The organism is Asticcacaulis aquaticus, from assembly GCF_028550415.1.
Taxonomy (GTDB): Bacteria; Pseudomonadota; Alphaproteobacteria; order Caulobacterales; family Caulobacteraceae; genus Asticcacaulis; species Asticcacaulis aquaticus.
In genome coordinates, this window is sequence record NZ_JAQQKX010000002.1 from 273,697 (window position 1) to 328,595 (window position 54,899).

At 62.0% G+C, this 54,899-nt stretch carries 56 protein-coding genes, 1 tRNA gene and 1 other RNA gene (2 of these 58 only partly in view); 14 read left to right on the forward strand and 44 right to left on the reverse strand.

What is annotated here, in order from left to right; genetic code table 11:
* Positions 1 to 1,076 carry the 3' portion of a TonB-dependent receptor plug domain-containing protein gene (locus PQU92_RS04485; RefSeq protein WP_272747006.1) on the forward strand. Its footprint begins 799 nt before the window's first position, so only the last 1,076 of its 1,875 coding nucleotides appear in the window; its start codon lies off the left edge, out of view; the stop codon is at positions 1,074 to 1,076.
* Positions 1,077 to 1,452: 376 nt separating this feature from the next.
* Here the strand turns inward: PQU92_RS04485 and moaC are convergent, their stop codons facing one another.
* From moaC to PQU92_RS04500, 3 genes are read right to left on the reverse strand one after another with little or no spacing between them, the layout of a single operon-like run.
* Positions 1,453 to 1,926: a cyclic pyranopterin monophosphate synthase MoaC gene (moaC, locus tag PQU92_RS04490; RefSeq protein WP_272747007.1), complete on the reverse strand. Its 474-nt coding sequence runs from the start codon at positions 1,924 to 1,926 to the stop codon at positions 1,453 to 1,455.
* The gene (locus PQU92_RS04495) at positions 1,923 to 2,399 is read right to left on the reverse strand and encodes a molybdenum cofactor biosynthesis protein MoaE (RefSeq protein WP_272747008.1); all 477 of its coding nucleotides are present in this window, start codon (positions 2,397 to 2,399) and stop codon (positions 1,923 to 1,925) included. The genes moaC and PQU92_RS04495 overlap by 4 nt, the downstream gene beginning before the upstream one ends.
* 2 nt (positions 2,400 to 2,401) lie before the next feature.
* Entirely contained in the window at positions 2,402 to 2,653 is a 252-nt protein-coding gene (locus tag PQU92_RS04500) for a MoaD/ThiS family protein (protein ID WP_272747009.1), read from the reverse strand.
* Between the two features lie 175 nt (positions 2,654 to 2,828).
* Between PQU92_RS04500 and PQU92_RS04505 the strand changes: the two genes are divergently transcribed.
* Positions 2,829 to 4,040 carry a polysaccharide biosynthesis protein gene (locus tag PQU92_RS04505; protein WP_272747010.1) on the forward strand — a complete coding sequence of 404 codons (1,212 nt, stop codon included), beginning with the start codon at positions 2,829 to 2,831 and terminating at the stop codon, positions 4,038 to 4,040.
* A gap of 33 nt (positions 4,041 to 4,073) precedes the next feature.
* Here PQU92_RS04505 and cydX read toward each other — a convergent pair whose 3' ends face one another.
* The 3 genes from cydX to PQU92_RS04520 form a co-directional block, all read right to left on the reverse strand.
* Positions 4,074 to 4,196 (reverse strand): cytochrome bd-I oxidase subunit CydX, encoded by a 123-nt coding sequence (cydX, locus tag PQU92_RS04510; RefSeq protein WP_272747011.1) that lies wholly within the window; start codon positions 4,194 to 4,196, stop codon positions 4,074 to 4,076.
* Positions 4,197 to 4,325: 129 nt separating this feature from the next.
* Entirely contained in the window at positions 4,326 to 5,486 is a 1,161-nt protein-coding gene (gene cydB, locus PQU92_RS04515; RefSeq protein WP_272747012.1) for a cytochrome d ubiquinol oxidase subunit II, read from the reverse strand.
* 12 nt (positions 5,487 to 5,498) lie between these two features.
* The gene (locus tag PQU92_RS04520) at positions 5,499 to 7,085 is read right to left on the reverse strand and encodes a cytochrome ubiquinol oxidase subunit I (RefSeq protein ID WP_272747013.1); all 1,587 of its coding nucleotides are present in this window, start codon (positions 7,083 to 7,085) and stop codon (positions 5,499 to 5,501) included.
* Between the two features lie 189 nt (positions 7,086 to 7,274).
* Between PQU92_RS04520 and PQU92_RS04525 the strand changes: the two genes are divergently transcribed.
* From PQU92_RS04525 to PQU92_RS04535, 3 genes are all read left to right on the forward strand, one after another.
* Complete coding sequence (locus tag PQU92_RS04525; protein WP_272747014.1) at positions 7,275 to 8,966, forward strand: ABC transporter ATP-binding protein/permease; 1,692 nt, start codon at positions 7,275 to 7,277, stop codon at positions 8,964 to 8,966.
* Entirely contained in the window at positions 8,963 to 10,537 is a 1,575-nt protein-coding gene (locus PQU92_RS04530; protein ID WP_272747015.1) for an ATP-binding cassette domain-containing protein, read from the forward strand. Before PQU92_RS04525 ends, PQU92_RS04530 begins: the two co-directional genes overlap by 4 nt.
* A gap of 172 nt (positions 10,538 to 10,709) precedes the next feature.
* Entirely contained in the window at positions 10,710 to 11,567 is an 858-nt protein-coding gene (locus PQU92_RS04535) for an isoaspartyl peptidase/L-asparaginase family protein (protein WP_272747016.1), read from the forward strand.
* 184 nt (positions 11,568 to 11,751) lie between these two features.
* Here PQU92_RS04535 and murD read toward each other — a convergent pair whose 3' ends face one another.
* The 8 genes from murD to PQU92_RS04575 all read right to left on the reverse strand — a co-directional run bounded on the left by murD (position 11,752) and on the right by PQU92_RS04575 (position 20,983).
* On the reverse strand, positions 11,752 to 13,161 hold the full coding sequence (gene murD, locus PQU92_RS04540; protein WP_272747017.1) for a UDP-N-acetylmuramoyl-L-alanine--D-glutamate ligase: 1,410 nt from the start codon (positions 13,159 to 13,161) through the stop codon (positions 11,752 to 11,754).
* A 9-nt stretch (positions 13,162 to 13,170) separates the two neighbouring features.
* Positions 13,171 to 14,280: a phospho-N-acetylmuramoyl-pentapeptide-transferase gene (mraY, locus tag PQU92_RS04545; protein WP_272747018.1), complete on the reverse strand. Its 1,110-nt coding sequence runs from the start codon at positions 14,278 to 14,280 to the stop codon at positions 13,171 to 13,173.
* A gap of 8 nt (positions 14,281 to 14,288) precedes the next feature.
* On the reverse strand, positions 14,289 to 15,683 hold the full coding sequence (locus tag PQU92_RS04550; protein ID WP_272747019.1) for a UDP-N-acetylmuramoyl-tripeptide--D-alanyl-D-alanine ligase: 1,395 nt from the start codon (positions 15,681 to 15,683) through the stop codon (positions 14,289 to 14,291).
* Positions 15,684 to 15,808: 125 nt separating this feature from the next.
* The gene (locus tag PQU92_RS04555; protein WP_272747071.1) at positions 15,809 to 17,275 is read right to left on the reverse strand and encodes a UDP-N-acetylmuramoyl-L-alanyl-D-glutamate--2,6-diaminopimelate ligase; all 1,467 of its coding nucleotides are present in this window, start codon (positions 17,273 to 17,275) and stop codon (positions 15,809 to 15,811) included.
* Positions 17,276 to 17,314: 39 nt separating this feature from the next.
* Positions 17,315 to 19,120 carry a peptidoglycan D,D-transpeptidase FtsI family protein gene (locus tag PQU92_RS04560; protein WP_272747020.1) on the reverse strand — a complete coding sequence of 602 codons (1,806 nt, stop codon included), beginning with the start codon at positions 19,118 to 19,120 and terminating at the stop codon, positions 17,315 to 17,317.
* Positions 19,117 to 19,551, reverse strand: a complete 435-nt coding sequence (gene ftsL / locus PQU92_RS04565) for a cell division protein FtsL (protein WP_272747021.1) — start codon at positions 19,549 to 19,551, stop codon at positions 19,117 to 19,119. The genes PQU92_RS04560 and ftsL overlap by 4 nt, the downstream gene beginning before the upstream one ends.
* Entirely contained in the window at positions 19,548 to 20,534 is a 987-nt protein-coding gene (gene rsmH, locus PQU92_RS04570) for a 16S rRNA (cytosine(1402)-N(4))-methyltransferase RsmH (protein ID WP_272747022.1), read from the reverse strand. The genes ftsL and rsmH overlap by 4 nt, the downstream gene beginning before the upstream one ends.
* A complete protein-coding gene (locus PQU92_RS04575; RefSeq protein WP_272747023.1) occupies positions 20,531 to 20,983 on the reverse strand; it encodes a division/cell wall cluster transcriptional repressor MraZ in 453 nt (150 codons plus the stop codon). Before PQU92_RS04575 ends, rsmH begins: the two co-directional genes overlap by 4 nt.
* 371 nt (positions 20,984 to 21,354) lie before the next feature.
* On the opposite strand from PQU92_RS04575, the gene PQU92_RS04580 reads away from it, so the two are divergent.
* Complete coding sequence (locus tag PQU92_RS04580) at positions 21,355 to 21,645, forward strand: putative quinol monooxygenase (protein WP_272747024.1); 291 nt, start codon at positions 21,355 to 21,357, stop codon at positions 21,643 to 21,645.
* 384 nt (positions 21,646 to 22,029) lie between these two features.
* Here PQU92_RS04580 and rnpB read toward each other — a convergent pair.
* From rnpB to PQU92_RS04610, 6 genes are all read right to left on the reverse strand, one after another.
* Positions 22,030 to 22,406, reverse strand: an RNA gene (gene rnpB, locus PQU92_RS04585) — RNase P RNA component class A.
* A gap of 34 nt (positions 22,407 to 22,440) precedes the next feature.
* Positions 22,441 to 22,815 carry a DUF423 domain-containing protein gene (locus PQU92_RS04590; protein ID WP_272747025.1) on the reverse strand — a complete coding sequence of 125 codons (375 nt, stop codon included), beginning with the start codon at positions 22,813 to 22,815 and terminating at the stop codon, positions 22,441 to 22,443.
* A gap of 4 nt (positions 22,816 to 22,819) precedes the next feature.
* Positions 22,820 to 23,176 carry a hypothetical protein gene (locus PQU92_RS04595; RefSeq protein WP_272747026.1) on the reverse strand — a complete coding sequence of 119 codons (357 nt, stop codon included), beginning with the start codon at positions 23,174 to 23,176 and terminating at the stop codon, positions 22,820 to 22,822.
* 3 nt (positions 23,177 to 23,179) lie between these two features.
* Complete coding sequence (locus PQU92_RS04600; RefSeq protein ID WP_272747027.1) at positions 23,180 to 23,917, reverse strand: peptidoglycan recognition protein family protein; 738 nt, start codon at positions 23,915 to 23,917, stop codon at positions 23,180 to 23,182.
* Positions 23,918 to 23,989: 72 nt separating this feature from the next.
* The gene (locus PQU92_RS04605; protein ID WP_272747028.1) at positions 23,990 to 24,238 is read right to left on the reverse strand and encodes a hypothetical protein; all 249 of its coding nucleotides are present in this window, start codon (positions 24,236 to 24,238) and stop codon (positions 23,990 to 23,992) included.
* 248 nt (positions 24,239 to 24,486) lie between these two features.
* Positions 24,487 to 25,161 (reverse strand): TerB family tellurite resistance protein, encoded by a 675-nt coding sequence (locus tag PQU92_RS04610; RefSeq protein WP_272747029.1) that lies wholly within the window; start codon positions 25,159 to 25,161, stop codon positions 24,487 to 24,489.
* A gap of 158 nt (positions 25,162 to 25,319) precedes the next feature.
* On the opposite strand from PQU92_RS04610, the gene PQU92_RS04615 reads away from it, so the two are divergent.
* Positions 25,320 to 26,051 (forward strand): hypothetical protein, encoded by a 732-nt coding sequence (locus tag PQU92_RS04615; RefSeq protein WP_272747030.1) that lies wholly within the window; start codon positions 25,320 to 25,322, stop codon positions 26,049 to 26,051.
* Positions 26,052 to 26,290: 239 nt separating this feature from the next.
* On the opposite strand, the gene PQU92_RS04620 is transcribed toward PQU92_RS04615, so the two are convergent.
* The 7 genes from PQU92_RS04620 to PQU92_RS04650 form a co-directional block, all read right to left on the reverse strand.
* On the reverse strand, positions 26,291 to 26,911 hold the full coding sequence (locus tag PQU92_RS04620; RefSeq protein WP_272747031.1) for a DUF4272 domain-containing protein: 621 nt from the start codon (positions 26,909 to 26,911) through the stop codon (positions 26,291 to 26,293).
* Between the two features lie 34 nt (positions 26,912 to 26,945).
* Positions 26,946 to 29,606 carry a methionine synthase gene (gene metH, locus PQU92_RS04625; RefSeq protein WP_272747032.1) on the reverse strand — a complete coding sequence of 887 codons (2,661 nt, stop codon included), beginning with the start codon at positions 29,604 to 29,606 and terminating at the stop codon, positions 26,946 to 26,948.
* Between the two features lie 6 nt (positions 29,607 to 29,612).
* Complete coding sequence (locus tag PQU92_RS04630) at positions 29,613 to 30,002, reverse strand: hypothetical protein (protein WP_272747033.1); 390 nt, start codon at positions 30,000 to 30,002, stop codon at positions 29,613 to 29,615.
* Positions 29,999 to 30,388 carry a DUF4259 domain-containing protein gene (locus PQU92_RS04635; RefSeq protein WP_272747034.1) on the reverse strand — a complete coding sequence of 130 codons (390 nt, stop codon included), beginning with the start codon at positions 30,386 to 30,388 and terminating at the stop codon, positions 29,999 to 30,001. The genes PQU92_RS04630 and PQU92_RS04635 overlap by 4 nt, the downstream gene beginning before the upstream one ends.
* Positions 30,389 to 30,533: 145 nt before the next feature.
* Positions 30,534 to 31,523, reverse strand: coding sequence for a D-alanine--D-alanine ligase family protein (locus PQU92_RS04640; protein WP_272747035.1), 990 nt, complete (start codon positions 31,521 to 31,523; stop codon positions 30,534 to 30,536).
* 63 nt (positions 31,524 to 31,586) lie between these two features.
* On the reverse strand, positions 31,587 to 32,081 hold the full coding sequence (locus PQU92_RS04645) for a RidA family protein (RefSeq protein ID WP_272747036.1): 495 nt from the start codon (positions 32,079 to 32,081) through the stop codon (positions 31,587 to 31,589).
* A gap of 9 nt (positions 32,082 to 32,090) precedes the next feature.
* Positions 32,091 to 33,653 (reverse strand): flavin monoamine oxidase family protein, encoded by a 1,563-nt coding sequence (locus tag PQU92_RS04650; protein WP_272747037.1) that lies wholly within the window; start codon positions 33,651 to 33,653, stop codon positions 32,091 to 32,093.
* Between the two features lie 135 nt (positions 33,654 to 33,788).
* On the opposite strand from PQU92_RS04650, the gene PQU92_RS04655 reads away from it, so the two are divergent.
* Positions 33,789 to 34,322 (forward strand): hypothetical protein, encoded by a 534-nt coding sequence (locus PQU92_RS04655; RefSeq protein ID WP_272747038.1) that lies wholly within the window; start codon positions 33,789 to 33,791, stop codon positions 34,320 to 34,322.
* Here PQU92_RS04655 and PQU92_RS04660 read toward each other — a convergent pair.
* The 4 genes from PQU92_RS04660 to PQU92_RS04675 form a co-directional block, all read right to left on the reverse strand.
* Complete coding sequence (locus PQU92_RS04660) at positions 34,319 to 35,383, reverse strand: homocysteine S-methyltransferase family protein (protein ID WP_272747039.1); 1,065 nt, start codon at positions 35,381 to 35,383, stop codon at positions 34,319 to 34,321. The two genes, PQU92_RS04655 and PQU92_RS04660, sit on opposite strands and share 4 nt — an antisense overlap.
* 147 nt (positions 35,384 to 35,530) lie before the next feature.
* The gene (locus tag PQU92_RS04665; RefSeq protein ID WP_272747040.1) at positions 35,531 to 36,253 is read right to left on the reverse strand and encodes a class I SAM-dependent methyltransferase; all 723 of its coding nucleotides are present in this window, start codon (positions 36,251 to 36,253) and stop codon (positions 35,531 to 35,533) included.
* The gene (metF, locus tag PQU92_RS04670; protein WP_272747041.1) at positions 36,250 to 37,179 is read right to left on the reverse strand and encodes a methylenetetrahydrofolate reductase [NAD(P)H]; all 930 of its coding nucleotides are present in this window, start codon (positions 37,177 to 37,179) and stop codon (positions 36,250 to 36,252) included. The genes PQU92_RS04665 and metF overlap by 4 nt, the downstream gene beginning before the upstream one ends.
* Positions 37,180 to 37,194: 15 nt before the next feature.
* On the reverse strand, positions 37,195 to 38,151 hold the full coding sequence (locus PQU92_RS04675; protein ID WP_272747042.1) for an ArsR/SmtB family transcription factor: 957 nt from the start codon (positions 38,149 to 38,151) through the stop codon (positions 37,195 to 37,197).
* Positions 38,152 to 38,308: 157 nt separating this feature from the next.
* Here PQU92_RS04675 and PQU92_RS04680 point away from each other — a divergent pair, with 157 nt between their 5' ends.
* Positions 38,309 to 38,674 carry a DUF983 domain-containing protein gene (locus PQU92_RS04680; RefSeq protein ID WP_272747043.1) on the forward strand — a complete coding sequence of 122 codons (366 nt, stop codon included), beginning with the start codon at positions 38,309 to 38,311 and terminating at the stop codon, positions 38,672 to 38,674.
* Positions 38,675 to 38,796: 122 nt separating this feature from the next.
* A complete protein-coding gene (locus PQU92_RS04685) occupies positions 38,797 to 38,979 on the forward strand; it encodes a YegP family protein (RefSeq protein ID WP_272747044.1) in 183 nt (60 codons plus the stop codon).
* Between the two features lie 78 nt (positions 38,980 to 39,057).
* Here PQU92_RS04685 and PQU92_RS04690 read toward each other — a convergent pair whose 3' ends face one another.
* The 3 genes from PQU92_RS04690 to ppa form a co-directional block, all read right to left on the reverse strand.
* On the reverse strand, positions 39,058 to 39,315 hold the full coding sequence (locus tag PQU92_RS04690) for a hypothetical protein (protein ID WP_272747045.1): 258 nt from the start codon (positions 39,313 to 39,315) through the stop codon (positions 39,058 to 39,060).
* A 473-nt stretch (positions 39,316 to 39,788) separates the two neighbouring features.
* The gene (locus PQU92_RS04695) at positions 39,789 to 40,163 is read right to left on the reverse strand and encodes a YidB family protein (protein WP_438263803.1); all 375 of its coding nucleotides are present in this window, start codon (positions 40,161 to 40,163) and stop codon (positions 39,789 to 39,791) included.
* A gap of 120 nt (positions 40,164 to 40,283) precedes the next feature.
* Positions 40,284 to 40,820 (reverse strand): inorganic diphosphatase, encoded by a 537-nt coding sequence (gene ppa / locus PQU92_RS04700; protein WP_272747047.1) that lies wholly within the window; start codon positions 40,818 to 40,820, stop codon positions 40,284 to 40,286.
* Positions 40,821 to 41,033: 213 nt separating this feature from the next.
* Here ppa and PQU92_RS04705 point away from each other — a divergent pair, with 213 nt between their 5' ends.
* Positions 41,034 to 41,861: a DUF599 domain-containing protein gene (locus PQU92_RS04705; protein WP_272747048.1), complete on the forward strand. Its 828-nt coding sequence runs from the start codon at positions 41,034 to 41,036 to the stop codon at positions 41,859 to 41,861.
* A 219-nt stretch (positions 41,862 to 42,080) separates the two neighbouring features.
* Here the strand turns inward: PQU92_RS04705 and PQU92_RS04710 are convergent, their stop codons facing one another.
* Complete coding sequence (locus PQU92_RS04710; protein WP_272747049.1) at positions 42,081 to 42,962, reverse strand: N-formylglutamate amidohydrolase; 882 nt, start codon at positions 42,960 to 42,962, stop codon at positions 42,081 to 42,083.
* Positions 42,963 to 43,125: 163 nt separating this feature from the next.
* Between PQU92_RS04710 and PQU92_RS04715 the strand changes: the two genes are divergently transcribed.
* Entirely contained in the window at positions 43,126 to 43,482 is a 357-nt protein-coding gene (locus tag PQU92_RS04715) for a response regulator (protein WP_272747050.1), read from the forward strand.
* A 13-nt stretch (positions 43,483 to 43,495) separates the two neighbouring features.
* Here the strand turns inward: PQU92_RS04715 and PQU92_RS04720 are convergent, their stop codons facing one another.
* Positions 43,496 to 44,782: a glycosyltransferase 87 family protein gene (locus PQU92_RS04720; RefSeq protein ID WP_272747051.1), complete on the reverse strand. Its 1,287-nt coding sequence runs from the start codon at positions 44,780 to 44,782 to the stop codon at positions 43,496 to 43,498.
* A gap of 263 nt (positions 44,783 to 45,045) precedes the next feature.
* On the opposite strand from PQU92_RS04720, the gene PQU92_RS04725 reads away from it, so the two are divergent.
* Positions 45,046 to 45,120: transfer RNA gene (locus PQU92_RS04725), tRNA-Val, on the forward strand.
* Positions 45,121 to 45,380: 260 nt separating this feature from the next.
* Here PQU92_RS04725 and PQU92_RS04730 read toward each other — a convergent pair.
* Positions 45,381 to 45,800, reverse strand: coding sequence for an RrF2 family transcriptional regulator (locus tag PQU92_RS04730; RefSeq protein WP_272747052.1), 420 nt, complete (start codon positions 45,798 to 45,800; stop codon positions 45,381 to 45,383).
* Positions 45,801 to 45,899: 99 nt separating this feature from the next.
* Positions 45,900 to 47,075 (reverse strand): patatin-like phospholipase family protein, encoded by a 1,176-nt coding sequence (locus PQU92_RS04735; protein WP_272747053.1) that lies wholly within the window; start codon positions 47,073 to 47,075, stop codon positions 45,900 to 45,902.
* Between the two features lie 216 nt (positions 47,076 to 47,291).
* Between PQU92_RS04735 and PQU92_RS04740 the strand changes: the two genes are divergently transcribed.
* Positions 47,292 to 47,957 (forward strand): hypothetical protein, encoded by a 666-nt coding sequence (locus PQU92_RS04740; RefSeq protein WP_272747054.1) that lies wholly within the window; start codon positions 47,292 to 47,294, stop codon positions 47,955 to 47,957.
* 48 nt (positions 47,958 to 48,005) lie between these two features.
* On the opposite strand, the gene PQU92_RS04745 is transcribed toward PQU92_RS04740, so the two are convergent.
* From PQU92_RS04745 to PQU92_RS04770, 6 genes are all read right to left on the reverse strand, one after another.
* Entirely contained in the window at positions 48,006 to 48,905 is a 900-nt protein-coding gene (locus PQU92_RS04745) for an SIMPL domain-containing protein (protein WP_272747055.1), read from the reverse strand.
* A gap of 18 nt (positions 48,906 to 48,923) precedes the next feature.
* The gene (locus PQU92_RS04750) at positions 48,924 to 49,844 is read right to left on the reverse strand and encodes an SIMPL domain-containing protein (protein WP_272747056.1); all 921 of its coding nucleotides are present in this window, start codon (positions 49,842 to 49,844) and stop codon (positions 48,924 to 48,926) included.
* Positions 49,844 to 50,737, reverse strand: coding sequence for an SIMPL domain-containing protein (locus PQU92_RS04755; protein ID WP_272747057.1), 894 nt, complete (start codon positions 50,735 to 50,737; stop codon positions 49,844 to 49,846). Before PQU92_RS04755 ends, PQU92_RS04750 begins: the two co-directional genes overlap by 1 nt.
* Before the next feature lie 93 nt (positions 50,738 to 50,830).
* Positions 50,831 to 51,733, reverse strand: a complete 903-nt coding sequence (locus tag PQU92_RS04760; protein ID WP_272747058.1) for a tetratricopeptide repeat protein — start codon at positions 51,731 to 51,733, stop codon at positions 50,831 to 50,833.
* A 56-nt stretch (positions 51,734 to 51,789) separates the two neighbouring features.
* Entirely contained in the window at positions 51,790 to 52,341 is a 552-nt protein-coding gene (locus PQU92_RS04765; RefSeq protein ID WP_272747059.1) for a tetratricopeptide repeat protein, read from the reverse strand.
* A gap of 77 nt (positions 52,342 to 52,418) precedes the next feature.
* Positions 52,419 to 54,899: the 3' portion of a transglutaminase family protein gene (locus PQU92_RS04770; RefSeq protein WP_272747060.1), read on the reverse strand. It continues 816 nt past the right edge of the window; 2,481 of the gene's 3,297 nt are visible here — the last part of the coding sequence; the start codon falls outside the window, past its right edge; it ends in the stop codon at positions 52,419 to 52,421.

Consider the following 54,899-nt stretch of genomic DNA (forward strand, 5'->3'; position numbering starts at 1 on the left):
GCCTCTACAGCCTTGGTTATCAGTATAAGGGCGAAACCGTCACCCACGCCCTGTCGGTCAGCCGCACCGACACCGAGCGCCATGACTACGACGGCACGAATTTCGAAACGCTCAACGGCCGCGGCAAGGTGACGACGGTGGACTATACCGGCACCGCGAAACTGTCGGATACGACGCGCTTCGTTTTCGGCGCGACGCAGGAAAAATCCGAAATCGAGTATTCGTCCTTCGGCGGCCCGGTTCTATCGCGCGACGCCACGCTGGACAGCGCCTTCGTTCAGGTGTCGCATGACTTTACGGAGGCTTTCAACGTCACCGGCAGCGTCCGTTACGACGACCATTCGCGCTTCGGCGGTCAAACCATCGGCCATCTGTCGGCCAGCTACCGTGCAGCGGACAACCTCGTCCTGCGCGGCAGCCTCGGTCAGGGCTTCAAGGCGCCGAGCCTGTACCAGCTCTACAGCGAATACGGCAACACCAACCTGAAAGCCGAAAAGGCCGACAGCGGTGAAATCGGCCTCGACTACTTCCTGCCGGCGCAAAACGCCCGCCTGAGCCTGACGGCCTTTGCGCGTAAGACGGAAAACCAGATCGACTTCGCTTCGTGCTTCGGCTCGACGCATCCGCTGTGCCCGACGCGCCCGTTCGGCTTCTACGACAATATCGCCCGGACCAAGGCCGAAGGCGTCGAACTGGAATATGTCGGCGACCTGACCGCGTCCACGCATCTCCGCGCCAACTACAGCCACGTCACGTCGACAAACGACCTGACCGGCGCCAAGCTGCCGCGCCGTCCGCGCGATCTGGCCAATGTCGATGTGACGCAGGATATCACCCCGGCGCTGAACGTCAGCCTGGGCCTGCGCTATGCGGGCAAGACGACGGAATCGGCCTTCTCGACGCGTCAACTGAACAGCTACACCCTGGCCGATCTGCGTGCCGCGTGGGCGATCAATGAGCGGGTCACGGTGTTCGGTCGAGTCGAAAACCTGACCGACGAAGACTATGAAACCGCCGCCGATTACGGCACGCCGGGCCGTCGCCTGTGGGTCGGGGTCCGCGCAAACGTCTTTTAATCCCCCCGATCAGGGGTTGTGGTAAGGTGCAATCACCCTATCCTTCCCCTGTATTGCACGTGATCAACTTTTGCCTTGAGCCGCAGCCTCTCCCCATGAGGTTGCGGCTTTTTTTCAAAGGCGAAACAAAAATCAACCGGGGATAATCTCATTAACCCCGGATTCACGAATTACGCTTAGGTTGTATTTTGACGGTGTGTTCCTTCCGTCTCCTCCGCAGCGTCGTTGGCCCGACCGCTGCGTAGCTCCCGCCTCCGCCGGTTTTCGCATTCCGGCCTGAGGCTAGTAAACTGTAAAACGGGCCGCGTTGTACAATCCTCACCCAAGCGTACCGCGGCCCCTCTTTTCCACGAGACAAGGGCTTTTAGACGCGCTTTTAGCCGAAATCGGCCTTCCCGCCCCGTTTGGCGACGACCTCGACCCCCTCGATCCGCATGGTCTTATCGACCGCCTTGAGCATGTCGTAAAGCGTCAGTCCCGCCACGGACACCGCCGTCAGGGCTTCCATCTCGACCCCCGTCTGCCCCGTCGTCTTGACTTCGGCGACGATATGAAACCCCGGCAGTGTCTCGTCCGCCTCAATCGTCAAAGACACCTTCGACAGGCTCAGCGGATGGCAGAGCGGGATAAGCTCCGCCGTCTTTTTCGCCGCCATGATCCCCGCGATCTCAGCGGTCGCCACCACCGCCCCCTTCGGGGCCTTGCCGTCACGGACGATGGCCAGCGTTTCAGGCAGACAGACCAGCCGCCCGACGGCCTTCGCCACGCGTTGGGTCACGGCCTTGTCCCCGACATCGACCATATGGGCGCGACCGTCGTGGCCGACGTGTGAAAGCGATTTTTCCGTCACGGGTTCCACCTCTTCAAATCGGCACTGTCTTTTTGGGTCGGCTCGATCCAGTCGTCGAAGCCCCCCCCTTCCAAAGTCGTGCCCACTTCGCGCTTCCACAGTGCCGCCTCGGACTTCAGGCGATCCATCAGGTAATCCGCCGCCTCAAACGCCGCCCGACGATGCGCGGACGCCGCCGCCACGAAAACGATCTCCTCACCTGCCCGCACCTCGCCGCAGCGATGCGCCACCAGCAGGGCCTCGACCTCGAAACGGTCCGCCGCCGCTGCCGCAATATCGGCCAGACTCCGTTCGGTCATGCCGGGATACCAGTCGAGATACAGGTGCGAAACCGCACCCGTAGCGCTTGTGTCGCGCACCCGCCCGGAAAAGCTGACCAGCGCACCCGATAAACGATTCGCCGCGATGAAGCGCGCATAGAGCGCCTGACCGTCCAGCGCCTCCTGTAACAGCAGGGTTTCGATCGCCGCCATGCTCACCCGCCCGAAAAGGCCGAAAAGAACGCCACTTCGTCCCCGTCACTCAGCGGCATATCCCCGGTCACGCGAACCTGATTTACACTCATCTGCACCTGGGTCGCGTCCAGACCGCCCGCCGCGAATACAGTTCCCAAGGCCTTGTCGCGCAGGGCCAGCAACGATCCACCGGTATCGGAGAGCTCCATCTTCAACTGGCGTATCCCGGCCTTGTCGGCCACCTTGCCGAAAAAGAGTATGTCGACCGTCATCACTTTGTCAGCGAAATCTGTGAAGGAAAAACCGGCATGACGAAATTACCTTATTTCTTTTTGACAAAAAGCTGTAAACTGTAGGTCAGACATCTGACAAGCGGCAGTGTCCGGCGGCACGGGGGGCGTGCATGATTTTTACTGAGAACCCCGCAACGGGGTGGTTTTAGACCGAATGGCCATTTTTAACTATCGTATTTTACGTTTTTTGGCCAAGTCGGGATTGCTGGGGCGCCGCAATGTCAAGCTGTCCCTGGCTGATCCCAACGATCAGATTTCGTACAAATCCCTGCTGCACCGGCCGCAGGTCCATCTGGATCACGACGCTCTGCGCGGCTTCTATGCCGGCAAACGCATCCTGATCACCGGCGGTGGCGGGTCGATCGGCTCGGAAATCGCCCGTCAGGCCCTGCATCTGGGGGCGGCGCACGTTATCCTGATCGATCACTCCGAACTGGCGCTCTACGACGTCGAACAATCCCTGCGCTACGAATTCGGCAAGCCGGGCCATAAGCTCGAAGTCACGCCGATCCTCTGTTCGATCCGGCGCAAGGCACGGCTTGAAGCTATCTTCGTCGATCAGCGGCCTGACGTCATCTTCCACGCCGCCGCGCTCAAGCACGTGCCGATGGTCGAGATCAATCCGTCCGAGGGCGTCCTGACCAATGTCATGGGCACGCAGTATGTCATCGACGCGGCGCGGGCCGCCAATGTGAAGCAACTGGTGCTCATCTCGTCGGACAAGGCGGTGGCTCCGGCCTCGATGATGGGGGCGACCAAGCGTCTGGCCGAACATCTGATCTCGTCGCAGATGGGCCATCTCAATCAGGCCTGCGTCGTGCGCTTCGGCAATGTGCTGGGCTCGACCGGGTCGGTGGTGCCCCTGTTCCGGACGCAGATCGAACGCGGCGGGCCGATCACGCTCACCGACGCGGCGGTCGAACGCTTCTTCATGACGATTTATGAAGCGGTGCAACTGGTCATGACCGCCGCCATGCACAACGCGACCAATGCGACCGAGAAATCGAGCCTGTATATTCTGGAGATGGGGTCGCCGATCAAAATCTACGATCTGGCGCGCAACATGATCGAGATGTACGGCCTCAAGGTCGACAAGGATATCAAGATCGTCCTGACCGGTCTGCGCGACGGCGAAAAGATCACCGAGGCGCTGCTGGACGACAACGAAATCCGCGAGCCGCTGAGGCCGGGCATATTCAAGGTCATGAACCAGCATATGGATTTGCATCTTTCGGCCGACGCCATGAGCGAACTGTTTACCCTCGCCGAACAGGGCGAGGATCTGTTCGTCAAGGCGCAGGTCTTCCGCTTCGTGAAGACTCTGCGAGACCACCCGGCGCGCGCGGCTCAGACGGAAGAGGTTTAAAAAAATATCCCCGCTGTCGCCAGCGGGGATATTTTAGTTTTGATACGGGTCTTCCGCGTCGGCATCGTCTTCGGTCAGGAACTCGAACCAAATACCGTTCAGAATGCCGAAGGTTACCGCAAGGCCCAAGCCCAGAACCCAAGTAAAATACCACATTTTCAACTCCTTGCCTGACATCGTCAGGCTCAAGAAAGATGTGAAAAATTTCGACGGGCCGCCCCGAGAAATTTTTCTCCATAGTGAGGAAGGGAGCCCATGAGGGAAACCTTGGTTTCCCTCATGGTCCTAGTAGAGATCCGGATTGGTTTTTAACTGCTTGATCTCGATCCGGCCGAACAGCACCTTATAGACCCACGCCGTATAGAGCAGGACGATCGGCAGGAAGACCACCGTCACCAGCAACATCGTGAACAGGGTCGAGTGCGAGCTTGACGCGTTCCATACCAGAAGGCTGGAATGGGCATCGATCGACGACGGCAGGATGATCGGGAACATCGACAATCCGACGCTGCCGATGATGCCGAACACCGCCAGCGACGCGGCGATGAAGGCCCACGGATCGGCCTTGAAGCGCAAAGCCACCAGCGTCAGAGCTGTACCGGCAAAGCCAAGCACCGGTGCCGCCATCATCCACGGATACTTGCCGTAGTTGACGAGCCACGCGCCCGCTTCACGCACCACCTCGCCACGGGTCGGGTTCGATGGGCCGTCCACGGCCACCGCATCCAGCACCTTGTAACCGAGGTCACCGAAGGCGAGGAACAGACCACCCAGCGCATAGAGGACGATCACCCCGATCCCGGCAAAGGTCGCCCAACGGATGGCGCGGTCGCGAACCTCGCCCTTTTCGATCTTAAGCGACACCCAGGTCAGACCCTGCACCAGCAACATGGCCACCGACGTCAGGCCGCACAGCACGGTGAAGGGGCTGAACAGGCCCAGCAGACCGCCGAGGAACAGGTCGTGATAGGTGATGCGCAGATCGCTGTCGAGGCTGAACGGCGCGCCTTGCAGGACATTGCCGACCGCCACGCCGAAGACCAGCGCCGGGACGAAACCGCCGACGAACAGCGCCCAGTCCCAATTCCGCCGCCATGCCTTGCCCGGACGCTTCGAGCGATACTTGAAGCCGACGGGCCGCAGGATCAGGGCCGACAGGACGAGGAACATGGCCAGATAAAAGCCGGAGAAGGAGACGGCATACACGAACGGCCACGCGGCGAAGATGGCGCCGCCGCCGAGGATCAGCCACACCTGATTGCCTTCCCAGGTGGCCGAAACGGTGTTGATCACCGCCCGGCGTTCTTCGTCGGTTTTGGCAATGAACGGCAGGCTGGCCAAGGTGCCCAGCGCATAGCCGTCCATGATGGCGAACCCGACCAGCAGGACGCCGATCAGCCCCCACCAGATCACGCGTAACGTCATATAGTCGATTGGGAGTTCCATAGTTTTTACTCCTTACTCTGCCGGGCCGGACAGGGTGCCGGTTTCCAGCGGGCTGGCCTCTTCCGCGTCGTGCATGCGTCCGAACTTCGACGCATATGGGCCGGTTTTGATCGTCTTGAGCAGCAGCTTGACCTCGATGACCGCCAGCGTCCCGTAGAGCGCCGTAAAGCCTGCAATGGTCAGCCATATCTGGCCTTTGGTGAGGCTCGATGCCCCCATGAAGGTCGGCAGAACGCCTTCGACGGCCCACGGCTGACGCCCGATTTCGGCCAGTATCCATCCGGCTTCGATGGCGATCCACGGCATGGGCAGGGCCAGCACGCAGAGCCGCAGGAACCAGCGGTTGTCGGCCTTGCGCAGGGTCACCAGCAGGAAGGCCAGCGCAAACACCCCGATCATGAACAGGCCCAAACCGGCCATGAGACGGAAGACCCAGAACATCACCGGGACGTTGGGAACGGTGTCCAGAGCCGCCTTCTGGATCAGGGCCGCGTCGGCGGTGCGCGGATCGGCGACGTAGCGCTTCAGCAGGTAACCGTAGCCGAGGTCGCGCTTGTGCGCTTCGAACTGTGCGCGGGCGGCCAGATCGTTTTCGTTCACTTTGAGCTTTTCCACCGCATCATAGGCGGCGATGCCCGATACAATGCGATGCTCCGCCGTCTCGACCAGCTCAAGGATGCCGATGACCGGACGGTCAAGCGAGCGTGTCGAGATCAGGCCCAGCACATAGGGGATTTTCACCTCGTAATCGGTATGCTGGGTCTTGAGGTTAGGGATGCCGAACAAGGTCAGGCCTGCCGGGGCCGGCTCGGTTTCCCACATGGCCTCCAGCGCCGCCAGCTTCATCTTTTGGTTATCTGTGAGCGCGTAACCGGACTCGTCGCCCAGCACCACGACCGACAAAGACGACGCTAAGCCGAAGGCCGCCGCCACCGCCATCGAGCGTTTGGCGACGGAGACCCACTTGCCTTTGAGCAGGTAGATGGCCGAGACCGCCAGCACGAAGACCGCTGCGCAGACATAGCCCGCCGAGACGGTGTGGACAAACTTGGCCTGAGCGACCGGGTTGAACAGCACGGCCATGAAGTCGGTGACTTCCATACGCATGGTGGCCGGGTTGAAGTCCGACCCTACCGGGTTCTGCATCCAGCCGTTGGCGATCAATATCCACAGTGCCGACAGGTTCGTCCCCAAGGCCACAAGGAAGGTGACCATCAGGTGCGCCGGACGCGACAGCTTATCCCAGCCGAAGAACATCAGGCCGACGAAGGTGGCCTCCAGAAAGAACGCCATCAGGCCTTCAATGGCCAGAGGCGCGCCGAAGATATCGCCGACGAAGTGGGAGTAATAGGACCAGTTCGTGCCGAACTGAAATTCCATGGTCAGGCCGGTGGCCACGCCCAGCACGAAATTGATGCCGAACAGCGTGCCCCAGAATCGGGTGATGGTGCGCCATATTTCGCGCCGCGTGAGGACATAGACGCTTTCCATGATGACCAGCATGAAGGAAAGGCCAAGTGTCAGCGGGACGAACAGAAAGTGGTACAGCGCGGTCAAGGCGAATTGCAGCCTCGACAGGTCGACTGTGCTCATATCCATTGAGATATATCCCTCGGGTTATTAGGGTCTTTTGGTCGTGCGTGCCTGCGACATGCTGTCCCGGACACTCAGATTTTTAGACCCCTTGTTTCCGAAATCGGTTAGAAGCTCCCGATCCCGGCTTATTTGCAAAGACAATTAAGCTGAGCGTTCTATACGCCCGTGAACACTGAGACCCTATCGTACCAAATGTCGCACCCCGATCCCGCCTCGAATGAGACCGCCACCGATGCCGCGAAAGCGTTGCGTCAGGCCGTGGGTGCGCGGCTGAAACTATGGGCGATACCGGCCAAAAGACAAGTCAAACTTGTGCTATGCCTGGAAATTGCTGCGGTATTATGTGCCGCCGGTTTCGCGGTCGGACTGGCCCTGACGCTGAATGATGTCCGCTCCCGCGCGTTCCCGGTTTGGGGGTTGCTGCTGATCGCGACGGGTCTCGGCCTGCGCGCTGGAATTTCTCATATAAGTCAGTTTGTTACGGCATCGGCAGCACGTACGATCATCGAAGCTCTGCGTCTCGGCCTGATCGACGAGGCCCTGTCCGGGCGCGGACTGAGCGGGTCGCAGATGCACCGCATGACACCCTTTTTCGAGCATAGCGAGGCACTGGAAGGCTATTATGCGCGCTTTCTGCCCGCGCGACGGGCGTCGAGCCTGACGCCGCTGCTGGTCATTTTGATCGTCGCCGTCGTCTCACCGGCCGCCGCCCTGATCCTGCTATTCACCCTGTGTCCCTTTGTCACACTCATGGCCCTGTCCGGCATGGCCACGGCGGCGGAATCGCGCAAGCAACTCGACGCCCTGACGCGCTTGTCGGCCCTGTTCGCCGACCGTTTGAAACATCTGCCGCTGATTACCGCCTTCGCGCAGGGCGAGTCGCAGACGAAAAAGGTCCGCTTTGCCGCCCGCGACGTGTCCGAACGCACCCTATCGGTCCTGCGCATGGCCTTCAGCGGCTCGGCGGTGCTGGAGTTCTTCGCCGCCATTTCCGTAGCGCTGGTCGCCGTCTATTGCGGCTTTTCGCTGCTGGGCTTGCTACCGTTCGCTGTGCCTGCCGCGCTCGATTTCCGCTACGATCCGTTCGTGTCAGCGTTCATCGCGCTTACATTGGCCCCGGAAGTCTATGCCCCCCTGCGCCGCCTCAGCGCCGCCTATCACGAGGAACAGCAGGCGCGCGCGGCCACCGAAGCCCTGATGCAGATGGAAGCGGCGCTGGAAACACCCGCCCTGACGCCGGTGATGCTCGACGGCGCGCCTGAGGTACAGTTCGATGCGGTCAGTGCGGCGTTCGATCAGGACACCATCTTCGCGCCGGTCAGTTTCACCACCCCCGCCGGTTCAGTTACGGCCCTGTTGGGCGAATCCGGCTCCGGAAAATCGACGCTGTTGCGGCTTCTGCTCGGCACGTCTCCGGCCTCAGGACTGCGTCATGACGGCAGGATCACCATCGGCGAACAGGTGCTAACACCCACGCACGACTTGTCGTCGTCGCTGGCGTGGATGTCGCAGCACACGCCGATCCTCACGGGCACTCTGAGCGACAATCTGCGCCTGTCTCACCCAAAGGCGACCGATGCCGAAGTCGCCGCCGTGATCGACCTGTGCGGCCTCAACGATCTGGCCACGGCGCGCGGCGAGACGCCGTTCAACGACCGCGGTTCCGGCCTGTCGGGCGGCGAGCGGCGACGCATCGGCCTCGCCCGCGCCCTGCTCAAACCCGCGCCTCTGCTTCTGCTCGATGAACCCACCGCTGACCTCGATGAGGCCGCCGAAGACGCCCTGATCGACGCTTTGTTCAGTGCGGTTGCCGGTCGTACCGTGATCATTGCCACGCACTCGGAAAAGCTGGCGGCACGCGCCGCTCAGGTGGTGCGGCTATGAGTGCGTTCAAAGCCTTCTTCGGCGGCGTCAAGGCATCGTTCCGCACCACCCTGATCGTCGCGTCTGTGTGTGCGGCGGGCGTGTCGATCGCCGCCGTGACGCTTCTGGGCCTGTCCGGCTGGTTCCTCGCCGGCGCCGCCATCGCCGGAGCGGCCGGCGGCGCGGTCATGCAGGCCTTCAACTATCTGCTGCCGTCGGCAGCGATCAGGGCCCTGGCCATCGCGCGGACGGCGTTGCGCTATTTCGAACGCTATCTCGGGCATGCGGCGGCGCTGCGCGCGCTGGCCGACCTGCGTCCGTGGCTGTTTGAACGACTTACGCGCGCCGACCCGAAGATCGCCCTGTCGCTCAGTCGCGGCGAAGCGTCGGCGCGGCTGGTGCAGGATGTCGGGCAATTGGAAGGCGCACTCGTCGCCCAGAGCAACTGGGCCTCGGCGCTCGGCGGGTTGGTCGCGGCGGTGCTGCTGAACCTGTTTCTGTCGCCGCTGGCGGCTGTGATCTGTATCGTCGGGCTATCCACGCTGGTCGGGCTGGCGCACTATCGGTTCCGTCCGCAAACCGGGGCCGGTCAGGCCGAACTGGGACAACTCAAACAGGGCCTGTTCGACACCCTGCCCTTCCTGCCCGATATCGCCGCCTATAACCTCAAGGGGCGCTTTCTCGACGGGTTACGTCCGCAGGAAACCGCGCTAAAAGCCGCCCGCGTACAGCAGGCTCGGCGCGAAGGCGTGCCTGCGGCCCTGACCCTGCTGATCATGGCGGCGACCCTGATCCTGATCGTCGCGACGCACGTCCAATCGCCCATGCCGATGTTAGCGCTGAGCCTGCTGGTGACGACGGTCGCCTTTGAGTGCACGGGACCGCTGCTGCGCGCCATGACGCAACAAACCCTGTTCGATGAGGCTGAAACCCGCGTGGCCGAACTGGGCGACCTGCGTGAGGCCGCCCCCCTGCCCGACGCCGATCCGGTGCTGGTCTATGACGGGCAGGTTATTGCTTTGGATCGCACCCTGCGCCTGCGGATCGACGGACGCTCCGGCGGTGGCAAGACCCGCCTGATCGAGGCCCTGATTGGTCTGCGGCCTATCGACGACGTGCCCTATCTGGGGGCGGCAACGACCGCCGACGCACGCTTGTTTGCCCTATGCCCGCAGGACGCGCCGGTCCTCAACGGCACGGTCGGCGACAACCTGCTGATGGGCGTGACGACGGAAGAGATCGCCGACACCTCGCCCAACGACCTGACCGCGCGTGTCTGGGCGGCACTTGAGGCCGCGCAGTTGAAACCCCGCGTGGCGGCGATGAAAGACGGTCTGCATACATGGATTGGCGACGGCGGCATTACGCTGTCGGGCGGCGAGCGAAAGCGACTGAACCTCGCCCGCGCCTTGTTGCGAACCGCGCCCATCTTGGTGCTGGACGAACCGACCGAAGGGCTCGATCCGATGACCGAAACGGTCGTCGTGTCTGCGCTTGAGGCGCATCTGAACACCACCGGTCAGGGGCTGATCCTGATCAGTCACCGAACCGCGCCGCGTCGGCTATGTTCGAACCTGCTGCACGTCAGATAGACGCTAGAGCACGTCCCGATCTGGCTGGATCGGAGCCGCGCTCTAACATTTTGTTTTCTCGCGCATTTGATTCCGAAAACCGTTGCACACTTTTCGGAATGCGCTCTAAGGGTTCCCTTATGCTTCGCTTTCGCCTAAAACGCGCGCGATAACGTCACACAGGAAACTTCCCATGATCGCCTTTGCCCTGCATGGCGGCGCCGGTGCCAAGGCCGGTCGCGACTATGGCATAGAGATCGCCCATATGCGCGGTCTGGCCAAGATCGCCCGCCACAATCTCAAAAACGGCGCGACCGCGCTCGATGTCGTGACGGAGACTGTACGCGCTCTGGAAGATTCGGGCCTCTACGTCGCGGGCAAGGGCGCGTCGCCGAACGCGGCGGGCATCTATGAGCTCGACGCCAGCCTGATGAACGGCCCGGACCAACGCGCCGGATCGGTGGCGGCTCTGGAAGGCTTCAAGAATCCCATCGATGTCGCCCGCGCGGTGATGGAGCGCACCCCGCACGTCATGCTGGCCGGTCAGGGCGCGCGTGAATTCGGCTTGAGCCACGGGTTCGAGACCGTTGGTGACGACTATTTCACCCGCGCCGGCGCGTTCGAATCGAACTATCCGCCGGGGACGCTGGCCCACGGCACGGTCGGCTGCGTCTGTCTCGACTCGCACGGGAATCTGGCGGCGGGGACCTCGACCGCGGGCGTGTTCGGCAAACTGCCCGGCCGCGTCGGCGACACCCCAGTCATCGGCGCGGGGACGTGGGCCGATGGCAACGCCGCAGTGTCCTGCACCGGTCAGGGCGAGTATTTCCTCCGCGTTCAGGCGGCAGCACAGGTGGCATTCCGCTTCGGTGCGGGACAGATTCCGGAACAGGCCTCCGATCAGGTTCTGGCCCAGATCGCCGATATGGGCGGCGAAGGTGGGCTGATCATGGTCACCCGCACCGGCGAAGTTCTGACGCCGTTCCGCTCGGCGGGGATGAAACGCGCCTGGTTCCGGGATGACGGAGATATTGTCAGCGAGGCGTTTTAATCTTCATACCTCCCCAACTTGTTGGGGAGGAAGACCGCGCCCGAAGGGCGTGGTGGTGGGGTATCTTTCTTAGGTGCGGCGGGCATGGAGTAGAAAGCAAGCAAGAAACCCCACCACCACATCTCACTTGCTTCGCAAGTTCGTGCGGTCCCCCTCCCCGCCAAAGGCAGGGAGGAGTAAGTATTTATCCCGCCGCGACGATGCTCTTGGAAATTTCCGCCACGGCGTCCTTGAACGCATTGCCGCGCGCCTCGAAGTCAGTGAACTGGTCCTGCGAGGCGCAGGCCGGGGAAAGTAGTACGATCTCCTCGCGGCCCGATTTTTCCGCCTCGGCATAGGCCTGAGCCACCGCGGTGAACAAATGGCGCGATTGCGTACAGACCGCCGCCGCACCGATGGTCTTCTCGAACAGCTCCGCCGCCTCGCCGATAAGGAAGGCGTGCCTGACGCGCGGAAACAGGTCGGTCAGCTCCTCGATACCGCCCGCCTTCGCGCGGCCCCCGGCAATCCAGAAGAACGATTCGAAACTCGACATGGCCTGACGCGCGGCGTCGGCATTGGTCGCCTTGGAATCGTTGATGAAGCGCACATTCTTGATACGGCCTATCTCCTGCATCCGGTGATCGAGACCGGGGAAGCTGTGCAGCCCCGCGACGATCGCCTCGACACTCAGCCCCACCGCCCGGCAGGCCGAATAGGCCGCGCAGGCGTTTTGCCAGTTGTGCCGCCCCGTCAGGGTCCGTACGGTCTTCAGGTCGATGATTTGCCGCGCGCGTTCCGCCGTCGCGTCATAGATGACGCCGTTCAGCGCGTAGACCCCGCGCCCCAGCGTCCGGCGCGACGAGATCGGCACCAGCTTCATCGGGCTGTGGGCGGTCATTTCCGTCACCAGACCCTGTGACCAGTGGTCGTCGGTGCCGATGACCGCCGTCTGGTCCGCCGTCTGGTTCATGAAGATGCGCTTCTTGGCGGCGATATAGCCGTCCATGTCGCCGTGCCGGTCGAGGTGGTCAGGCGAGAAGTTCATCAGCACGGCCACGTCTGGGCGGAAGCTTTGCGTCAGGTCGAGCTGATAGGAAGAGGTTTCGATGACGTAGATCGTGCCCGCGTGCATATCGGGCAGGTCGAGGATACCGATGCCGATATTGCCGCCGACATGGACGTCCTTGCCCGCCGCCTTGAGGATATGGCCGATCAGGGCCGTCGTCGTCGACTTACCGTTGGTGCCGGTGATGGCGACCGTCTTCGGGCGGCGCGCCTCGGGGATGGCGTTGATCGTGCGCGCAAACAGCTCGATATCGCCCAGCACCGGGACACTGGCGGCCTGCGCCGCCTTGACGGTCCAGTGCGGTTCGGGGTGCGTCAGCGGCACACCGGGCGACAGCAGCAGGGCGTCGATCTCGGACCAGTCGGCAACCTTGAGGTTCTCGATGGTGAAGCCTTCCTTCGACGCGGCCAGCATCGATTGCGGCTTGTCGTCCCACAGGAGCGGCTCGGCCCCGCCGGCCTTGAGCGCGCGCGCCGCCGTGAGCCCGGATTTACCAAGGCCGAAGATGGCGACACGCTTGCCAGCGAAGCTTTTTACCGGGATCACAACCTGCTCCTACCGCAACTTCAACGTCGCCAGACCGATCATGGCCAGCATGGCCGCGACGATCCAGAAGCGGATGACGACCGTCGATTCGGCCCAGCCGAGCTTTTCGAAATGGTGGTGGATCGGCGCCATCAGGAAGACCCGCTTGCCGGTCAGCTTGAAATAGCCGATCTGGATCATCACCGACAGGGCCTCGACGACGAACAGGCCGCCAACGATGGCCAGAACGATCTCGTGCTTGGTGGCGACCGCCGCCGCGCCCAGACCGCCGCCCAGAGCGAGCGATCCGGTATCACCCATGAAGATCTTGGCGGGCGGGGCGTTATACCACAAAAAGCCCATGCCGCCGCCGATGATGGTGGCCAGGAACACCGCGACCTCGCCCGACCCCGGCACGAAGTGGACATTGAGATAGTTGGCGAAGACGTAGTTGCCGACCGCATAGGCGATGATGCCGAACGTGCCCGCCGCGATCATCACCGGCACGATGGCCAGCCCGTCGAGGCCGTCGGTCATATTGACGGCATTCGAGGCACCCACAATCACCACGGCGGCGAAGACGATGTAGAAATAACCGAGATTGAACAGGACGTTCTTGAAGATCGGCACGGCCAGCGAGGTCGACAGACCCGACGAGGTCGGCGACTGCGGCGCGAAAAAGATCAGCAGCGCCACGGCGATGCCCGCCACGATGAACTGCACGATCAGCTTCTGCGGCCCGGTAATCCCGGCGGAGGACTGCTTGGTCACCTTGGCGTAATCGTCGGCGAAGCCCAAAAGCCCAAAGATCATGGTGACCCCCAGCACAACCCAGACGGTCACGCTGCGCAGGTCGCACCACAGGAGCGTCCCCACCAGAATCCCGGCCAGGATCATCAGCCCGCCCATGGTCGGCGTGCCCTTCTTGGTCAGCAGGTGGCTTTGCGGACCATCTTCGCGGATCGGCTGGCCCTTGCCCTGACGGGCGCGCATCCAGCGGATGAAGCGCGAGCCCATGGCGACCGCGACGATGTAGGAGGTGACCAGAGCGAGGCCGACCCGGACGGTCTGATACTTCAGCAGGTTGAGCAGCGGCCAGTGTTCGACGCCCGCAAGCTGCTCATAGAGAAAATAAAACATCCGGAACCTTATATACCCAGTAGCGTTTTGGCGATCAGCCCGGCTTTCGAGCCGTTGGACCCCTTTATCATAACAACGTCGCCCGCGCGCAAGGCCGATTTGAGCGGATCGATCAATTCCGCTGCACTTTGCGCATAGGCCCCGCGCACGGCTTCCGGCAGGACGGCCCACAGATGCGCCATGCGCGGTCCGGCGAGGAAGACTGTGTCGATGCCATTGGCGGCGATGACGGGGGCGAGACCAGCGTGCAGACCGGCCTCGTCCGGCCCCAGTTCCAGCATGTCGGTCAGGACGACGACCTTGCGACCGCCGACGGGGATTTCGCGCGCACCGAGTGCCCCGAGTGTCGCCGCCATCGACATCGGATTGGCGTTGTAGCTTTCGTCGATCAGGGTGATTTCGCCGCCCGTATCAAGGCGCAGCGAATGGCTGGCCCCGCGTCCGTCGAGGACGGCGAAGGCCTCCAGCGCTTGTAGCGTCGTGGCGGTGTCCACATCGAGCGCCTCAGCCATCAGCAGGACGGCCATGGCGTTGAGCGCCTGATGCTTGCCGGTGTGGGCCAGGGTAAAGCGGATATCGTGGCCGCGGAAATGGGCGGTGACCTGCGCCTTGCCGTCGATCAGACGATGGTCGAGCAGGCGGGCATCGGCCCCCTCGGCCTCACCAAAAGCGGCAATCTTCGCGCCGGACTCTTCGGCGCGGGTTTTCAGTTCCTCGAACCAACGGTTGTCGGCATTGAGGATCGCAAGACCGCCGTATTTCAGGCCGTCGAAGATCTCGGCCTTGGCCTTCATGACCCCCAGTTCGCCATCGGGGAAGTTTTCGGTGTGGACCGCGCCGACCGTGGTGATGATCACCGCGTCGGGCTCAACAAACTCGGCCAGCGGCGTGATCTCGTCGGCGTGGTTCATGCCAATCTCGAACACAGCCCGTTCGGTATCGGCGGGCATCCGGGCGAGCGTCAGCGGCACGCCGATATGGTTGTTGAAGCTCTTGACCGCCGAATGGGCCTTGCCCGCCTGTTTCAGCGCCGCCATGACCATCTGAGTCACGGAGGTCTTGCCGACGCTGCCGGTCACCGCGCCGCGTTTGGCGGGCGCACGGTTGCGGGCATAGACACCAAGCTGTTCCAGCGCCTTCAGCACATCGGGAACCAGCAGGCACGGTCCGCCCTCGATCGGCTTGCGCGTAATGGCGGCGACCGCGCCCTGCGCAAAGGCCTGCGGCACGAAGTCGTGGCCATCGCGCTCACCATTCAAAGCGAGGAACAGGTCGCCGGGCTGGACCTGACGGCTGTCGAAGGTGATGCCGGTGGCGTGGATCGCGTCCGGTTCGTCGGTCAGTCCGGTAAAGGTGCCGCCGGTGGCCTGAAGCAGTTCGTATCCGGTCCAGAGTGTGGTCATTTGAGCTCCTCCCCTCTCCCCGTTTACGGGGAGAGGGTGGCCTGAAAGGCCGGGTGAGGGGCGAGTCGCACAAAGAAAGATGCCCCTCACCCCAGCCCTCTCCCCGCACGCGGGGAGAGGGGGGATTATCCGTTCAATGCTTCCTGAACTACACCGGCGTCGTCGAAAGGCAAGACCTTTCCCGCCACGATCTGACCCTGTTCGTGGCCCTTACCGGCCACGACCAGCACATCGCCGGTCTTGAGCGACGCCACGGCCTCGAAGATCGCCGCACGGCGGTCACCGATTTCCAGCACGTTCGACGACTGCGTCCCGGCGAGGCCAGCCATGATCTGCGCGCGGATCGTCGCCGGGTCTTCGGAGCGCGGATTGTCGTCGGTAACGATGACGCGGTCCGACAGGCGCTCGGCAATGCCGCCCATCTGAGGCCGCTTGCCCGTGTCGCGGTCGCCGCCGCAGCCGAAGACGCAGACCAGACGTCCCTGGGTGTGCGGACGCAGGGCCTTAAGCACCGTTTCCAGCCCGTCCGGCGTGTGAGCGTAGTCGACATAGACCTCGGCGCCGTTTGATTTGGCCCCGACGCGCTCCAGTCGCCCGCGCGCCCCCTTGAGATCGGCCAGAGCGTGGATCACCGCGTCGATATTCTCGCCCGCCGCCAGACACAGACCCGCCGCGACCAGCGCGTTCGAGGCCTGAAACAGACCGGCAAGGCCGAGTTTCACCTCGAACGAACGACCCTGATAGTCGAGATAGAGGATCTGCCCATCCACCGTCAGGTCGCGGTGCGTCAGGGTCAGGTGCTGCCCGCGCTCGCCGACGCTCATCACCGACGCGCCCGACGTGATCGCCGAGGCGGCAAAGGCGTTATAGGCATCGCTGTCAGCGTTTAAAACCGCCGTACGGCCGCGCGGCAAAAGCTGTTCGAACAGGCGCAGCTTGGCGACCTTATAGGCCTCCATCGTCGCGTGATAATCGAGGTGGTCCTGCGTCAGATTGGTGAAGCCCGCCGCCGCCAGGGTCACCCCATCCAGACGCCGTTGATCGATGCCGTGCGAGGAGGCCTCCAGTGCCACGTGGGTGACGCCCTGATGCGCCAGATCGGCCATATATTTCGCCACATCCGCCGCGTCCGGTGTCGTCAGGCCCGGCGGCGTGATGGCGTGTTCAGCGGCCCCGTTCTGCGTGACGATCCCCAGCGTCCCCATGCTGGCCGAGACGTAGCCCATATGGGCGAACATTTGACGACAGAAGGTAGCGACCGAGGTCTTGCCGTTGGTGCCGGTGATGGCAACACACGTCTTCGGCTGCACGCCGTAGAAGGTCTTGGCCGCCAGCGCATAGGCGCGGCGCACGTCATAAGCGGTCAGGATATTATTGGCGGTGCCGAGCGGCGTGTCTTCGGGCGCGAGGACGGCCGCCGCCCCGGCGCTCAGGGCCTGAGGAATGAACTGACGACCGTCATGCGCCGACCCCGGCAGGGCGCAGAACAGCGTCCCCGGCCCTACCTTGCGGCTGTCGGCGGTCACGCCGGTCACTTCCGGATCGAAGTCCAGATCGCGCCGCAAAATGTCCGATAAGCGTAAGCCGCCCATAGCACCCGATTCCTGTCCCGATACGCTCATACTATTAACTCAATGCCCCGCCGCCACCGGCACGGCGTGGCCCGCCACGACCCCGCCGGTCTGTTCTTCCGGCATGACCTGAGCCTTGACCCACTCACTGTCGGAGAACTTGTCTTCCTTGCGCGCCACATTGAGGAAGGGCGCGATACGGTCGATGACGCGGCCCACCACGGGTGCCGCGACCCAGCCGCCGGTGCGCAGACCGTGGGTCTCCGTATTGCCCTTTGGCTCATCGACCATGATCATGACCATGTAGCGGTCGTCCTCGATATTGCCGTCGGTCGGGAAGACCCCGACGAACGACGACAGAAGCTTCGAGCGGTCGTAGCGTCCGCCGATGACCTTTTCCGCCGAACCGGTCTTGCCGCCGACGCGAAGCCCCGGCGCATTGGCCTTGCCGCCCGTCCCCTTGAGGACGTTGACGCGCATCAGGTCGAGCATCTGCCGCGACGTATTGGCCGAGAAGACGCGCTCGCCCTTCAAGGGTGAGGTGCCGTCGTATTTGCGCAGCGTAAAGGGCCGCAGATAACCGCCGTTCATGGTCGACGCCGCCGCCTGCGCATAGGACAGGGGCGAGATCGACATGCCGTGCCCGAACGAGCTTGAGGCCAGCGAATCCTTCGACCACTTCTTCGGTACCAGCGGCGAGGCGGTTTCGGCCAGCTCGATGTCGGCGGCGCGGAACAGGCCGAGCGAGTTGTAGAACTTGGTCATGGTGTCGACGCCGACGCTTTCGGCCATCAGGGTCGTGCCGATGTTCGACGAGACGAGGAAAACGTCTTCCAGTGTCATCAGGCGGTTTTCGGCGTGATAGTCCGAAATCTTGCGCTTGCCGATGCTGTAGGGCGTGCGGGCGTCGTAAACCGAGTTGAGCGAGGCGCTGCCGGACTCAAGCCCGATGGCGACCGACAAGACCTTGAACACCGAACCGACCTCGAAGACCGAATTGGTGACGCGGTTCAGCTTGTTGTTGTCGGCGTATTTCCCGGCGGCATTGGGATCGAATTCCGGCCAGCTTGCCATGGCGATCACCTCGCCCGTGCGGACATTGGTGACCAGACCGATGGCGCCCTTGGCCTCCTGAGCCATGGCCACACCGCGCAGTTCGTTCTCCAGCGCGCCCTGCACCCTGAGGTCCATGGCCAGCATGAACGGTGTGCTGGAACCTGCGATCTGATCCTGAAAGGCGCGTTCGGCCCCGGCAAGGCCCTTACCGGCACGCTCGGTCATGCCGATATAGAAGCCGCCGGTTTCGCCGAGCGGATAACCGCGCACGCGCTGCGCTTCGAAGCCCACGCCCGGCAGGCCGTAGCTGAGGATGCGCGCCTTGTCCGACGGCTTGAGCCAGCGCATGACCATGGTGCGGCCGTCGCCATTGATCGCGGCATCCAGCGTGTCGCGCGGTACATCGGGCAGGAGCTGGATCAGGGCGCGCTTCACCAGCGGGCGGTCGGCGGCCATGATGTCCGTCGGGTCGATGAACAGGTCGAAATTGGAAATGTCGGTGGCCAGCATCTGACCGTTGCGATCGACGATGTCGGCGCGCGCATCGGCAGGCAGGCCCAGATCGACGCCGCCATGCCCACCGGACACGGCCGCCTTGATGGCAAAGCCGGCCAGCACGACGTAGATCACGCCCATGACCATGAGGATGAAGAAGATACGCATCCGCGCGCTCGACAGGCGCTCGCCGGTGACGGCATTGGCGCGCTCAAACGCGTGTTCGACCTTCCACATGCGGTCGGCCACCCACTGAACGCCGGACGCGGTCGAGTCGATGAACGACATGCGGTAGGCTTTCTGACCGTACTTCATTGCCCCGCCCCCTTCGTGACAGGCGGCTCGACCGGCGCGGTGACCTCTTCTGCCACAGCCGGCGCGGCAACGACTTCGGTCTTTTTACCGACGACTTCGGGACGCGACACAGATCGCGAAATCTCGACCAGATTATCGAGCTTCGCTTCGCGGTCCGGTGCCACCGGCTTCATCCCCAGATAGGCCTTGGCAAGCGCCTCGATGCGCGCAGGCTGCTCCAGCGCCGCGACCTTGACCTTGAGCGACTTGATGGCCTCTTCCTGCGCCGCGATATCCTTGTTGAGATCGTTGAGACGCGCGACCTCCTGCCCTTCCTTCACCTTGGACAGGCAGACCCAGAAGATCATGCCGAGCGCCAGAGCCAGGCCGATGGCCTCGACAAGGCGGAAGCCGCGGACGCGGCGATCGAACAGACGCATCAGTTTGTTCATCTGACGGACCTCCGGGAGGTTGGGGACGCTTTACTGGGTGCCAGAAGTGGCGGGTTTTCGGTGCGGCGGGCGGCCCGTAACTTGGCCGAACGCGCGCGGGGATTGGTTTTCAGTTCCTCGTCCGACGGCGCAATCGCCTTGGTCGAGATCAGCTTATAGGTCGGCTCCGGCCCCTTCTGGACCTGCGGGGCGTAACGCGATCCCGACGGCAGGCGCCCGGCCCGCTCGGTCAGGAAGGCCTTGACCATGCGGTCTTCCAGCGAATGGAAGGTCACCACGGCCAGCACGCCCTCGGGCTTCAGAAGCGTCTCCGACACCTCCAGCGCCGTTTCCAGTTCACCCAGCTCATCGTTTACCGCGATGCGTAGGGCCTGAAAGGTCTTGGTCGCCGGATGGACCTTGTCGCCCCGGCGGCCGCCAACGGCCTTTTCAACCACGGCCGCGAGATCGAGCGTCCGCTCGAACGGGGCCTCGGCCCGGCGGCGCACAATGGCGGCGGCGATGGCGCGCGAGCGATGCTCTTCGCCATAAAGCCAGATGACGTGGGCGATATCGACCTCGGCCCAGTCATTGACGATGTCCGCCGCGCTCAGGCCGTCGACCGCCATGCGCATGTCCAGCGGCCCGTCGCGCATGAACGAGAAGCCGCGATCGGCCTCATCGAGCTGCATCGACGACACACCGATATCGGCCACGATCCCGTCGACGTCATCGACACCCAGATCGGCCAGTCCGTCCTTCATTTCCGAGAAGGGACGATTGACGAAACGGAAGGCCTCAGGGAATTCGGATAAAACCGATTCCACGTAAGGCCCGACCCGTGCGTCGCGGTCAAAGGCGATGACCTGCGCCCCCGCGTTCAGGAAGGCGCGCGTATAACCGCCGGCACCGAAGGTGGCATCGACAATCAACTTCCCGTTAAGGTTACCGAAAACGGTTAACACCTCGTTTAAAAGAACCGAGATATGCGGCGCTGCACTCATAGGCCCAGCTCCGCGAAAAGGCCTGACAAATCGCCATCCTGCTGCGCCAGATGGGCGGCATAGGCGTCGGGGTTCCATATCTGGAAACGGTCATAAAGCCCGGTCAGCAGGACAGCTTCGCGGATATTGAACTGCTCGCACAGGGCGTCCGGCAGGGTCACCCGCCCTGCGGTGTCGAACGACAGGCGCGACATGCCCGAATAGATGCGCGCCTCAAGGCCGCGGCGCGCCGCCGACCCGAAGGGCTGCGCGTCGATCAGTGTCTTGTAATGGCTGAAAAATTCCGCCCCGCCGCACTCCAGGCAACCGAGCGTCTTCATGGCGAAACAATAGACGCCGTCGAAGCTTTCGATGCCGTCGAACGGGACCAGAGCGGTCGCACGGAAGTCCTGCGGGACCAGAAGTCTCCGCTTCGCATCAAGCTGCTTCTCATGCGTCGAGAGAAACACCTCTTCGCTCCGGGCCGGAGCCCGCTCCCTGTTTGGTCAAAAAAGTCGAACCGGACCGCCCGGCACACCACCGCTGAACGCCAACAGGGTTAACACGGGATGAATTGGGACGCAATGACTCTGACCGACACTTTACGCCTCTGCAGCGATAATTAATCGAATTTAAACAAGGGGATGGAACGGAGGGGGAACGTGTTAATATGGCGGTAACGGACCCTAACGAAGGGTTACCTAAGTCCTTTCAAATGATTAACGAAATCGCTGCTGGCAGGACCTGTCCGGGCAGGTGATAAGTCTGTGGACAAGCGATTCGTTATCCACAAAACTATCCCCAGACGCTTTTGCGGGGACAACCGACGGAGATCGCCCTCATGTACGGACTGATCGGCAATTTCACAGCGCAACCGGGCCAGCGCGACGACCTGATCGCCCTGATGACGGCCAGCGTCGACGCTATGCCCGGCTGTCTGAGCTATGTCGTGGCGAAAGACCCGAACGATACGGACAAAATCTGGATCACCGAGGTATGGGATTCGGCCGACAGCCACAAGGCCTCGCTGCATATTCCCGCCGTGGCCGAAACGATCAGGAAGGCCATGCCGCTGATCGCCGGTTTCGGCGACCATATCGTGACGGAACCCGTCGGCGGGTTCGGGCTATAATTTTATACCTCCCCAACTTGTTGGGGAGGGGGACCGCACGACGCAGCGCTTGCGCTGCTAGATGCGGTGGTGGGGGCTTTTGCTTACTTACGACTGCCGACGTGGAAACAAAGTAAGACACCCCACCACCATTCGCTTCGCGAACGGTCCCCCTCCCCGGCATAGCCAGGGAGGTATGATTCTGATCGAGTTTAGGAATTCAAATAGTCGGATCGATATGAAGAACGACGTCGTTACCGCCGGAGATACCGATAATCTAAACCCTGAATATCTGGCGTGGAAGAAACGCAAGATTCTACACGCCTTGGCACAGTCCGAAGACCGCACACGCATGTTCCCGCTCGAAAAGGTCTGGAAAGAACTCGACCAGTCAATGCAACAGAACGGATCAGATGGCCTGTAAGCCGGGTTCTGTTCGGGGCTTGCGCCCTCTGGCGATCATTCATCTTGGCCGCACATTGCTGCGCGGCTCACGCAACCTACCCGAACGTGCTGGGGCGGTAATACCCTGTCGGTTGCCCGACGCGCCGTTCCTATTTGGTCTTGCTTCTGGCGAGGCTTGCCGTGCCGCTTCCGTTACCGGTCGCGCGGTGCGCTCTTACCGCACCGTTTCACCCTTACCGGGCTGACGCCCGGCGGTCTGTTTTCTGTGGCGCTATCTCTGGGGTCGCCCCCGGCGGGCATTACCCGCCGCCATATTACCGTGAAGCCCGGACTTTCCTCAGAGTGTCGAAACACTCCGCGACCGCCCGGCCATCTGATCCGCACCCCTTGTGCGCAGAAAGCGGCTCAAAATCAAGCCTTGGGTTTCGCAAACAGCTTCAACCCCGCCGCCAGCGAAATCCCCAGCCAGCCGAGCATGGTCAGCACCCCGCCCGTCGGGGCCAGTTGCGGCAGCAGCGGCGCCCCGCGCATCACCCGTGAACAGATATCGGCGGCGAAAATGCCGCTGCCGACGATCAGCAGCAAAAGCGTATTGAGTTTAAATGTCGGGCTCATGAAGTTCGCCTGCACCAGCCCGATAGTCACCGCCGCATGAAACAGCAGCATCAGCCCCGCCGAACCGAGGCGCAGATCGGCATGGCTGCCTGCCGCCAGCAGAGTCACGCCGACAAAGCCCCACAAACCGGATAGCAATAGAAAAACCAAATCCCAACGCTCAGATTTCATAACCCTACTCCTCGAAAGGCACGTTCATCGCCCGCAAGCCGTCACGCACGCGTTGCGCATAAAGTTCAGCCTCTGCCTCAGACAAGGCCTTTCCCTCCGGAAAGTTCACCGTATAGGTTGTTGGAAAAAACTGAATGCCCGCGTCGCCGGCCAGAACTTCGCCGCCAAACGCCACGGTAATGTCAGGACCGATGTAGATTACCGCGCCCAAGCCCTCGACATAGACCTGCCAGCCTTCAGGGCTCTCATAGTGGTTTGCGGTCGGTTTGCGGTTTTTGGCACGGGACACGATCACGCCGGTAAACACGACAAACAGAGAACACGCGACCGCAAACAACGAGATGATCAAGGCCGTATTCATAACTCACCCCTCCAGCAAGGTAATATGACGCAGCAGAGCCATCAGGCGCACCCGTGTCAAGGCATCGGCCAGACCGTCCACACGCGATTGCACCCAGTGGCGTTGAAACGCCGTGACGATGGCCTTGGTTTCCACATCATACGGCCCGCCCGGCAAGATGTCGTAGCCGAGCTTGCCCAGCGCGCCTTGCAGGGCAAATACGCCCGGCCCGGCGTCACCGATATCGAGCGGCGGGCCCATGACGCCCTCTGGCGGCAGGTTGGGCTCGACCCAGATACCATGGCCGGCTTCGGCCAGCACCGCCCACGGGAAGCGCTCGCCGGGGTCCTGCTTACGTGCCGGAGCAACGTCGGAATGGCCAAGGATACGGTGATCGGGGATCTCCCAGCGCTGACGGATGCCGTCGAGCAGGCCGATCACCGCGTCGATCTGCGCCGCCGGAAAGTCGCGATAACCGAATTCGTGGCCGGGATTAACGATCTCGATGCCGATCGAAGCGCTGTTGATATCGCGCTCGCCCTTCCAGAACGACACCCCCGCGTGCCACGCGCGACGCTCTTCCTCGACCAGTTGATAAACCGTGCCGTCTTCGTCGACGCAGTAATGGGCCGAAACCTCCGCCGCCGGATCGCACATCCGATCAAGCGCCGCCTGAGCCGTTTCCATGCCGGTATAGTGCAGCACCACCATGTCGGGCGGTGATTTACGCGCATTGAAATTCGGCGACGGCAGGGCAATCATAAGCATATCCAGAAACAAAAAAGCCCCGGCGTCATAGCAGGGGCTTTTACATAATCAAAGCTTTGAGAAAGCTTAGTACACTTCCCAGGTCGAGCCATTTTTGCGCGCTTCGAGGACGCCGTCGTCCTTCTTAGCTTGCTTGTCGCGGTTGATGACCACGCGGATCGGCTTGCGCGTAAAGATCGCCGTAAGGGCCATCAGGCCGACGCCGATCGCCGCCAGAACCGCCATGATGCCGGCAAAGATCACCGCCAAGGCGAGACCGGTCAGCGAGACAAGGCCGATAATCGTCATCATGAAAACGTGCTTCAGTCTGGCCATGGCGTTTCTCCTGCGAATACGCGCCCACGGATGCGGGCTGGAAAAGCTTCCGAAAAGGGTTTTCAAATCGGCCATGGCCAGATCCCTCTAACTTCCTTACTTACGCCATGCGATTACTGCACTGCACTACATCAGATTGTCACGAATGAGGCTTTAGATTGTCACGAATGAGGCTTTCGTCAACCGGTGGCCGGACGTTAACACACAATTTTTATCTTTTATTAAGCCTGTCATCGATTGCAGATATCTCACGCGGCCCGTTCACGCTGTATCTGATCATAGGCTTCGTTAATTTTCGCTGCCTTCTGCGTATAGATTTCGACATATTCAGGCGGCAGGCCGCGCGCGACGATGCGGTCGGGATGGAATTCGCTCAGTTGCGCATTGCGCGCGAGGCGGATTTCATGATCCGCCGCCAGCGGACTCAGACCCAGAATATGATACGGATCGTCAGCATCCGGCGCGACATAGCCCGCGCGGATACGGCGATAGGTGGCGCGCTTGATCTCGAACAGATCCGACACGGTTTCCAGATAGGTCTCTTCCTGATCGGTCAGGTGCCCGTCGGACACCGCGATATGGAACAGGCCTTCCAGCACGTCTTCGAGGATTTGCGGGCACTGCGCGTAACGCTTGGCCAGACGGCGGGCATAGGACTCGAAGCCGAGACTGGTCTGGCGCGCCAGATCGTAGAGCCGCAACACATTGTCGTAGGCCCCGCGCTCGGGCTGAAACACGTCGAAAAAGGCCTGCTGCTCGGTATCGTCGGCCAGCCCGTCGGCCATGGCCAGCTTGGCGCCCAAAGCGGTCACCGCGGTCGCAAACGCAGGATCGCGGCCCGGCGGCCCCTTGGGGCAGTCAGGACAGTCGGCCGGGTCGAAAGACTTCACCGCCATCTGAGCCAGGTTTTTCCAGAAAGACATCACTTACCTCTGCCACCCACGTTAGACGAAAACATGGCGGTTTTCCCTTTAAGTTTTTGTAAGGGGCGTAAAAATTGGATAAAACGCCATTTTGCCGCAATTCCTTGTATGATCGGCCATGACTTTTAACGACGTCTACTTTTAACGGAACCTGTACCTTGAAAACGACTCCGGCGATCTCGGCCCTTTTGTTCGCAGCTCTTATGGCCGCTCCGGCGTTCGCCCAGCACGACGACGGCCCGATTTCGACCAATGTCACCGGCATCAAGGAGCAGTTGATCCGCACGCCGCTCATCGCCGACGCGCCAACCGACGACTTCAACCGCGTCGCCTGGTGTCACGGGGCCCTCTCCGGCCACATGGACCTCGCCGAAAAAATCACTGCGATCGAGCCCCTCAGCGAAGACATGCAGAAGATCGGCGCGTCCTATCTGCGTGCCTATGAGGCCTCCCTGACCCTGTCGAAGAAGGGCGAGAGCAAGGAAGGCCGCGACAGCGCCGAAGCGGCCCGGGAAAAGGGGTTCAACGGCTGGGACGACGCGCGCAAGGCGGCCTCGATCAAGGAAGAGCGCGGTCGCGCCGCCGGGGCCTATGTCAACTGGTCGCTGCCGGGCGACTGCGAACGCGCGGCGATTGCCCTGTCGGGGCATCCGGACATCTTCAAGGAAATGCAGACCGAAGAAGAGGCCAAGATCATCGCCGAGGCGCTGAAACCGTCCGCCGAACGTCAAAAGCTGGACGTCCATAAGGAAAAGACTGCCACGGTCGCGCCCACGGACGACAAGGAAGCCATCGGTCGCGCGGTCGCCAAGACCGAGCCGAAGGAAAAGGGCAACTGGGCCTCGGGCCTGATGAGCAAGATCGGCTGGGGCAAGAAGGACGGTGAGTAGTCGCCTTCAGCGGTGTTCGCTGACCGATACTCCGTCATGCTCGGCCAGCCAGTGCTCAAGCGCCTTTTGGACAATTGCGTCGAGCGACTGATGGGTCCGCGATGCAAGCACCCGCAAAGGCTCGGTTAATTCAGCAGGAATTTCGATAGCAACCGTTCGGGACATTCCGACATGATCGACCAAATTGGCACCAAGTCAATTGAAAAGATGCATTCGTTCAAACAACACCCCTTGGTTGATCAAGTATCCGTCTGAACGTCGTCCCAGTCATCGTCTTCGTAGCCAATCAGCCAGTTGAGCGCGTGGTGGCGTTCGCGGACCACGCCGCCATGTAAGCCATTTGATACCCCTTCTCGCACCGCCCAGTGCGCGCGATAGATCAGATCGGCCTGATCCAGAATATCCGCCGTATCACGATGACCGATGCGCGTCAGGTCCGGATGGCTGAACGCTTCCCAGTACTCCAGCACGTCCTCAGCGTTGGTTTCCTCTTCGGGAAACCACAGATCGGCGTAGAGCCCGATCGCCCAGGCCAGCGGTACGATGGCCTCGATACGCCAGCTGAATTTTACGGCGTCGGCTTCGGACACCGAGTCCGATTGCAGAAATTCGCGCTCGTCCGGCGTCAGATGCGGATCGAGGTTCCAGCGCGCCACGAACGGCAGGACCGGAGCCGTCTGGCCCACGAATGCCGCGCGCGCCACAGCGGTCAGGCACAGGATGCGCTGCACGATGGCTTCGCCCGAGCGGATCGTGGTGTCTTCGACGGTCTCGATTTCCGGCAGGCTGTCGAGGACAGGCAGCCCCTTCGCCTTCAGGATTTTGATCGAACGTTGTTTACGGTCTTCGGCTTCGTTCATGTCAACCTCCCCCCTCTCCCTGAGAGAGAAGGTATTAAGGCACGTAATTCAATATCGGCGACAACCACCGCTCGGCTTCATCGACCGTCCAGCCCTTGCGGCGCGCATAGTCCTCGACCTGATCTTTCTCGATCTTGCCGACGCCGAAATAGTGCGCCTTCGGATGGGCGAAATAGAGCCCCGACACCGAAGCCGGGGGCGTCATGGCCAGGCTTTCGGTCAATTCCATCCCCGTGCGGTCGCGCGCATCGAGCAGGTCGAAGAGGGTCCATTTTTCCGTATGATCCGGCTGGGCCGGATAGCCGGGTGCCGGACGAATGCCTTTGTACTGTTCGGCGATCAGACCCTGCACATCGAGGTCTTCGTCCGCCGCATAGCCCCACAATTCGCGGCGCACCTTTTTATGTAGCGCCTCGGCAAAGGCTTCGGCCAGACGGTCGGCCAGAGCGGTCGAAAGGATGGCGTTATAGTCGTCGCCCGCCGCCTTGAATTTGGCGGCGATTTCCATTTCGCCATGCCCGGCGGTGACGGCAAAACCGCCGATCCAGTCGGGTGTGCCTTTTGGCGCGATAAAGTCGCTCAGGGCCGTATTGTTCTGGCCTTCGCGGGTCTTCTTCATCTGCTGGCGCAGGGTGTGGAATTTCGCGATGACCTCCGAGCGCGTCTCGTCGGCATAGACTTCGATATCGTCGTCTTCGGTCGCATTGGCGGGCCAGAAGCCGACGACGCCGCGCGCCTCGAACCACTTCTCTTCAAGGATTTTGGCCAGCATCTCGCGGGCGTCCTTGTACAGGCCGCGCGCCGCTTCGCCAACGATCTCGTCGTCAAGAATATCGGGGAAACGCCCAGCCAGTTCCCACGTCGCGAAGAACGGCGTCCAATCGATATGGTCGGCCAGATCGTGCAGGTCATAGGGCGAGAAGGTCTTCAACCCCAGGAAGGACGGCGCGACGGGCGCTTCGGCGGCGAAGTCGATGACGAACTTTTTAGAGCGCGCCTCGGGCAGGTCCGAGCGCGGCTTGGTGTCACCCTTGCCGTAGGCGATGCGCACCTTGTCATAGTCGGCCTTGGTGTCGGCGACGAACTGCGGCTTGTCGGTCTCGCTGAGCAGTTGCGACACGACGCCCACGGCGCGCGAGGCATCCAGCACGTAAACCACCTGATCGTTATGATAGCCGGGCTCGATCTTGACCGCCGTATGGGTCTTCGAGGTCGTCGCCCCGCCGATCAGCAGTGGAATATCGAAGCCCTGACGCTGCATTTCGCGCGCCACGAAGACCATCTCATCGAGCGACGGCGTGATCAGGCCGCTGAGGCCGATCATATCGACCTTATGCGTTTTGGCCTCGGCCAGAATGCGGTCGGCGGGCACCATGACCCCAAGATCGATGACCTCGTAATTGTTACATTGCAGAACCACGCCGACGATGTTCTTGCCGATATCGTGGACGTCGCCCTTAACCGTAGCCATCAGGATCTTGCCCGCCGCCTGATAGGTGCCGCCGGCGGCGACGTGCGCCTCCTTTTCGGCCTCCATATAGGGCATCAGCCAGGCCACGGCCTGTTTCATGACGCGGGCGGACTTGACCACCTGCGGCAGGAACATCTTGCCCGCCCCGAACAGGTCGCCGACGACGTTCATCCCGGCCATTAGCGGCCCTTCGATGACGTGCAGCGGGCGCTCGGCCTGCTGACGCGCCTCTTCGGTATCGGCGTCGATGAATTCGGTGATACCGTTGACCAGGGCATGTTTCAGGCGCTCCTCGACCGAGGCGTCGCGCCACGCCAGATTGACCACCGGCGCCTCGCCCTTGACGCCCTTGTATTTCGGCGCCAGATCGACCAGCCATTCGGTGTTGCTGACATTATGCCGCTGCGGACGATTGAGGATGACGTCCTCGACGGCCTGACGCAGGTCCGGGTCGATATCGTCATAAACGGGCAAATCCCCGGCATTGACGATGCCCATGTCCATGCCCGCCTTGATGGCGTAGTACAGGAACACGCTGTGGATCGCCCGGCGCACGGGTTCGTTGCCGCGGAACGAGAACGAAACGTTCGACACCCCGCCCGACACGCGGGCATAGGGTAGCGTCTGTTTGATGGCGCGGGTGCCTTCGATGAAGTCCACGGCGTAGTTGTCGTGTTCCTCGATCCCCGTCGCCACGGCGAAGATATTAGGGTCGAAGATGATGTCTTCCGGCGGGAAGCCGACTTCATTGACCAGAATGTTATAGGCCCGCGTACAGATTTCGATCTTGCGCGCCGCCGTATCGGCCTGCCCCACCTCGTCGAAGGCCATGACCACCACCGCCGCACCGTATTTCAGGCATTCGCGGGCGTGGTGCTTGAAGATGTCGATCCCTTCCTTCATCGAGATCGAATTGACGATGGCCTTGCCCTGAACGCACTTCAGGCCCGCCTCGATAACTTCCCATTTCGACGAGTCGATCATCACCGGCACGCGGGCGATATCGGGCTCGGCCGCCAGCAGATTGAGGAAGGTCGTCATGGCCTTGACCGCGTCGAGCAGGCCTTCGTCCATATTGATGTCGATGACCTGCGCCCCGGCCTCGACCTGCTGACGCGCGACGTCGAGCGCGGCGGTATAGTTACCCTCGACGATCAGCTTTTTGAACTTGGCGGAACCGGTGACGTTGGTGCGTTCGCCGATATTGATAAATGTAGGAAGCATGACGTTCTATTCGTCTTTTACAGGCACAATATCAAGTGCGGAAACGTGGGCCGCCAGCCGCCGCAGCGCAGGCTCCAGCAACGTGGCTTCGTGGACACGCACCAGCGGCGTCTCGATCCACCGGCCCTGCGACACCCAGCCGAGGATATGCAGCAGCAGTTCGTTCGGCGTCGAACCGTTGACAGCAGCTGAAAGCTGTTCCCACTGCGGTGGGTAGGGCACGTTCGGTTCGGCGGCTTTGTAGGCCGCGTCGGTCAGTGCGTACTCGGTCAGGACCAGAGTCATCTCGTCGTAGAACGGCTGATCGATGCGGAATTCGTCCGGTGTGACGTCTTTCAGCACATCGGCGGCCATGATCAACCGCGCACCCCAGTCATTTGGCCAGTTGTCGCTCATGTCAAAGCCTTGTCGATATAGCGCACCGTGGCGATCCATTCGTCGTAGGCCGCGCCCTGATAGAGGTCGTCGATCTCGGAATCGGCGGCGCAGATTCGCGTCAGGGCTTTGCGCGCCAGTGCCGCCAGATCGTCCGGCACGGCCCCCAGATCGTCGATGATCATATGATAGTCCTGCGCCGAAATCTCGCTCTTGCCCAAGGCGACGCTCAGAAAGGCTGCTGCCGCATAGACCCGCGCCCCTTCGGTCAGGCCGAGATAATCTGTCGTGTCCAGCGCCTGGGTGAAGACGCGGCGCACGGCGTCCCACGCGGGAGCCTCCTCCAGATCGATCATGAAGTCGGCGGCGTCATCGTTGTCGAACGGGCCATTGCCCCAGGCGGTCATGAAAAGTCTCCGGCAATTCCCTCGCCCCTGTGGGGAGAGGGTTAGGGTGAGGGGGAAATGCTTCACCGAGCGCGTAATTAGCAGTTCCCCCTCATCCGGCTTTCGCTACGCTCAAGCCACCGTCTCCCCATAGGGGCGAAGGGGACTATTTGGTTGCTCGCCCCACAGCGATGTCGATTTGCCCATGCAGAAAGTCCGCGAACGCGATCCCCTGCGCCGCCAGTTCCTTCGGATAGAGCGACGAGGCCGTCATGCCCGGAAGCGTGTTGGTTTCGATATAGACGGGACCCTTTTGCGTGACGATAAAATCCGTCCGCGTATAGCCCCGGCACGACAACGCCTTGTGCGCGCGCACGGCCATGTCCTGAATGGCGGCGGTCTCCGCCTCGGTGAAGCGACCCGGACAGATTTCCTCGGTCTTGTTCGACAGGTATTTCGACTCGTAATCGAAGGCGCCGCGGTCCGGGATGATCTCGACCGGCGGCAGCGCGATCAGCGAACCGTCGGCCTGTTCCAGCACGCCGCAGGTCGCTTCGCGCCCCTCGATGAACGGCTCGATCAGATAGGCGGTGGTCTTCGCCGCCTGGCGCACCGCGGCGATGTCGTTGGTCGAGTTGACGAAGATCAGACCGAAGCTCGACCCGTCCTGCGCCGGCTTGGCGACCAGCTTGCCGTATTGCGCAAACGCCTCATCGATATCGGCCAGCGCCACGCCCGACGGCGAGCTGACGCCCGCAAAACCGGCGAACAGCTTGGCCGAGGCCTTGTCGAAGGCCAGATGCGAGGCCGCCGACCCGGAGCCCGTGAAGGGTACGCCGCGCGATTCGCACATGACCTGAAACTGACCGTTTTCGGCGATGCCGCCATGCAGCCCCAGCACCAGCACCCGGTCTTCCGCAGCGGCCTTGTCGAGCGCATGCGCGATGGTGCCCAGCGCATGGCCGTCGGCCTTGAACGGAATCTCGAACGGGCGCGCATGCCCTAGCAAGGCCAGAGGCGAGGCTTCATGCACGCTGTTATCCTCATCCCAGAACCACAGATCGGCCTCGGGCAAGGCCTTGTGCAGGGACTGCGCCGACGCGACGGAGACAAGGCGTTCGCGGCTCAGGCCGCCGAAGAGGATCGTGATGCGCATAGGAAGGGTCTCGAAGTTGGTCCCTCACCTATAGGACAGCCGTCCGCGCATCGGCAATGAAAATTACTTCGCCGGAACCGCTGCCGTGACCTCGATTTCGACGAGGAAATAGGGCGAGACGAGGCCCGCCACCTGCGCGGTGACGCGCGACGGCTTGTTCGGCTGCTCGACCGTACCGAAATATTTGCTATAGGTCTTCATCATCCCGGCGAAGTCCATCTTGCCGCCCAGTTTCGGGTCGCCGACCAGATAGACCTTCATATTGACGACATCGCCGAACCCGGCCCCCTCGGCCTTGAGCGCCGTCTCGATGCGCTTGAGCACCGATTCGGTCTGCGCCGCCGTGTCGCCAAAGGCTTCGAAACTTTCGGCAGGGGCGTTCGGGTTGATGATCGCTGGGACCATGCCGCTGACATAGATGGTCTTGTAACCCGGCGGCACGGTGACCGACTGCGCGATGGGGAAACTGCCCGTATAGGTGCGCTTGATGCCTTCTTCGGCGGATGCAGCCGTGGCGGTCAGACCGATGACAGCGGCAATAATGGCAGTACGGATCATGGCGTTTCCTTACGCTTTGAGTGATTTCTGGCGGTCGGCGATCATATTGACGACGCGGTGGGCCGAACAGAAGGCCCCCTGCTGCCATGCGGTGACGTAGCTGAGATAGTCCCCGGCAAGATAGATCGGCCCGTCGGGCTGTATCAAAAGCTCATAGCCTGCGGGGTCGCGTTCGGTGATGTGCGCGGCAAGGCCCTCGCTGTAAGGCATCCGCCCCCAATGGACCGACACCGGCGCCCGCAGAAGCCCCGACCGCCCCGGATGCAGGCGCTCAATCGTGTCGCGGGCATAGGCGACCTGATCCGGGAAGGACCGCTTGCCCATATCGCCGTTGAAATTATACCCCGCCACCAGCACGCCTTCGGGCTGATGGAAGCCGTTCGACGGATACCAGGTGATAAAGGTCTCGCGGTCGGTGAAGCTCAGGCCGCCATAGATATGGGCCTCGGTTTCCCAGAAACGCGGTCCCTGAAAGGCGATCTTGTAACCGTCACCGATGACGGCGTTGCGCGCAATCGCCGCCTTGACGGGCTTCGACAGGTCGCTGTCGATCTTGTTCATCACCGGTAATGGCAGGGTCGAGATACAGTAATCAGCGACCGCCACCTGCGGTGTACCTGCGGCCTTGTCGAGATAATAGACCTCGACGCCCTTGCCCTTCTTACGGATGCGTTTCACCTCGCAACCGAAGCGGATGACGCCGGGCAGGTGCGCTTCGAACGCTGCCGGGATGCGGTCCATGCCGCCGACGGGTTGCTGCATGGTCGCCTGCATGTCGATCAGGTCGGCAAATCCGGCCATGCCCTGCACGAAGGGATCGCCGACCACCGACATCGGCAGGGGCTTGCGATGCTGACCACGCACCTTGCCCGCCGCCGGTTCGATCTCGAAACCCGCCCCTTCGCAGCCGTCATAGGTCAGGGTTTCGCCCAGACCGCCCCACTGCCCCAGCCCGGCGATGAGCTGATCGCGGTCGGTGGCCGAAAACTTGTCGTCGAGCGCGCCCTTTTGGGCCACCTTGGCCAGCAGTTCGGCCATGTGGCCGCGGAAATCGAAGATCGCCTGACGCATCTCGAAGGCCTTGCCGCCGTTCAGGCGATCGGTCTGGATGCGCGCCGTGCCGGACCAGTTGACCTCGGTTTCCATGGCGATGCCGAATTCGCGGCAATAGCCGAGCGTCGCCTGATGGTGGCTGGGGATACGCGCCGGACCGGCGTTGAAATAGTGCCCCTCGTCGAAGGCGCAGGTCTGCACCGTGCCGTCGCCGTAATCGATGACCGTACCTTTGCGAACCGTGAAATTACGCCCGCCCGAACGGGTGCGCGCCTCAAGGATCAGGCAGTCGTACCCGGCCTTGCGCAGCTCATAGGCCGCCGACATCCCGGCCACCCCGGCGCCGAGGATGACCACCCGGACGCCCTTGCCCGAACCCGGTTGCAAGTCGGGTGTTCCTGCCCACGCTTCATCGCCCGACAAGCCCAGAGCGTGCATCGCGGCATAGGCGCCCGCCGTCCCCGCCACCGCGCCGAAGCGCATCAGAATATCGCGTCGTGTCGTCACGTCCAGCCCCATTCGTTACACCTGAAACCGGACGCTAACGCAGTTGCGAAGGCTTGGCTATCATTAAAATAACGATGTTGGCTGGATTTTTGCGCCGATATGTGGTGCTTTCTCTCACACGGTAAAACCATATCGAGGGAGAGCACCATGTCGACGCGTGTACGGACGTTTGCCATAGCTGCCGGGACGGCGGCGGTCGCGCTGGCCGGGCTGGCCTTTGCCGGGGAAGTCGGCGCGCGCTGGGGCACCCGCGACCCGGTAACCAAATGCGCCGATATAACTTCGAAAGCGCTGCCCGCGCAGGCGGCGATCGACGGCCTGTTCCGCTGTGCGCGCGAAGAGATCACCTATACGGACGAACTGTGGCTGGTCGAGGACCTGTCGATCAAGGTCGGCAAGGCGCGCCCGCATCAGGGCCGCAACGAACTGATGACCATGCCGGATTCCGATACGACCAAGGCCGTTTATCCGCTGCAGGGATCGTGGACGTGGGTGGTCTGCCGCGATCCGAAGGCCGTAAAGATCGGTGGCGGCAATCCGGCGCTCAACTGCTCGCGCGCAGCCGTCACCAAGGCGCAGGGGGCGTGCTGGAAGACCAGCTTTGGCACCTGGCGCTGCAATATGACCGGCACGACAGGTCCGCGCACCTCCAACCTGCCGCCGCCCGCGCCGAAGGGCTAACTCAGCTCAAACGGTTCGAGACCGGCCAGACGCAGGGCCTTCGGACGCTCCGGCGGGACGCGCGGCGCAAAGCCCCGTACTTCGTCCGCGACGTGTTTGATATGGTCCGGCGTCGTGCCGCAGCAGCCGCCGAGGATATTGACCAGCCCGTCCTTGGCCCATTCGTGCAGTTCATGCGCCGTCTCGTGCGGCTGCTCGTCGTACTGACCCATGGCGTTCGGCAGGCCGGCATTGGGATAGGCGGCGACCAGCGTATCGGCCACGCGCGCTAACTCCGCGATATGCGGGCGCATCAGGTCGGCCCCCAGCGCGCAGTTGAACCCGATGGCGAACGGCTTGGCGTGCTTGACCGAGTTCCAGAAGGCTTCGGCGGTCTGCCCCGACAGGGTACGGCCCGAGCGGTCGGTGATCGTGCCCGAAATCCAGATCGGCAGTTGCTCCATGCCTTCGTCTTCGAGGTCCATGATCGCCTTCAGCGCCGCCTTGCAGTTCAGCGTATCGGTGATGGTTTCGATCAGATAGAGATCGACCCCACCTTCGTTGAGCGCCTTGACCTGCTGCTTATAGGCCTCATAGACCTGATCGAAGGTGACAAGACGCGCGCCCGGATCGTTGACGTCCGACGACATGCTGAGCATCTTGTTCAGCGGCCCGATCGAGCCCGCCACGAAGCGCGGCTTTTCCGGCTCCTTGGCGGTCCAGGCGTCGGCGGCGGCCCGCGCCAGCTTCGCGCCCTCATAGTTGATGTCCCAGCAGGCCTGCGCATCGAGATGATAGTCGTCCATGGCGATGGTCGTGGCGCTAAACGTATTGGTTTCGGAGATGTCGGCGCCTGCCGCATAGTACTGATTATGCAGATCGGTGATGATGTCCGGTCGCGTCAGGCACAGGATGTCGTTATTGCCCTTCATCTGGCCCTTATGCCCTTTGAAACGCTCACCGAGGAAGTCGTGCTCCTCAAGGCCGCGGCGCTGGATCATCACGCCCCACGACCCGTCGAGGATCAGGATGCGCGTCTTGGCGGCGGCTTTCAGGGTGGCAATGCGGTCTTGACGGGTCATATTTATCTCCCTCCTCCCTTGCAAGCCCTTCGGCGAAGCGGGGGAGGTGGCTGCGAGTGAAGCGAGCAGACGGAGGGGGCATTCTTTGCGTTACCGCCCCCTCCACCGCTTCGCGGTCCCCCTCCCCGGCTAACGCAGGGGAGGATTTTAAGTGCGCTTCGTCAGAAGCAAATTCAGTTCACTGTTCCATTCCGTCGGCATCAGCAGAAACGGACTGGACCAACGCTTTTCAAGTTCGAAACAGCCGTCGAGCGCCTTCAGCAATTCGCGGTAATCGAAGCCCAGATGATGCGGGTAATATCCTCCGCTGGTGTCGAAGTCCACGCGGAACCGCTCGAACCGGATGTCGCGGCGCACGGCCTGCGCGATATGATTGCGGTCGGTGTCGAAGTCGTCGCGCCTCAGGCTCCGAAAACGCCCCTTCACCCACGCCGCCAGACCGATTTCGACCGGCACGCCGACGATCAGTACGCCATCATCTTTCAGGATACGGACCATGTGCGCCAGAGCTGTACGCGTCTCCTCCGGCGGCAGATGTTCGAACACTTCAAGGCAGAAGATCGCATCGGCGGACCCGTCGGCAATCTGCGCGGCATCATCCGTCAGAGTCACCCCCGGCATGGCGCCGATGTGCGCCTCGGCCTGAGCCCTAAGCAGCAGCGAAGGCTCGAAACCGACGATGCGGGTATCGGGCAGCTTCCGGCGGATCACATAGGCCAGTTCGCCATCGCCCGCGCCGTAATCGACGATGGTTTCAGGCCGACGACGCCCCAGCAGGCCGACCGCATCCCTCAGGCGCTTGTTTTGCAGATAGCGCTTGAACGGGTTGGGATCTTGACGCGTGATCGCGGCGTAACTGAACTGGCTCAAGACGGCTCCTTTAGGACCCTTTCCTTTAGACCGAGCACACGACAGATGGAATAGACCAGTTCGGCCCGATTGAGTGTATAGAAGTGGAAATTGGTCACGCCTTCGCGTTCCAGCCCCAGCACCTGCTCGACCGCCACCGCCGAGGCCAGCAACTTGCGCGTTTCGGCGTCGTCGTCGAGGCCCGCGAACAGCTCGCCCAGCCAGTCCGGAATCGCCGCCTCGCAGGCAACGGCCATGCGGCGCAGGCCCTTGAAATTGGTCACCGGCATGATCCCCGGCGTCAGCTCGATCGGGATATTCGCCGCGGCCACCGCGTCGCGGAAGCGCAGGAAGGTTTCCGGTTCGAAGAAAAACTGGCTGATGCCGCGCGTGGCGCCCGCATCGACCTTCTGACGCAGCACATCCAGATCGAAGTCGAGCGACGGCGATTGCGGATGCTTTTCCGGATAAACCCCGACACTGACCTCGAAGTCGCCAATGCGCCTGATGGCGGCGGTCAGCTCGGTGGCGTTCTGATAACCGTCGGCGCGCGGCACATACTGACCGTCGTGCAGGCCGGTCGGCGGGTCGCCGCGCAGGGCCACGATGTGGCGGACCCCGGCGTCCCAGTAGGCCTGAATAACCTCGTCGACCTCGTCGCGCGACGCCTCGACGCAGGTCAGGTGCGCGGCGGGCTTGAGGCCGGTTTCATCGAGGATGCGCTTGACCGTGCGGTGGGTGCGTTCGCGCGTCGAACCGCCCGCGCCATAGGTCACCGACACGAAGGACGGGCCCAGCGGTTCCAGGCGGCGGATGGCGCTCCACAGGGTTTGTTCCATCTCCTCCGTCTTGGGCGGGAAGAACTCGAAGGAGACGTTCAGGTGCGCGGCACCGGCACGAACCGAACGGGCGATGGAGGATTGGACGAAGGACGGCGGCGGGGACATAAGCGTTTCTCAGTATTAGTTATCTTTGTGCATCAGCCAGATGCGAACGGTGAGGCCGGGTTCGGCGTGGGGTGGCAACGACAGGCTTTGGGTCAGCCTCAGACCAGCGGTCTTATGCCAGTGATCCATGTCGTCGTCACCGATCCCCAGACGCCGGTGCTGGTATTCGTCGCGCATGACTTCCAGCCGGTGGGGGGCGAAATCGACGATCAGCAGTCGCCCGCCCGGACGCAGCAGACGCGCCGCTTCCTTCAGCGCCTGACCGGGGTCGGACAGGAAATGCAGGACCTGATGGATGATGACCAGATCGGCGCTCTGCCCGTTGAGGCGCGTCGAGGTGATGTCGCCATGGCGGAACTCGATACCGCTCAGGCCGCTTTCCTTGGTCCGGGCGCGGGCGATATTGAGCATCTGCTGAGACAGGTCGAGCCCGATGGCGTTTTTCGCCTTGGACGCCAGAAGACTGAGCATCCGGCCGGAACCGGTGCCGAGATCGATCACCGTTTCGACCGGCGCATCGCCGACAATACGCACCAAAGCCGCTTCGACCTCGCCATCGTCGACATAGTGCGAACGGATCTGATCCCAGACCGGGGCGATGTTTTCGAAATAGCCCTGGGCGGCCTCAAGGCGCTGCCCGCGCACCTCTTCGAGCGCCCTCAGATCGCCGCCATCCTCGTCGCCCAGCGCCGCCAGCACGGCATCGACCAGCGGCGTCAAAGCAGCGTTTTCGCTCAGGCGGTAAAAGACCCACGCCCCGTCGGGAAAGCGGTCGATGACGCCCGCTTCGCTCATGAGTTTAAGATGACGCGAAATACGTGGCTGGCTCTGATGCAGAATATGAACCAATTCCATGACAGACAGCTCTTCATGCGCTAAAAGACGCAACAGCCGCAGACGCGTGGGCTCTCCCACGGCCTTGAGGACCTCCAGCAGGGCGGCCTGACCCAGAATGGTATTGCTTGTCGTCATATAACGACATAAAGATATCTTTATGTGAATTTGCAAGCCTTAAATACGGTTTAGCCCGCAAAAACGGCCTGCGACACGATTACACATGGCTAAGGGGCCGTGTCAGGCCTAAATACTACAGTATATTAGTCAGGTATTCGACCTGCGGAGTCCGATAATGCTGCCCGAAAAAGCCACCCTATGGACCGCCGTCAAGCGCGGCCTGCAGCGCAAGTGCCCGGCCTGTGGTGAAGGACGCGCCTTCCGGGCCTATCTGAAGATCGTCGATCAGTGCGACCATTGCCAGACCCCGCTGGGCCTTTATCCGTGCGACGACGGCCCGGCCTATATCACCATGCTGCTGGTCGGTCACATCGTCATCGGCCCCCTGTTCGCGCTCGACTTTTTCTGGAAATACCCGCTGGGGATCGTCATTCCCATTACGCTGGTCGCGCTCGGCCTTCTGACCCTCGTTGTCCTGCCCTTCGTCAAGGGCGGCTTTCTGGGGCTGATCTGGCACCACGGACTGAGACAGAGGCGGTAGGTGCCCTGCCACGGCTGAGGTAAAACTTTCGGCATCAATCTTGACATAGCGTCGTCATGGCGCGAACCCTTTGGCCGGCGGGGATAGAGTCTCCGCCCTACCCAGAGAGAACGGAGGCCCAGATGGCGCACAAGTTTGAAATCAAGAAGAACAAGGCCGGCGAATTCGTCGCCTACTTCAAGTACAATTCCGAGACCATTTTCTGGACCGAAGGCTACGCCTCGAAGGCTTCGGCAAAAAACGCCATCGAGTCCATCAAGAAGAACGGCCCGGCGGCCGAAACCGAAGACAATTCGGATCAGTAAGATTTTTACTGTCTCATAAAGAAAAAGCGGCCGGAACCGGGTTCCGCGCCGCTTTTTTTATTCGCAAACACGCGCGCCTCACACCATGTTGAGCGTTTCGCGCACGATGGCGATGGAGCCCTCGGACTCTTCGGTGCAATCCAGCGACAGGCGGTCGATCTCTTCCTGAGCAAAGCTTTTGAACAGCAACGCCGCCTGAGGCGACAGGGCCATCAGGGTGCGCGCCGAAGCCCGAGCCAGAGCCAGGGAGGCGTCAAGATCGACAAGATTGGCAGTATCGCGCGCGACAGCCAGAGCATAGAGGCGCGATGCCGCGTTCGGGGAGGAATCGGGCATGGTCATATCTTTTTGAAGGGGATGGTCGAGATACACGACGGCCATGGCACAAACACACACGCCGCCGCCTTACACACTTTACTGGCACGCCATCGAAACCTGTTCGGCCCCAAAGCGCTAAACACACATTGAACGCTCTATATAGCGCCGACGCGTTAAAAATCCAGACCGGGCACAGGTTACCGCAGCCGCCAACCAAGTCAACAACTACTTGAATTCATTATGAAAATATCAAATAGACGCAATTTTTTGCACGATGCCCGGCATAATAGGGATCGTTTCCGATGATATCGCTAACCGGTGGGAAAATTTACGCGCATTTGCACATTTATAGCGCACATAACGCGCAAAATACCGCCCCTCAACCCTGAGGAACGGCAACAAACGTCGTGAAGGACACGCGATGTTTCAGACTTCGCATGTCCTTCACGACCGGTCAAGCCATATTGTGAGAACGCCTCTCACCTTTTGGATCAGCCCTTGAACAGTCCGCCCAGCACATTGCCGACCGCGTCACCCAGACCCGCCGGAAGCTGGCCGCCCGGCGTCAGCTTGTCGATAAAGCCCGGCAGCATATCGGCCACCTGTGATGGATCGACACCGATGGCCGCAGCAATGCCCTTGACCTGCTCGGACCCCAGCACGCCCTGAAGCTGATCGAGCGAAATCGGCAGGTTCTGGCCATTGCCGATCCACGACTGCACGGCATCGCCGAGGCCGCCCTGCGACAGCTGACCGACAAGCCCCTCAAGGCCGCCATCGCCGAAGCTGGAGGTCAGCTTGCCGATATCCAGCCCGCCGACACTCTCGCCGCTCAGGCCACCCAGAATTCCGTTCAACAGGCTCATCTCGCCCTCCATCAAAAATCCACAAAGGCAGAGTAGCAGATTTACGCGAGAGGTAATCCTGAAAACAAAAAAACCTGCGCCGTTAAGCGCAGGTTTCATGTAACCGTCATATCAGAGGTATTAGCCGATCTTCTTGGCCAGACGTTCCTGACCTTCGCGGATCAGCTGCGCCGCCTTGTCCGGGTCGCCCCAGCCAAGAACGGTCGTCTTCTTGTTCTTTTCCAGATCCTTGTAGTGCTGGAAGAAGTGCTGAATCTGCTCGATCAGGATGGCGGGCATCTGACGATAGCTCGACACGTCCGTATAGAAGGGGTGCAACTTGTCGACCGGCACGGCCAGAATCTTTTCGTCCTGACCCGCCTCGTCTTCCATCAGCAGCACGCCGATCGGGCGCGAACGGATGACGACACCCGGATAGACCGGCACGGGACCGACCACCAGCACGTCGCACGGATCGCCGTCGTCGGCCAGGGTGTGCGGAATGAAGCCGTAGTTACCCGGATAGAACATCGAGGTGTACAGGAAGCGGTCGACGAACAGCGCGCCGGAATCCTTGTCCAGTTCGTACTTGACGGGCATGCCGCCGGCCGGGATTTCGATGACGGCGTGGAAATCCCACGGAGCGTTCGGGCCGATGGAAATCTTATCGAGATTCATGAGATGTCTTTTTTAATGGCATTTTGGTGAAACTTGGCCGTTGTCATAAGCGTTCGACGCTTTTCGCACAAGCGAAGACTGCCCGAAATTTTTCGCACTTTGCTACAATTCGTTACAGAACGGGCATTTAGGTCCGAAATTACGTCTTGTCAGGCGAATCAGGGCATTGCAGTTTGAACGGAAAACACGCGCCGGTTTGCGGGGAGATTACGCATGAATCTGATCATAAAACTGTTCGGAAGCTGGCAGGATTTCGCCGCCCTGATCGTCTTCATCTGCTGCTGGCTCGGCTACGAGCCCGTCGTCAAGCGGGTCTCTCAGAAGTCGGGCGTCATCTTCAAGGACCTGACCATCGTGCGCCGCGCCTGGATGAAGGAAATGGTCATCCGCTCGTTCAAGCTCTACGACTCCAACCTGATCGGGCACGGTGTCAATTCGATGAGCTTCTTCGCGTCGGCCAACCTCATCCTGATTGCGGCGGTCGCGGGCGCCATCTTTACCGAAGACCTGTCCTATACCAGCGTCCACGCCCTGGGGATCGACACCTCGTCCTCCGCCCTGTTCCTGATGAAATTCGGCCTCGTCATCGTCTGTCTGGCGCGCGGTCTTCTGAATTTCATCTGGGCCTTGCGCCAGACGAACTACGCCGTGGCCGCCATGGGGGCCATTCCGGAAAACGTCGATGAAAAGACCGGACAGGAATTCAGCGCCGCCGTCTCGGACATTTTCGAGCCCGCCATGTCGAACTTCTCGCAGGGCGTTCGCGGCTACTATTTCTCGCTGGCCGCCGCCGCGTGGCTGTTCGGCCCCATCCCTCTGGCCATTGCCAGTATCGGGGCCACCATTCTGCTGGCGTGGCGGCAGTCGCGCTCGCAGGCGGCACGCGGTCTGCGCCGGATGCGCGAACTGCTCGAAGACCATCCGTATCCGACGCGCACCCGCCCCATCTACGATGGCCTGAAAGACATCGATGCGGAGACCGATACCGCAGCGCAACCCGGCGCGCCCGAAAATGAAAACGCCAGCGGAAAAAGCGTTTAACAAATAAAAATAAGCCATTCTCACGAAAATAATGGTTCCATACGGAACGATTGTAACCATACGTGATCATACAAATCTGTTTTTGCGCTTGCTAAATGTCGCACCGCAAACTACATTCAACTTGTTCGACGTTGTTACGTCGATTGCCCTTCCTGGGCGTTTCCTCCCTGTAGACTTTTGCCGCGCTCGTGTAGCGCGGCTTTTTTTTGCTTTATTGGCCTACCCCGCCGTCAGCCGGACTTTCAGCGCCGCGATCAACGCCGTCAGGGCCGACATCACCTTATCCGCCGTCGGCAGCAGAGTCAGGGATGCCTCGTCCATATAGAGACCGCGATTGATCTCGATCTGGAGCGCCTCGACGCCCTTGTGGCGGTCGGCATAGTGCTCCAGCGTATAGCCTCCGGCAAACGGGTGGTTCAGCGCGACGCGGAACCCCCGCCCCTCCAGCGCCCGCCGCACGAACCCCGTCAGTTCCGGCGAACACGCCTCGCCGTGCAGATCGCCAAGCACAATATCGGCCAGGGCACCCGCCCCCCCCGGTGCGTTGCGCAGCGTCCCCGAGGGCATGGAATGCCAGTCGATCAGGACCACGCGCCCATGCGCTGCCCGCGCCTCGCTCATGGCCGTCTGCAAGGCGCGATGATAGGGACCGTGCACCTGAGTCAGGCGCACCATGGCTTCGGCATAGGTCAGGGGCCGGGTATGGATTTCGGTCTGCCCCGACAGGCAGCGCGGGATGACGCCGTAACCGGACTTGACGCGCAAAGTATGGCTGAGGCTGCCCTTGGGCAGCGGCCCCTTGATCAGGCGCGGGTCCAGTTCGAGCGGATGACGATTCACATCGACATAGGCCCGCCCGTAATTGCCGCGCACGGCCCACACCCCGTCCAGCGCCTCGAAGCCGATCAGCCGGTCGACAAAGGCGTCTTCGGTCGAGCGCAGACGCCGGACATCGAAAGGCGTCGCCGCAATGAAGGCCTCGGGCAGGTAGCAGCCGGAATGCGGCACCCCGAACACGAGCCCGCATCCGGCCCCTTCCGGCCGGCGCAGATCGACGGCGGGGGGCGCATCGGCAAAGCTGTGGAGACTATCGGACGACATTAAGGGTTTGATAGGACATATCTGCGCTTTCTTCACCCCTAATTTACACTCCGTCCATAATGATCTAGTCTCAAATGACGGGGCTGGCGGTTCCGCGGCGCTTTTGAACGCGCTGGGCACCGCGAACGTTTTTCATGACTACCGTGCAGGTAAACGAGGGCTTATGACCAAGATTCTTCTGGCCGAAGACGAAGATTCCGTCCGCAGCTTCCTGACGCGCGCCCTGCAACGCGCAGGCTACGACGTCATCAGCTGCCCCGACGGCGACACCGCCATCGAAGCGCTGGATAACGGGCCGTTCGATCTGCTGCTGACCGATATCGTCATGCCCGGGGCCGACGGCATCGAGGTGGCCAAGATCGCCTCTCAGCGCCAGCCGGGCCTGAAGATCATGTTCATCACCGGCTTCGCCGCCGTCGCGCTGAACGCTCAGAAGGCATCACCCGAAGCCAAGGTGCTGGAAAAGCCGGTCCATCTGCGCGAGATCGTGACCGAGGTCGAGCGTCTCATCGCTGCCTGATCAGGGGCCGCCCTCACTCCGCTTCGGGGTTTCGCGACGGCGCGATAGCGTCGCCGAGCTTCGCCTCGGCATACCCCGTCCAACGCCCTGCGGCCGCCCTGAGGCGCTGGATATAGTCCCGCAGTTCGCTACGGACGGCAGAATTCATCTGCCACAGACGCCAGCCTATGACGAGCGTCAGGACCGAGAAGGCGAACATGGCGATGTGCGTGCGCTGATACGGATTGATGTGAAACAGATAGGCCGGGGCACCGCCGAACAACAATAATACCAGTCCCCATGACAGGTTGTACCGCAGGATACGCCCTTTCAACGCGCCGATCGTGCCGCCCAGAAGCGCCGCATAGGGCACCAGAAGCACCATGTCGTAATCCATAAGGCGCGGATTGCACAGTACCGCCACCCCCATCCCCAGAATCAGGCGTTCTTCCCGACGGCGATTGCCCGTGTGGGCGATCACCACGCCTGCCGCCACGATCGCGGTGGTGAAGGCAAGTCCCATCGCCAGAGCCAGCGGGCTGCCCGTTTCGATCCCCACCCAGTCCAGAAGGGCAAACAGCCCCAGGCCCGGCTGCTCCTTGATGGCCGTGCTGCGCAAGGCCTGCATCCAGTCCGTTATCCCGTCTCCGGCGCCCTGAAACGTCAGCAGGACAACCCCGGCCCCTACCCCACAGGCCAGGACAAAGTCGCGGACACTGCGCGTCCAGGGCCGCTTCTCCATCAGCAGGACGACAAAATAGCTGAGGAAGGTCGGCTTTATATAGGCGCAGGCCAGCACCATCAGCACAAAGGGCCAGCGATGCCGCCGGAACAGCACGAGGCTGGCCAGAACCAGAGCGTGCATCAGGATGCCGATATTGGCGCAGCAGAAGGTCATCGGAGACAAGGCGGCAAAGGCCAGCCAGCGGTAATGACGCGGCAGGGTCTCATTGACCTTGAAAAGGGCGTACCACAATAGAAACAGGGTGGCCGGCAACAGCAGCGCCCACAGATAGATATCCCGAACGGCGACGACCCCCAGAGCGCTCACCACGGGTGCCAGCCCCTGCGCAATCTGAGGCGCATAGACGAAGGCCGCCGGGGTCAGTCCCGGACAGGTCAGGCTTTCGGCATAGGGGGACTGGCCCGCGGCTACCGCCTGCGCCGCGCAGACCACGGCGTCGACATCCATGAACACCCACCTGTGCCGCACGAACTTTTCAAGCACCCCCGCCAGAACGGGAAACACGCATAAGGTTACAAACAGTCCGTATTTCCAGCCGGAACCGAATTTTTCTCTTAGACACGTCAAGGCATCCATCTTTATCTCCTACCCTGCACATCATTCAGGGGGGGAGCTCGGCCAAAATAGGACCGAATTGTTTCGCCTTGGAAAACAACGTTTTTTGGACGGGATATGCACCGGAAAATTTTACGTTTCGGCCTTTGGAGCCGGGCGATGAAGGCCGCGTCCCGTTTTCCACATTTTTGATGGTAAAGGCTCTTGCCACCATCACATTCGACCGCTATACACCCCCTCCTCGCAAGCACGCATCGCTCCGGCGACACAGCGTGATACAAAGTGGACTCGTAGCTCAGCGGGAGAGCACTACGTTGACATCGTAGGGGTCACAGGTTCAATCCCTGTCGGGTCCACCATTTTCTTTTTCCGTTTAGATAGTTAAGTTGGCATTGCGCGTCACAGTGACCTAAGTCGCAGACGTGTGGGCACTATTTCAAATGCCGTTTGACATGTCCGGACGGGAGACCGACTCCTTTCGGCTCCAGGTTCACGGTTCAATCAGTCTACCATGTAATGACTAGGGGCTGCCGAAGATAACTTGCCTTATCGACAACCGTTTCTTTTTATTTGTTATGTAATTACACAATCGGACAAGCGTCGACAGCCAGATAAACCCTCAGGTCAGCCGCGGCAGAGGATCCGCCAGGGTCGAGTTTTCGAGCACCCGCGCCAGGGCATCGCGCGCCGCCAGCAGGATCAGACGCAACTGGCAATCGTCCGCCGTAGGACAATCCTCGCAGCGGACATAGGCGGTGCGGCTGGCGCAGGGGGTCAGGGCCAGCGGCCCGTCGATCAGCCGGATCAGGTCGGCAATCGAGATCATATCGGTCGGCTTGGCCAGACTATAGCCGCCGGACCGTCCGCGCTTCGACTGCAGCAGGCCTTCGCGGCGCAGTTCCAGCAGAATACCTTCGAGGAAATGCAGCGGCGCCCGGATACGTTCGGCCAGTTCACCGGCCTGAATCGTTTGGCCCAGAGGCAGTCGAGCCATTTCCTGCATGGCGCGAATGGCGTATTTGGCGCGCTGGGACAGCATGGTCTAGGTCGTAATCCGTTTAAAACATCGCGCGGTTGATATCGCGACTGTCGTTGAGTTCTATTCCATACACAGAGTCCGTTACAAAAGCCATAAGCCTTAATCGGCGGACATGTGCTTGAAATCATAGACGCGGATGCCGTCCTTTTCCGGCGGCGGCTCGCGCCAGACCCGGTGCGTCATGGCGCGTTCCGCATCGGCGCCCCCGGCGGCCCAGTGCTCGTTCATCGTCACGCGCGAAAATTCGTAATCCTTGGATTGCCCGTGATCGCCGGATTCGCTGTTGATCAGGTGGACGATACTGACGCGGAAATGCGCCGCACGGGCATAGCACCGCGCGATTGCCGGGTCTTCGCGCGCCTCCGGCGGCAGGTGATCGTACATGGCGCGGATGGCCTGCCGCAGCCGGTAGCGTTCCAGAAAGGCGTCAGTATTGAGGCGCGTCCGGCTGGAATAGGTGATGTCCTTTACGCGGCCATAGACCTCGTCCAGCGTTTTCGGCATCTCGCCGCGCGCCGAGAACAGATCCATCTGGAAGACCAGCGTATCGCCGTCGAGCCCCGCCGGGGCTTCGTGCAGCACATAGGTCAGGGGCGTGTTCGACACCACCCCGCCGTCCCAGTAGGGCTCGCCGTCGATCATGACCGCCGGAAACCCTGGCGGCAGCGCACCCGAGGCCATGATATGCTCGGGCGCAATCGTCGTGGTGTGGGTATCGAAATAGACCGAATTGCCGGTCAGCACATTGACCGCCCCGACGCTCAGCCGGATGTCACCTGTGTTGAGCCGGTCGAAATCGACATGCCGGATCAGGGTCTCACGCAGGGGCGATATGTCGTAGAAGCTGGTTTCCGACGGCATGGACCACGGCGCGAAGAAGGGCGACACCGCTGCCGGGCGGAAAAAACCCGGCACGCCGTTGATCGCGCTCATATAGCCGCTCCACTGGCGGAACCCGGCCTTGAGCCAGGGATTGAGGTCGGAGAAGGAATCGCTGGGGAAGGCTGCCGTGATCTGCGTCCAGAAGGATTTGAGTTTCGCCGCGCGCTGTTCCGGCGGGTTGCCCGCAATGATCGCCGCATTGATCGCCCCGATGGACACCCCGGCGACCCAGTCGGGCTCTATGCCATGGGCCTGAAGGCGCTCGTAAGCGCCGCCCTGATACGAGCCCAGCGCCCCGCCCCCCTGAAGCACCAGCACCGTCTGGTCGTAGGCCGTGGCCGGGCCGCGGGTGTCGCGCGTATCGCGTTTTGGCTTGGTCACTTGGGTATGCATCGGGCTCAAACTCCGTACTGTATCATAAAACCCACACTAATGCCGCCCTTACAAGCCGCAAACGCTTGCGACGCATATTTTTTATAACCCTAAGCCTAGTTTCGGGTCAGTGCGTATCAGCGTTCGCCTAGATTAATCTTTTGATCAGGCTTTTGCCCGAAAGTGGCCCCGCTCGCTTCTTACCTGAAATTTTCCCCTCTCTGGAGAGACCCTCGTATGCAAATCCGTACCCTCGTCCTTACGGCGGCCCTGACCGGCCTGATGGCCACCGCCGCCTCGGCTCAGGACAGCGCGATCGCCGTCGACGTCCACGGCGGCACGACCGGCATAGGTATCGGCGCCCGTTATCAGGTGTCGGACTCGATCGTCCTGCGCGCCGATTACGACACCCTGAAGCACTCCGACGACTTCTCGTCGGACGGCGTCAACTATAACGGCGAAGTCGAATTCAAACCGTTCACCTTCGCGGTGAACGCGCACCCCTTCAAAAACTCGTTCTTCGTGTCCGCCGGCTATGTCATGGGCGACCGTAACATCAAGCTCGATGCTCGCCCCGCCGGCCCGACCCAGGTCGGCAGCGTCACCTATCAGCCGGGTGAAATCGGCACCCTGCGGGCCAATGCCGATATGGGTGACGGCGCGCCGTTCATCGGTCTGGGCTTCGACAACACCTTCCATAGCAATAACCGCATCACCTTCCGCTTCCTCGCCGGGGCGGTGCTGGGCGACGAGCCCTCGGTCACCCTGACCTCGGACGGTTCTCTGGCGACGAACGCGGCCTATAAGACGCAACTCGAAATCGAGCGCAAGGAACTTGAGCAGGACGTCAAGGACGTGAAAACCTGGCCGGTGCTGCAACTCGGCCTGAGCTACAAGTTTTAATCAGGCGTCTGTCTGAACGGAAAAACCCCGCCTCACCGGCGGGGTTTTTTATTTGAGGCCGTATACAACACAGGTCTGGGCCCGCACCTTGTACAGTGGCGGCGTTTGCAGGAAGGCGTTTTCATCCGCCTTCATCTCCAGTCCGGCCACACGTTGCATCGCCTCCGCAGCGTTGCGGTCCGGAAAGGCACCGACATCATCGGCGACAACACTATCTGCTCGCCCCCGATACTCGGCCCGCGACCCGGCAACGACGACCTCCTGCACCTCACTGCCGTCGGCGGCCTTTTCCGGCTTCTGTCGCCCCAGCAGGTTGGACTGGCAGGCGCGGCCCGTCGGATCGATCATCCGCACCCCGCCGACCTGCACCCCCAGCACCTGCGCCGCGCCCTGAGCCCGTGCCGCTGCATCGCGCCCGGCTTCGGACAGCAGCGCCGTCTTGACGGCGTTATCGGCTTCAAGACGGAAACTCAGCCGACTAACCTGCGTCGGCGAAGCCGCCAGCGCCAGGGCATAGATACGCTCCAGCCCGGCAAGGTCGCGCACCTCGACCTCAATCGACAGATTGGCCTCGTAGCCCCGGATCTTGTCCCCGCGCTCGTTATCGACCATTTCGCCATCGACCTTATACTGCTGATAGAGCGCCTGCATGTCGAAACCGGTGGTAATGCGCGCCACCTCCGCCCCCTGCTTTCGCAGCGAGGTCATCAATGGCGTCGCCTGAGCGATCGCCAGGTTCTGCGCCTCCGCCGCGGTCTTGCCCACGCCACGGAAGGTCGCCGTGAAGGTGGCGCGATTGGCCTCGACCTCGCGTTCGGCATAGCCGATCTGCGGCAGGACCGGGCTGGTCGCCCACCATGGCGCCGACTCAAAACGCGGATCGGCGGTTTGCGCCGTAGCGGCCCCGGCCATCAGGCCCAGCGCCATCGTCAGGACCGCATAGCGCATGTCCGTCTCCCTGTTTGTTTATTTGAGATCGTAGATAACACACGCCTTGGTCGTCACCCGAATAAGCGGCGGCGACTGGATGAAAGCGTTTGCCGCCGCACGGGCTTCCAGAGACGGCCCCATGCCCGGCGGTGGTGGTGACGCGGCCTTTTTCTTCATCATCATCGAGGATTGCGTGACCTGATCGTCATCGTCGCGCCCAGCACCGACCGGCGTCGCCCGACCGAGAATATTGGCCGTACAGGCCCGCCCCGTCGAGTCGATCAGACGCACCGGCCCCAGACCAAGCCCGTTGATCTGCGCCGCAACCTCGGCCCGGGCACGGGCATCGGCCACCGCCGCACTGAACAGGCGCGCCTTGGTCGCGTTGTCGGTTTGCAAGCTGAACGATACCGGCGTCGACCCGCTGGGACCGGCGGCCAGCACCAGCGCATAGGCGCGCTCCAGCACACTCAGCTCCGTAACATCGACCGTCAGCGTAATCGTCGCATCATAGGCTTCGATCTTATCGCCGCGCTGGTCCTCGACCTTCGTGCCGTCCTTGTTTTTATACTGCTGATAGCGGGCGCGCATGAAGAACGAGGTCGTCACCCTGACCTTGTCCGCCCCCAGTTTGCGCAGGGCCTCGGTCAGGGGAGCAACCGGCTTCATGGCCAGGGCCTGCGCCTGCTCGACCGTCTTCGCCGTACCGAGGAACGACCCGCTAAAGCTGGCGCGATTGGCTTCGATCTCTTCCTGCACGACGCCGGTTTGCGGGATGATCGGACGATCGACCCACCACGGCGCGCTTTCGGTCCTCGGTTGGGGTGCCGCTTTGAGTTCTGGCACCACCGGTGCGGCCGGAGCGACCGCCACGGGCTTGGGTTTCGGCTTTGGCCGCGCGGCAGCCTCCGCCCCGCCAGTCGCAAGGACCAGCGGGATCAGGATGAGGGCGCGCATCAATTAAGGCCGTAAACCACGCAAGCCTGCGCCGTCAGGGTCGACAGCGGTGGTGCCTGAATGAAGGCGTTCTGCGCAGCCTTGGCCTCCAGCATCTCGACCGGTGAGGCATTGGGCGCCGGGGGCGGCGGAGGGGGTGGCGGCGGCGGGGGTGGCGGTGCGTAGGCACGGCTTTCGTATTTTACCGTATAGGCATCGGCGTCCTGACCGTCGGACGCATAACCGCGCGCCAGAATATCGGTCTGACAGGCGCGGCCCGTCGGATCGATGACCTTGACCTTACCCAGCGTCGCCCCCGCCGCCTCGGTGGCCAGCTTTGCCCGACGCGACGCATCCTTGACTGCCTCGTTATAGAGCCAGGTCTTGGTGGCGTTGTCGGGTTCCAGCGTAAAATAGATCTGCTGCGACGAGGTGGGCGACGCCGCCAGCACCAGCGCATAGGCCCGTTCCAGCACACTCAGGTCGGTGACCTTGATCGACAGGGTCATGGTCACCTGATAGGCGTCGATCTTGTCGCCGCGCTGGTTCTCGATGCGATTGCCATCCTTGTCGCGGTACTGCTCGTAGAGGGCGCGCATCGAGAAGGAGGTATTTACGCGCACCGCGTCCTTGCCCAGCTTTTTGAGCGCGTCGGTCAGGGCCTTGGTCTGGCCGACCGCCTTGGTCTGGGCCTCGTCGGCGGTCTTGCCCACCGCGAGGAACGACGCCGAGAACGAGGCACGATTGGCTTCGATTTCGGTGCGCACATAACCCGTCTGGGTGATGACGGCATCCTTCATCCACCACGGGGCCTTATCGTAGGCCGAGGCATTGGTGGCAGCGGTTTGCGCCAGCACGGGCTGAGTCAGAAGGCCAAGACCGGCGACGGCCAGAACAGCAATTGATTTACGCATGATACCCCTCTCCTGAAAAAAACATCGTTACACTAAAGCTGACCAAGCATTACGGCCCGAATATGGCGGGTCCGGCGCAGGTAGCCTATATCATTATACCTGTGGCCGGAAGGCCTCTGCCCGTCGCTTCCCTTCGGCGATCTGTTCGGGCGTGAGTTGGCGTTCGAGATAAAAGACCGCATCCTGACCGTCGCGCTGACCCAGCCCTCCCTTGTCCTGTGCGGCCAGCCACGCCCACTTATAGGCCTCTGCCGGGTCTTTTGCCACGGCCCGACCGGCATAATAGAGGAAGCTCAGGCGCGCCTGCCCCTGCGAATTACCCGTCTCCGCCGCGCGCGCATAATAGTCGCGCGCCCTGGGCAGGTCGCGATACTGCTCGCTGAACAGGTAATGCAGTTCCCCCAGATAGAACAGAGCCTCGCCGTCGTTCTTGGCCGCCGCCTTTTCCAGCCAATGCTTGGCCAGCGCCGGCTCGAAGCCGGTGAAGAACATGATGCCGACCTGCTTTTCCGCCGCCGTGTCGCCGCGTTCGGCCGCCTTCAACAAGCCCTCGCGCGCCGTGTCGAGGTCGGGTTTCGTGCTGCCGCGCCCGGTCAGATAAAACAACGCCGCCTTGCGCTGGGCTTCGGGCGATTTGGCGGCGGCCTGTTCGTATAGTTTCAGCGCCCGGTCGCGGTCGGCGACGCCCTTGCGCGCATTATAGAGATCGCCGAGCGCCAGTTGCGCCTCGGTATGGCCGCCCGCCGCGGCCTTTTCGTACCACGCCACGGCCTTTGCCTCGTTATCGACGCCGCCGCGCCGTTTGTCGTAAGCCCTGCCGGAATAATACTGCGCGCTGGCGTCGCCGGTGCGCGCCTTGATATAGGTGATCCATTCGTTTTCGCCGGACGGCCCGGTCTTGCCCGTCGCAAACAGGACCGTCGCCGCACCGATGAGAAGCACCAGCGGCACGATGATCGCCAGATAAAGCGCGGCGGATTTCGGTTTACGACGCATATATTCCCCCTGCGACAGTTCCCCGACTCTTACCCCACCTTCGACACGATGCAAGCCTATTGAAGGTTGGCCTCGGCTTTCGTCCGGTCCTTGGCGGCGATGCGCCCTCTCACGCGCTCCAGTCCCTGCACGCCCGCCGCATCCTGCTGTTTCGCCGCGCGGCTATACCAGACATAGGCCTGCGCCGCATCGGCCTTAACCCCCAGCCCGTGCTCGTAGGCATAGCCCATACGAAACTGCCCCACCGCGCTGCCCGCTTCGGCGGCGCGCCGATTGTAGTCGAAGGCCCCCTTCGATGCATTGTCGTCGTCATAGCCTTCCCCCAGCACCAGCAACGCCGGGACATGGTTCTGATCGGCGGCCTTACGATAATAGAGATAGGCGGCGGCGGGGTCGCGCGGCCCGCCCTCGCCCCGATCGCACATGCCCGCAAGGCGGAACTGCGCGGCGGCATCCCCGGCATCGGCGGCAATCTGCGCCGCCAGTCGCGTGGCCTGAAGGTCTTCGGGGCGGACTTCGGCGGGCAGGTCATCCATTCGCGGCGCACTTTGCGCCATCGCGCCGCCGCTCATAAACAGGCACAGGCCGGTGATAAGGATCAGACGCATGACTTCCCTCCCATTTTCAGGAAATAAGCTTAACACGCATCACGCGAAATGCCCGGTTACAAACCCTGTAACGCGCCCTATCCTTTGCGTCGCAGATCCAGCGTCATCGGATAATCCGGATTGATCAGCAGCGGCGGCGGACGCAGCTTGCCCGGCGTATGGGTCGGGCTCTCGAACCGCGACAGACGACGGCCCTCGGCCTCGTTGGCATTGAGCGGCAAGGTATCGTAATTGCGCCCGCCGGGGTGCATGACGTGGTACTTGCAGCCGCCGATCGAGCGCTCCAGCCGCGTATCGATGACATCGAAGATCAGCGGTGTATTGACCGGCAGATTGGGATGCAGGGCGCTATACGGCGCCCAGGCCTTGTAGCGGACGCCCGCGACCTGCACATGCGCTTCACGCGTCGAATGCAGCGGCAGACGGCGTCCGTTGCAGGTGACGATGTGCTGATCGCCGACCGCACCGCTCAGGATCACCTCCAGCCGCTCGACCGAGGAATCGACCCCGCGCGACGTGCCGCCGGCGCTTTGTTCCTCACCCATCACCGGCCACGGTTCCAGCCCGCTGCGCAGTTCCAGCTTCAGCGCGCCGATCTGCACCGTCCCCAGCGACGGGAAGCGGAAGTCGAAGAACGGGATGAACCAGTCGGGACTGAAGGCGTAACCGTTGGCCTTGAGGAAGGCCAGCACCTCATAAAGGTCTTCGCGGACATTGTGCCCCAGCATGAAACGATCATGCAGTTGCGTGCCCCAGCGCACCAGCCGCCCCGTATAGGGTTTCTTCCAGAACACGGCGATCAGGGCCCGGATCAGCAGGGTCTGGATCAGGTTCATCTGCGGGTGTGGCGACATCTCGAAGCCGCGCATCTCCAGCAGCCCCAGACGCCCGCGATCCGAGTCGGGGCTATAGAGTTTGTCGATACAAAACTCCGCCCGGTGCGTATTGCCGGTCAGGTCGATCAGCAGGTTACGCAGCAGTCGGTCGACCAGCCACGGCACGGGCTGCTCGGCGTCCGGCAGGTTGTCCAGCGCGATTTCCAGTTCATAGAGCGACTCGTGACGCGCTTCGTCGATGCGCGGGGCCTGCGACGTCGCGCCGATATAGAGACCGGAAAACAGGTAGGACAGCGACGGATGGTTCTGCCAGAAGCGGATCATCGAGCCCAGCACGTCGGGCCGTCTCAGAAACGGCGAGTCCTCGGGCTTCTGTGCCCCCATGACGATGTGATTGCCGCCGCCGGTCGCCACGCGCTTGCCGTCGATCATGAACTTGTCGGCGACCAGACGCGACTGCGTGGCTTCGTCATAGACCGTGGTGATGATGGTTTTCAGCTCGTCCCAGTCGCGCGCCGGCTGGATATTGACCTCGATGACGCCGGGGTCAGGGGTGACGCTGAGGCTTTCGACACGGTGATCGCGCGGCGGGCCGTAGCCTTCGATGACCACCGGCGTTTTCAGATGCGTGGCGACGGCTTCGATGGCGTGGATCAGGTCGAAATAGTGCTCGGCATAGACCATCGGCGGCAGGAACAGGAACAGCTTGCCGTGGCGCACCTCGGCGCACAGGGCCGACTTGAACAGGCCGTTGTCCCCCGCCGAGGCAGCGGCCAGGGGCTTCGGTTTGGCGATCTTTGCCGCATAGGCGCTGACCGCCTCCGTTGCGTCCGGCAGAGCCTCAGTGGGCGCGAACGGCGAGCGCGGCGGGAAGAAATGCGGGGCCTGTTTCTTCGGGTCGACCGACGGCAGAGCCCCCAGCGGCAAACGCAGACCGACCGGTGAATCTCCGGGGATCAGCATCATTTTTTCGGTGCGGAATTGCCAGGCATTCGACATCCAGCCGTCGCGCTTGGCCGAATAGGCCAGCGGCAGGACATAGCCGGTGGGCGTCCCGACATTCTTATCCAACTGCGCCTGAAGCCGCTTGCGCTCGGTCGCTTCATAGAGGTCGGCCTTGAGCATCTCGCCTTCCAGCGGGATGCGCTGCTCCTTCCACAGAAGGTAAGGAATATCCTCATAGGCGTCGATCACGAGGTCTTCGGAAAGGCCCAAAGCTTTCGTGAGTGTGGTCAGGAAGGTTTTGGCGGTATCGGACTTTATTTCCGATGTCGCCTCTGGGTCGGCCAGCAAACCAGCATCCAGCCATAGAGGCTGCTTGTCCAGCCGCCAGAAACAGTTCATCGCCCAGCGCGGCAGGATTTCGCCGGGATACCACTTGCCCTGCGCGTGCTGCGCCAAGGCACCTACCGCGAATTTACCCGATAACCGTTTGAACAGGTCGTAACCGAGTTTCTTCTTGTTGTCCGACAGGGCGGTAAAGTGCCACTCGTCGCCGGTCCGGTCATCGAGGCTGACGAAGGTTGGCTCGCCGCCCATGGTCAGGCGCACATCCTGCTTGATCAGGGCCTCGTCGACCTTGTGGCCCAACGCGTCGATGCGCTTCCACTCGCCATCGGTATAGGGCTTGGTGACGCGGCGCGATTCATAGATGCGCGTCACCGACATGGCGAAATCGAAGGTCGAGTCGCACGGTTCGCGCGCCCCGGTAATCGGCGCGGC

What these genes read in the sequence shown, in the direction of transcription:
- PQU92_RS04735 (WP_272747053.1), bottom strand. Translation starts at nt 47,075, where the DNA reads ATGCATACCCAAGTGACCAAGCCAAAACGCGATACGCGCGACACCCGC.
- PQU92_RS04605 (WP_272747028.1), bottom strand. Translation starts at nt 24,238, where the DNA reads ATGGCCAGACTGAAGCACGTTTTCATGATGACGATTATCGGCCTTGTC.
- metH (WP_272747032.1), bottom strand. Translation starts at nt 29,606, where the DNA reads ATGCTTCCTACATTTATCAATATCGGCGAACGCACCAACGTCACCGGT.
- PQU92_RS04645 (WP_272747036.1), bottom strand. Translation starts at nt 32,081, where the DNA reads ATGATCCGTACTGCCATTATTGCCGCTGTCATCGGTCTGACCGCCACG.
- PQU92_RS04530 (WP_272747015.1), top strand. Translation starts at nt 8,963, where the DNA reads ATGAGTGCGTTCAAAGCCTTCTTCGGCGGCGTCAAGGCATCGTTCCGC.
- PQU92_RS04705 (WP_272747048.1), top strand. Translation starts at nt 41,034, where the DNA reads ATGAATCTGATCATAAAACTGTTCGGAAGCTGGCAGGATTTCGCCGCC.
- metF (WP_272747041.1), bottom strand. Translation starts at nt 37,179, where the DNA reads ATGTCCCCGCCGCCGTCCTTCGTCCAATCCTCCATCGCCCGTTCGGTT.
- PQU92_RS04495 (WP_272747008.1), bottom strand. Translation starts at nt 2,399, where the DNA reads ATGGCGGCGATCGAAACCCTGCTGTTACAGGAGGCGCTGGACGGTCAG.
- rsmH (WP_272747022.1), bottom strand. Translation starts at nt 20,534, where the DNA reads ATGAGTGCAGCGCCGCATATCTCGGTTCTTTTAAACGAGGTGTTAACC.
- PQU92_RS04600 (WP_272747027.1), bottom strand. Translation starts at nt 23,917, where the DNA reads ATGATTGCCCTGCCGTCGCCGAATTTCAATGCGCGTAAATCACCGCCC.
- PQU92_RS04685 (WP_272747044.1), top strand. Translation starts at nt 38,797, where the DNA reads ATGGCGCACAAGTTTGAAATCAAGAAGAACAAGGCCGGCGAATTCGTC.
- PQU92_RS04755 (WP_272747057.1), bottom strand. Translation starts at nt 50,737, where the DNA reads ATGCGTAAATCAATTGCTGTTCTGGCCGTCGCCGGTCTTGGCCTTCTG.
- ftsL (WP_272747021.1), bottom strand. Translation starts at nt 19,551, where the DNA reads ATGAACAAACTGATGCGTCTGTTCGATCGCCGCGTCCGCGGCTTCCGC.
- cydB (WP_272747012.1), bottom strand. Translation starts at nt 5,486, where the DNA reads ATGGAACTCCCAATCGACTATATGACGTTACGCGTGATCTGGTGGGGG.
- PQU92_RS04730 (WP_272747052.1), bottom strand. Translation starts at nt 45,800, where the DNA reads ATGCTGTCCCAGCGCGCCAAATACGCCATTCGCGCCATGCAGGAAATG.
- PQU92_RS04655 (WP_272747038.1), top strand. Translation starts at nt 33,789, where the DNA reads ATGTCGACGCGTGTACGGACGTTTGCCATAGCTGCCGGGACGGCGGCG.
- PQU92_RS04500 (WP_272747009.1), bottom strand. Translation starts at nt 2,653, where the DNA reads ATGACGGTCGACATACTCTTTTTCGGCAAGGTGGCCGACAAGGCCGGG.
- PQU92_RS04650 (WP_272747037.1), bottom strand. Translation starts at nt 33,653, where the DNA reads ATGGGGCTGGACGTGACGACACGACGCGATATTCTGATGCGCTTCGGC.
- PQU92_RS04720 (WP_272747051.1), bottom strand. Translation starts at nt 44,782, where the DNA reads ATGGATGCCTTGACGTGTCTAAGAGAAAAATTCGGTTCCGGCTGGAAA.
- mraY (WP_272747018.1), bottom strand. Translation starts at nt 14,280, where the DNA reads ATGTTTTATTTTCTCTATGAGCAGCTTGCGGGCGTCGAACACTGGCCG.
- PQU92_RS04555 (WP_272747071.1), bottom strand. Translation starts at nt 17,275, where the DNA reads ATGGGCGGCTTACGCTTATCGGACATTTTGCGGCGCGATCTGGACTTC.
- PQU92_RS04595 (WP_272747026.1), bottom strand. Translation starts at nt 23,176, where the DNA reads ATGAATACGGCCTTGATCATCTCGTTGTTTGCGGTCGCGTGTTCTCTG.
- PQU92_RS04715 (WP_272747050.1), top strand. Translation starts at nt 43,126, where the DNA reads ATGACCAAGATTCTTCTGGCCGAAGACGAAGATTCCGTCCGCAGCTTC.
- PQU92_RS04535 (WP_272747016.1), top strand. Translation starts at nt 10,710, where the DNA reads ATGATCGCCTTTGCCCTGCATGGCGGCGCCGGTGCCAAGGCCGGTCGC.
- PQU92_RS04740 (WP_272747054.1), top strand. Translation starts at nt 47,292, where the DNA reads ATGCAAATCCGTACCCTCGTCCTTACGGCGGCCCTGACCGGCCTGATG.
- PQU92_RS04750 (WP_272747056.1), bottom strand. Translation starts at nt 49,844, where the DNA reads ATGCGCGCCCTCATCCTGATCCCGCTGGTCCTTGCGACTGGCGGGGCG.
- PQU92_RS04675 (WP_272747042.1), bottom strand. Translation starts at nt 38,151, where the DNA reads ATGACGACAAGCAATACCATTCTGGGTCAGGCCGCCCTGCTGGAGGTC.
- PQU92_RS04525 (WP_272747014.1), top strand. Translation starts at nt 7,275, where the DNA reads ATGTCGCACCCCGATCCCGCCTCGAATGAGACCGCCACCGATGCCGCG.
- PQU92_RS04640 (WP_272747035.1), bottom strand. Translation starts at nt 31,523, where the DNA reads ATGCGCATCACGATCCTCTTCGGCGGCCTGAGCCGCGAACGCCTTGTC.
- cydX (WP_272747011.1), bottom strand. Translation starts at nt 4,196, where the DNA reads ATGTGGTATTTTACTTGGGTTCTGGGCTTGGGCCTTGCGGTAACCTTC.
- PQU92_RS04660 (WP_272747039.1), bottom strand. Translation starts at nt 35,383, where the DNA reads ATGACCCGTCAAGACCGCATTGCCACCCTGAAAGCCGCCGCCAAGACG.
- PQU92_RS04765 (WP_272747059.1), bottom strand. Translation starts at nt 52,341, where the DNA reads ATGCGTCTGATCCTTATCACCGGCCTGTGCCTGTTTATGAGCGGCGGC.
- PQU92_RS04695 (WP_438263803.1), bottom strand. Translation starts at nt 40,163, where the DNA reads ATGAGCCTGTTGAACGGAATTCTGGGTGGCCTGAGCGGCGAGAGTGTC.
- PQU92_RS04550 (WP_272747019.1), bottom strand. Translation starts at nt 15,683, where the DNA reads ATGACCACACTCTGGACCGGATACGAACTGCTTCAGGCCACCGGCGGC.
- PQU92_RS04690 (WP_272747045.1), bottom strand. Translation starts at nt 39,315, where the DNA reads ATGCCCGATTCCTCCCCGAACGCGGCATCGCGCCTCTATGCTCTGGCT.
- PQU92_RS04560 (WP_272747020.1), bottom strand. Translation starts at nt 19,120, where the DNA reads ATGAAGTACGGTCAGAAAGCCTACCGCATGTCGTTCATCGACTCGACC.
- PQU92_RS04580 (WP_272747024.1), top strand. Translation starts at nt 21,355, where the DNA reads ATGTACGGACTGATCGGCAATTTCACAGCGCAACCGGGCCAGCGCGAC.
- PQU92_RS04635 (WP_272747034.1), bottom strand. Translation starts at nt 30,388, where the DNA reads ATGACCGCCTGGGGCAATGGCCCGTTCGACAACGATGACGCCGCCGAC.
- PQU92_RS04620 (WP_272747031.1), bottom strand. Translation starts at nt 26,911, where the DNA reads ATGAACGAAGCCGAAGACCGTAAACAACGTTCGATCAAAATCCTGAAG.
- PQU92_RS04710 (WP_272747049.1), bottom strand. Translation starts at nt 42,962, where the DNA reads ATGTCGTCCGATAGTCTCCACAGCTTTGCCGATGCGCCCCCCGCCGTC.
- PQU92_RS04745 (WP_272747055.1), bottom strand. Translation starts at nt 48,905, where the DNA reads ATGCGCTATGCGGTCCTGACGATGGCGCTGGGCCTGATGGCCGGGGCC.
- PQU92_RS04610 (WP_272747029.1), bottom strand. Translation starts at nt 25,161, where the DNA reads ATGTCTTTCTGGAAAAACCTGGCTCAGATGGCGGTGAAGTCTTTCGAC.
- ppa (WP_272747047.1), bottom strand. Translation starts at nt 40,820, where the DNA reads ATGAATCTCGATAAGATTTCCATCGGCCCGAACGCTCCGTGGGATTTC.
- PQU92_RS04680 (WP_272747043.1), top strand. Translation starts at nt 38,309, where the DNA reads ATGCTGCCCGAAAAAGCCACCCTATGGACCGCCGTCAAGCGCGGCCTG.
- PQU92_RS04630 (WP_272747033.1), bottom strand. Translation starts at nt 30,002, where the DNA reads ATGAGCGACAACTGGCCAAATGACTGGGGTGCGCGGTTGATCATGGCC.
- PQU92_RS04520 (WP_272747013.1), bottom strand. Translation starts at nt 7,085, where the DNA reads ATGGATATGAGCACAGTCGACCTGTCGAGGCTGCAATTCGCCTTGACC.
- PQU92_RS04590 (WP_272747025.1), bottom strand. Translation starts at nt 22,815, where the DNA reads ATGAAATCTGAGCGTTGGGATTTGGTTTTTCTATTGCTATCCGGTTTG.
- PQU92_RS04760 (WP_272747058.1), bottom strand. Translation starts at nt 51,733, where the DNA reads ATGCGTCGTAAACCGAAATCCGCCGCGCTTTATCTGGCGATCATCGTG.
- PQU92_RS04505 (WP_272747010.1), top strand. Translation starts at nt 2,829, where the DNA reads ATGGCCATTTTTAACTATCGTATTTTACGTTTTTTGGCCAAGTCGGGA.